Annotated in this window: 54 protein-coding genes and 3 pseudogenes; 27 read left to right on the plus strand and 30 right to left on the minus strand. The window is 46.6% G+C overall.

Annotated features, from left to right (window positions below; translation table 11 throughout):
• Positions 1-83: 83 nt before the first annotated feature.
• The 8 genes and pseudogenes from QUB70_RS11875 to QUB70_RS11905 form a co-directional block, all read right to left on the minus strand.
• A complete protein-coding gene (locus tag QUB70_RS11875; RefSeq protein ID WP_332980492.1) occupies positions 84-2246 on the minus strand; it encodes a DUF4394 domain-containing protein in 2163 nt (720 codons plus the stop codon).
• Between the two features lie 236 nt (positions 2247-2482).
• A pseudogene (locus QUB70_RS11880) lies at positions 2483-3746 on the minus strand (RNA-guided endonuclease InsQ/TnpB family protein); the annotation flags it as partial.
• A gap of 451 nt (positions 3747-4197) precedes the next feature.
• The gene (locus QUB70_RS11885) at positions 4198-4539 is read right to left on the minus strand and encodes a hypothetical protein (RefSeq protein ID WP_332980494.1); all 342 of its coding nucleotides are present in this window, start codon (positions 4537-4539) and stop codon (positions 4198-4200) included.
• A 353-nt stretch (positions 4540-4892) separates the two neighbouring features.
• A complete protein-coding gene (locus tag QUB70_RS11890; protein WP_332980495.1) occupies positions 4893-5054 on the minus strand; it encodes a hypothetical protein in 162 nt (53 codons plus the stop codon).
• A pseudogene (locus QUB70_RS32680) lies at positions 5039-5252 on the minus strand (IS630 family transposase); the annotation flags it as partial. The pseudogene QUB70_RS32680 and the gene QUB70_RS11890, both read right to left, overlap by 16 nt.
• 273 nt (positions 5253-5525) lie before the next feature.
• Positions 5526-5912: a hypothetical protein gene (locus QUB70_RS11895; RefSeq protein WP_332980497.1), complete on the minus strand. Its 387-nt coding sequence runs from the start codon at positions 5910-5912 to the stop codon at positions 5526-5528.
• Between the two features lie 308 nt (positions 5913-6220).
• Entirely contained in the window at positions 6221-7111 is an 891-nt protein-coding gene (locus QUB70_RS11900) for an ABC transporter permease (protein WP_332980498.1), read from the minus strand.
• An 87-nt stretch (positions 7112-7198) separates the two neighbouring features.
• Positions 7199-7936 carry a Uma2 family endonuclease gene (locus QUB70_RS11905; RefSeq protein ID WP_332980500.1) on the minus strand — a complete coding sequence of 246 codons (738 nt, stop codon included), beginning with the start codon at positions 7934-7936 and terminating at the stop codon, positions 7199-7201.
• Between the two features lie 269 nt (positions 7937-8205).
• Here QUB70_RS11905 and QUB70_RS11910 point away from each other — a divergent pair, with 269 nt between their 5' ends.
• Complete coding sequence (locus QUB70_RS11910; protein ID WP_332980501.1) at positions 8206-9141, plus strand: SEC-C domain-containing protein; 936 nt, start codon at positions 8206-8208, stop codon at positions 9139-9141.
• Between the two features lie 184 nt (positions 9142-9325).
• Positions 9326-9940 (plus strand): Uma2 family endonuclease, encoded by a 615-nt coding sequence (locus QUB70_RS11915; protein WP_332980502.1) that lies wholly within the window; start codon positions 9326-9328, stop codon positions 9938-9940.
• Between the two features lie 244 nt (positions 9941-10184).
• Here the strand turns inward: QUB70_RS11915 and QUB70_RS11920 are convergent, their stop codons facing one another.
• A complete protein-coding gene (locus QUB70_RS11920) occupies positions 10185-11207 on the minus strand; it encodes an ABC transporter ATP-binding protein (RefSeq protein WP_332980505.1) in 1023 nt (340 codons plus the stop codon).
• Between the two features lie 81 nt (positions 11208-11288).
• On the opposite strand from QUB70_RS11920, the gene QUB70_RS32685 reads away from it, so the two are divergent.
• A complete protein-coding gene (locus tag QUB70_RS32685) occupies positions 11289-11465 on the plus strand; it encodes a hypothetical protein (protein ID WP_442927772.1) in 177 nt (58 codons plus the stop codon).
• A gap of 207 nt (positions 11466-11672) precedes the next feature.
• On the opposite strand, the gene QUB70_RS11925 is transcribed toward QUB70_RS32685, so the two are convergent.
• A complete protein-coding gene (locus QUB70_RS11925) occupies positions 11673-11861 on the minus strand; it encodes a hypothetical protein (protein WP_015175516.1) in 189 nt (62 codons plus the stop codon).
• Between the two features lie 181 nt (positions 11862-12042).
• Here QUB70_RS11925 and QUB70_RS11930 point away from each other — a divergent pair, with 181 nt between their 5' ends.
• Positions 12043-12204, plus strand: coding sequence for a hypothetical protein (locus QUB70_RS11930; RefSeq protein ID WP_332980508.1), 162 nt, complete (start codon positions 12043-12045; stop codon positions 12202-12204).
• A 119-nt stretch (positions 12205-12323) separates the two neighbouring features.
• Here QUB70_RS11930 and QUB70_RS11935 read toward each other — a convergent pair whose 3' ends face one another.
• Positions 12324-13247: a histone deacetylase family protein gene (locus QUB70_RS11935; protein WP_332980509.1), complete on the minus strand. Its 924-nt coding sequence runs from the start codon at positions 13245-13247 to the stop codon at positions 12324-12326.
• Positions 13248-13643: 396 nt separating this feature from the next.
• Between QUB70_RS11935 and gyrA the strand changes: the two genes are divergently transcribed.
• Together gyrA and QUB70_RS11945 are read left to right on the plus strand one after the other, a co-directional pair.
• On the plus strand, positions 13644-16355 hold the full coding sequence (gene gyrA / locus QUB70_RS11940; RefSeq protein WP_332980511.1) for a DNA gyrase subunit A: 2712 nt from the start codon (positions 13644-13646) through the stop codon (positions 16353-16355).
• A gap of 368 nt (positions 16356-16723) precedes the next feature.
• Complete coding sequence (locus QUB70_RS11945; RefSeq protein ID WP_332980513.1) at positions 16724-18016, plus strand: ribonuclease D; 1293 nt, start codon at positions 16724-16726, stop codon at positions 18014-18016.
• Between the two features lie 260 nt (positions 18017-18276).
• Here the strand turns inward: QUB70_RS11945 and QUB70_RS11950 are convergent, their stop codons facing one another.
• Together QUB70_RS11950 and QUB70_RS11955 are read right to left on the minus strand one after the other, a co-directional pair.
• Positions 18277-19338 (minus strand): NAD(P)-dependent alcohol dehydrogenase, encoded by a 1062-nt coding sequence (locus tag QUB70_RS11950; protein ID WP_332980515.1) that lies wholly within the window; start codon positions 19336-19338, stop codon positions 18277-18279.
• Positions 19238-19762: a (R)-mandelonitrile lyase gene (locus tag QUB70_RS11955; protein ID WP_332980516.1), complete on the minus strand. Its 525-nt coding sequence runs from the start codon at positions 19760-19762 to the stop codon at positions 19238-19240. Before QUB70_RS11955 ends, QUB70_RS11950 begins: the two co-directional genes overlap by 101 nt.
• A gap of 302 nt (positions 19763-20064) precedes the next feature.
• Here QUB70_RS11955 and QUB70_RS11960 point away from each other — a divergent pair, with 302 nt between their 5' ends.
• Positions 20065-20328, plus strand: a complete 264-nt coding sequence (locus tag QUB70_RS11960) for a hypothetical protein (RefSeq protein ID WP_332980518.1) — start codon at positions 20065-20067, stop codon at positions 20326-20328.
• On the opposite strand, the gene sufU is transcribed toward QUB70_RS11960, so the two are convergent.
• The 7 genes from sufU to QUB70_RS11995 all read right to left on the minus strand — a co-directional run bounded on the left by sufU (position 20309) and on the right by QUB70_RS11995 (position 27217).
• On the minus strand, positions 20309-20761 hold the full coding sequence (gene sufU / locus QUB70_RS11965; RefSeq protein ID WP_332980519.1) for a Fe-S cluster assembly sulfur transfer protein SufU: 453 nt from the start codon (positions 20759-20761) through the stop codon (positions 20309-20311). The two genes, QUB70_RS11960 and sufU, sit on opposite strands and share 20 nt — an antisense overlap.
• Positions 20762-20768: 7 nt before the next feature.
• Positions 20769-21374, minus strand: coding sequence for a nucleotidyltransferase family protein (locus QUB70_RS11970; protein WP_332980520.1), 606 nt, complete (start codon positions 21372-21374; stop codon positions 20769-20771).
• Between the two features lie 48 nt (positions 21375-21422).
• Entirely contained in the window at positions 21423-22562 is a 1140-nt protein-coding gene (locus tag QUB70_RS11975; protein WP_332980522.1) for an XdhC family protein, read from the minus strand.
• Positions 22563-22895: 333 nt separating this feature from the next.
• On the minus strand, positions 22896-25112 hold the full coding sequence (locus QUB70_RS11980) for a xanthine dehydrogenase family protein molybdopterin-binding subunit (RefSeq protein WP_332980523.1): 2217 nt from the start codon (positions 25110-25112) through the stop codon (positions 22896-22898).
• 18 nt (positions 25113-25130) lie between these two features.
• Positions 25131-26123, minus strand: coding sequence for an FAD binding domain-containing protein (locus tag QUB70_RS11985; protein WP_332980525.1), 993 nt, complete (start codon positions 26121-26123; stop codon positions 25131-25133).
• Positions 26110-26958, minus strand: a complete 849-nt coding sequence (locus QUB70_RS11990) for a 2Fe-2S iron-sulfur cluster-binding protein (protein WP_332980526.1) — start codon at positions 26956-26958, stop codon at positions 26110-26112. The genes QUB70_RS11985 and QUB70_RS11990 overlap by 14 nt, the downstream gene beginning before the upstream one ends.
• A gap of 115 nt (positions 26959-27073) precedes the next feature.
• Positions 27074-27217, minus strand: coding sequence for a hypothetical protein (locus QUB70_RS11995; RefSeq protein ID WP_332980528.1), 144 nt, complete (start codon positions 27215-27217; stop codon positions 27074-27076).
• Positions 27218-27504: 287 nt separating this feature from the next.
• On the opposite strand from QUB70_RS11995, the gene QUB70_RS12000 reads away from it, so the two are divergent.
• Together QUB70_RS12000 and QUB70_RS12005 are read left to right on the plus strand one after the other, a co-directional pair.
• The gene (locus tag QUB70_RS12000; protein ID WP_332980531.1) at positions 27505-28488 is read left to right on the plus strand and encodes an AraC family transcriptional regulator; all 984 of its coding nucleotides are present in this window, start codon (positions 27505-27507) and stop codon (positions 28486-28488) included.
• An 86-nt stretch (positions 28489-28574) separates the two neighbouring features.
• Positions 28575-29057 carry a GNAT family N-acetyltransferase gene (locus QUB70_RS12005; RefSeq protein WP_332980533.1) on the plus strand — a complete coding sequence of 161 codons (483 nt, stop codon included), beginning with the start codon at positions 28575-28577 and terminating at the stop codon, positions 29055-29057.
• Between the two features lie 205 nt (positions 29058-29262).
• On the opposite strand, the gene QUB70_RS12010 is transcribed toward QUB70_RS12005, so the two are convergent.
• Positions 29263-31794 carry a vWA domain-containing protein gene (locus QUB70_RS12010; RefSeq protein ID WP_332980534.1) on the minus strand — a complete coding sequence of 844 codons (2532 nt, stop codon included), beginning with the start codon at positions 31792-31794 and terminating at the stop codon, positions 29263-29265.
• A gap of 373 nt (positions 31795-32167) precedes the next feature.
• Between QUB70_RS12010 and QUB70_RS12015 the strand changes: the two genes are divergently transcribed.
• Positions 32168-33154: an AEC family transporter gene (locus tag QUB70_RS12015; RefSeq protein ID WP_332980536.1), complete on the plus strand. Its 987-nt coding sequence runs from the start codon at positions 32168-32170 to the stop codon at positions 33152-33154.
• A gap of 189 nt (positions 33155-33343) precedes the next feature.
• Here QUB70_RS12015 and QUB70_RS12020 read toward each other — a convergent pair whose 3' ends face one another.
• Positions 33344-33577, minus strand: a complete 234-nt coding sequence (locus QUB70_RS12020; RefSeq protein ID WP_332980537.1) for a hypothetical protein — start codon at positions 33575-33577, stop codon at positions 33344-33346.
• 68 nt (positions 33578-33645) lie between these two features.
• On the opposite strand from QUB70_RS12020, the gene QUB70_RS12025 reads away from it, so the two are divergent.
• Positions 33646-35325 (plus strand): calcium-binding protein, encoded by a 1680-nt coding sequence (locus QUB70_RS12025; RefSeq protein ID WP_332980539.1) that lies wholly within the window; start codon positions 33646-33648, stop codon positions 35323-35325.
• A 70-nt stretch (positions 35326-35395) separates the two neighbouring features.
• Here QUB70_RS12025 and QUB70_RS12030 read toward each other — a convergent pair whose 3' ends face one another.
• Both QUB70_RS12030 and QUB70_RS12035 read right to left on the minus strand, forming a co-directional pair.
• On the minus strand, positions 35396-35758 hold the full coding sequence (locus tag QUB70_RS12030; RefSeq protein WP_332980541.1) for a hypothetical protein: 363 nt from the start codon (positions 35756-35758) through the stop codon (positions 35396-35398).
• A gap of 49 nt (positions 35759-35807) precedes the next feature.
• Positions 35808-35999 carry a hypothetical protein gene (locus QUB70_RS12035; RefSeq protein ID WP_332980543.1) on the minus strand — a complete coding sequence of 64 codons (192 nt, stop codon included), beginning with the start codon at positions 35997-35999 and terminating at the stop codon, positions 35808-35810.
• Positions 36000-36159: 160 nt separating this feature from the next.
• On the opposite strand from QUB70_RS12035, the gene QUB70_RS12040 reads away from it, so the two are divergent.
• Together QUB70_RS12040 and QUB70_RS12045 are read left to right on the plus strand one after the other, a co-directional pair.
• Positions 36160-37002: a photosystem II manganese-stabilizing polypeptide gene (locus QUB70_RS12040; protein ID WP_332980545.1), complete on the plus strand. Its 843-nt coding sequence runs from the start codon at positions 36160-36162 to the stop codon at positions 37000-37002.
• 427 nt (positions 37003-37429) lie between these two features.
• Positions 37430-38203, plus strand: a complete 774-nt coding sequence (locus tag QUB70_RS12045; protein ID WP_332980547.1) for an RNA polymerase sigma factor SigF — start codon at positions 37430-37432, stop codon at positions 38201-38203.
• A 235-nt stretch (positions 38204-38438) separates the two neighbouring features.
• Here QUB70_RS12045 and QUB70_RS12050 read toward each other — a convergent pair whose 3' ends face one another.
• Complete coding sequence (locus QUB70_RS12050) at positions 38439-39605, minus strand: pyridoxal phosphate-dependent aminotransferase (RefSeq protein ID WP_332980549.1); 1167 nt, start codon at positions 39603-39605, stop codon at positions 38439-38441.
• Between the two features lie 679 nt (positions 39606-40284).
• Between QUB70_RS12050 and QUB70_RS12055 the strand changes: the two genes are divergently transcribed.
• The 5 genes from QUB70_RS12055 (at position 40285) to QUB70_RS12075 (ending at position 44709) form a co-directional block, all read left to right on the plus strand.
• A complete protein-coding gene (locus QUB70_RS12055; protein ID WP_332980551.1) occupies positions 40285-40797 on the plus strand; it encodes an adenine phosphoribosyltransferase in 513 nt (170 codons plus the stop codon).
• Positions 40798-41061: 264 nt separating this feature from the next.
• Positions 41062-42102, plus strand: a complete 1041-nt coding sequence (locus QUB70_RS12060; RefSeq protein ID WP_332980553.1) for an ABC transporter permease — start codon at positions 41062-41064, stop codon at positions 42100-42102.
• A gap of 94 nt (positions 42103-42196) precedes the next feature.
• The gene (locus QUB70_RS12065) at positions 42197-42496 is read left to right on the plus strand and encodes a BrnT family toxin (RefSeq protein ID WP_332980555.1); all 300 of its coding nucleotides are present in this window, start codon (positions 42197-42199) and stop codon (positions 42494-42496) included.
• A complete protein-coding gene (locus QUB70_RS12070) occupies positions 42493-42693 on the plus strand; it encodes a hypothetical protein (RefSeq protein WP_332967015.1) in 201 nt (66 codons plus the stop codon). The genes QUB70_RS12065 and QUB70_RS12070 overlap by 4 nt, the downstream gene beginning before the upstream one ends.
• 171 nt (positions 42694-42864) lie before the next feature.
• A complete protein-coding gene (locus QUB70_RS12075) occupies positions 42865-44709 on the plus strand; it encodes a leucine-rich repeat domain-containing protein (protein ID WP_332980556.1) in 1845 nt (614 codons plus the stop codon).
• A gap of 455 nt (positions 44710-45164) precedes the next feature.
• Here the strand turns inward: QUB70_RS12075 and QUB70_RS12080 are convergent, their stop codons facing one another.
• Positions 45165-45293, minus strand: a complete 129-nt coding sequence (locus tag QUB70_RS12080; protein WP_332980558.1) for a hypothetical protein — start codon at positions 45291-45293, stop codon at positions 45165-45167.
• Between the two features lie 255 nt (positions 45294-45548).
• Positions 45549-46298: a class I SAM-dependent methyltransferase gene (locus QUB70_RS12085; RefSeq protein ID WP_332980559.1), complete on the minus strand. Its 750-nt coding sequence runs from the start codon at positions 46296-46298 to the stop codon at positions 45549-45551.
• Between the two features lie 419 nt (positions 46299-46717).
• On the opposite strand from QUB70_RS12085, the pseudogene QUB70_RS12090 reads away from it, so the two are divergent.
• The 6 genes and pseudogenes from QUB70_RS12090 to QUB70_RS12115 form a co-directional block, all read left to right on the plus strand.
• A pseudogene (locus tag QUB70_RS12090) lies at positions 46718-48037 on the plus strand (adenylate/guanylate cyclase domain-containing protein); the annotation flags it as partial.
• Between the two features lie 385 nt (positions 48038-48422).
• Positions 48423-49835 carry an adenylate/guanylate cyclase domain-containing protein gene (locus QUB70_RS32690; RefSeq protein ID WP_442927774.1) on the plus strand — a complete coding sequence of 471 codons (1413 nt, stop codon included), beginning with the start codon at positions 48423-48425 and terminating at the stop codon, positions 49833-49835.
• 531 nt (positions 49836-50366) lie between these two features.
• Positions 50367-51671 (plus strand): adenosylmethionine--8-amino-7-oxononanoate transaminase, encoded by a 1305-nt coding sequence (bioA, locus tag QUB70_RS12100; protein ID WP_332980560.1) that lies wholly within the window; start codon positions 50367-50369, stop codon positions 51669-51671.
• A 17-nt stretch (positions 51672-51688) separates the two neighbouring features.
• Positions 51689-52756: a biotin synthase BioB gene (gene bioB / locus QUB70_RS12105; protein WP_332980561.1), complete on the plus strand. Its 1068-nt coding sequence runs from the start codon at positions 51689-51691 to the stop codon at positions 52754-52756.
• A 238-nt stretch (positions 52757-52994) separates the two neighbouring features.
• Entirely contained in the window at positions 52995-53606 is a 612-nt protein-coding gene (locus tag QUB70_RS12110; protein ID WP_332980562.1) for a class I SAM-dependent methyltransferase, read from the plus strand.
• A gap of 321 nt (positions 53607-53927) precedes the next feature.
• A complete protein-coding gene (locus QUB70_RS12115) occupies positions 53928-54602 on the plus strand; it encodes an SDR family oxidoreductase (protein WP_332980563.1) in 675 nt (224 codons plus the stop codon).
• A 140-nt stretch (positions 54603-54742) separates the two neighbouring features.
• Here the strand turns inward: QUB70_RS12115 and QUB70_RS12120 are convergent, their stop codons facing one another.
• Positions 54743-55243 (minus strand): hypothetical protein, encoded by a 501-nt coding sequence (locus QUB70_RS12120; protein ID WP_332980564.1) that lies wholly within the window; start codon positions 55241-55243, stop codon positions 54743-54745.
• An 82-nt stretch (positions 55244-55325) separates the two neighbouring features.
• Between QUB70_RS12120 and petN the strand changes: the two genes are divergently transcribed.
• A complete protein-coding gene (gene petN / locus QUB70_RS12125; RefSeq protein ID WP_071883976.1) occupies positions 55326-55415 on the plus strand; it encodes a cytochrome b6-f complex subunit PetN in 90 nt (29 codons plus the stop codon).
• 83 nt (positions 55416-55498) lie between these two features.
• Here the strand turns inward: petN and QUB70_RS12130 are convergent, their stop codons facing one another.
• Entirely contained in the window at positions 55499-55864 is a 366-nt protein-coding gene (locus tag QUB70_RS12130; RefSeq protein WP_332980565.1) for a DUF5615 family PIN-like protein, read from the minus strand.
• On the minus strand, positions 55839-56192 hold the full coding sequence (locus QUB70_RS12135; protein ID WP_332980567.1) for a DUF433 domain-containing protein: 354 nt from the start codon (positions 56190-56192) through the stop codon (positions 55839-55841). Before QUB70_RS12135 ends, QUB70_RS12130 begins: the two co-directional genes overlap by 26 nt.
• 164 nt (positions 56193-56356) lie before the next feature.
• On the opposite strand from QUB70_RS12135, the gene QUB70_RS12140 reads away from it, so the two are divergent.
• Both QUB70_RS12140 and QUB70_RS12145 read left to right on the plus strand, forming a co-directional pair.
• Positions 56357-56950, plus strand: coding sequence for a DJ-1/PfpI family protein (locus QUB70_RS12140; protein ID WP_332980569.1), 594 nt, complete (start codon positions 56357-56359; stop codon positions 56948-56950).
• Between the two features lie 46 nt (positions 56951-56996).
• On the plus strand, positions 56997-57245 hold the full coding sequence (locus tag QUB70_RS12145) for a DUF167 domain-containing protein (protein ID WP_332980571.1): 249 nt from the start codon (positions 56997-56999) through the stop codon (positions 57243-57245).
• Positions 57246-57369: the final 124 nt, after the last annotated feature.

Below are 57369 nucleotides of genomic sequence, written 5' to 3' on the forward strand. Positions count from 1 at the left end.
TTCCTTCTTCCTTCTTCCTTCTTCCTTCTTCCTTCTTCCTTCTTCCTTCTTCCTTCTTCCTTCTTCCTTCTTCCTTCCCCTATTTAAATCAAAGTCAGTGCCAAAGCTTTAAATCCCCTGCCGTCGCCAATTTGACCGACAATCGAAGCCCGACCGGTCGTCAAATTGATATTGTACAAGCTGGAAACTCCGGCAACCTCGATCGCAGCCAAGGCCGTCTCGTTACCGCCAACACTCCTGACATCAAAGCCGAGAACGGTACCAGCATCAATTCCCAAAGATCCGATCGTATTCAACACCCCATTATTCGGCGGATCTTGCCGCACCAAAACGTCAGAATTGCTGTCAATTGCAAACAGCGTTGTCGAATTTGCCCCGGCAAAGTTATTCACATAGGCAGCCCCCGCACCTCCAGGAGAATTGCCAAAATTGCGATCGCCCGCAGCATAAGCCAAATTCCCGTCGAGTTGAATTCCCCCCGTCAGCGTGTCAGCATCGACAATTGCCCCCGTATCCGGGTTGAGGCGGGCGTTTTGACCGGCTTGATTGACAAACCGAATTCGATCGACTGTCGGATTGAAATCAAAACCCGCAGCCCCCGGAGTCAGCGGCACAGCAAACTGCCCGCTACCGACTTGACTTGCAGCCCCAGTCACCGGATCGATCGCGTACAAGCGATTGGTAGAACCCACACCGTAAAGCACACCGTTAGCGGGGCGAAAATCAATCCCCAGCAAACTTTCTCCCGGCTGCAACCCCGTAACTGCCGCATCGCTGAGAATCGCCCGCGGTGCCGCCTCGTTAAAACCGACAATTGTTTCAGCGCCATTTCTGACAGTTAAGGCGTAAGCTGTAGGCAAAGGCAAAGCCAAACCGTTAATCTGTCTCCCGTCGGCAATTTGACCTACAAAGGAAGCTTGACCGCTACTTAAATTGATATTGTACAAGCCCGAAACGCCCCCGACTTCCAGTGCCGCCACTGCCACCTCGCGGCCGCCAATACTTCTGATATCAAAGCCGAGAATGCTAGTTGCATCAACTCCCAAAGATCCGATCGTATTCAACACTCCATTATTCGGCGGATCTTGCCTCACCAAAACGTCAGAATTGCTGTCAATTACAAACAGCGTCGTCGAAGTTGCCCCCGCAAAATTGTTCGTGTACGCAGCAGCAGCAGCCCCCGGAGTTGACCCAAAATTGCTATCGCCCGTGCGGTAAGCCAAATTCCCGTCGAGTTGAATTCCCCCCGCCAGCGTGTCAAAATCCACAAGTGCCCCGTTATCCGGGTTGAGGCGGGCGTTTTGACCGGCTTCATTGACAAACCGAATTCGATCGACTGTCGGATTGAAATCAAAACCCGCAGCCCCCGGAGTTAGAGGAACAGCAAACTGCCCGCTACCGACTGCACTTGCTTCCCCAGTCATCGGATTGACAGTATACAAGCGATTGCTAGAACTCACACCGTAAAGCACACCGTTAGCGGGGCGATAATCAATTCCCAGCAAACTTTCTCCCGCTTGCAATCCAGTCACGGGCAAATCTGAGATCGCACTTCCCGGATTGGAAAGACTAAAACCGACAATCCGATTAGCAGGAGTTAAAGCATAAGCCGTTGTCCGCGCTGGAGGCGGGGGGGTGGGAACAATGCTGCTAATATTATTAGTGAAACTTGCCTGGTTAATCGCGCTTTGTCTCACGCCTCTGAGAGTAGCGAAAAATTCTCCTGTCACCCGGTCTTGAATAACAGTATCGTTTCCAGCTTCCAGAATATTCAAATCGCTAAAACTGACACCTTCGCCCAAACCGATTAAATCTGTACCGACTGTAAAATCGGCGATCGCGTCAGCACTTGCCAAACTAACACCGCCGCTGGTACGGAAAGGGTCAGCCTCAACGTAGCGCCTCAAAACAAATAAGTCTGCCCCGTCTCCGCCTATCAGGATATCAGTATCTCTATCCCCCAACAAAACATCATTTCCCGAGTTTCCAGAGATAGAATCGCTGCCTTTTCCGCCAAATAAAAAGTCGCTTTCTTCGCCGCCATTAACTGTATCGCTACCTAAATCCCCAAATAGCGAATCTCTCCCGGAATTTCCATCTACTGAATCGCTGTCTTTCCCGCCAAAAATGCTGTCATTGCCTGAATTTCCAGCAATTGCATCATTGCCCATCAAACCAAAAATCAAATCATTTTCTGGAGTTCCTGCAAGCGCGTCTGCTTGTGCAGTGCCTCTAATTTCTGCCACGATCCAATCCCTCTCTAAATTTTACACTCCCGCCGCCTTTAGGCAACAGGATTCTCAGTACAAAATTTCCCAAATTCGCAGCAACGGCTAATTTGACCGAAATATTTTAGGCCTGAGGAGCCAATTTTACCAAAAATATTGTACGCAGCTAAAATAAAAAATAAATCCGCCTCCAGAGATAGATATATAAAGTCGCCCCAGATACAGATATAGCTGGTAAAACTATAGTCATTTATTGCAATGACATGGGAGGCGTCAGCCCTCCCCTTTCTGTTTTACTTTGAGCGGATTAACCCGCATTGGCCCAACTACACAGCTCCCTATCCCATCGCACAAGGCATTTGGGATTGCTTTTGAGAGAATGTTGTACGAAGCATTCACATCAGAATTGATTAACCGACCCGTCGATGTTTTGTACAATCCTCGCGAGATCCGTTTTCCAGTGAACACAGGCTCTTTTTCGGTTTTTCCATAAACAGGAATTGGGTCTAATCCCACAAAATTTGCTCTGGATGTGTAGGATTCCTCCTGTACAATTACCGTGATTCCTACCAGCCGAGCTTTGTATTCTAACATCTCAATTAATCGAGAGTGAGGAATGCTGACGAAATTTTGGTTGGTTTGTTTACCTAGATTGATATCGGTTTTCCACTGTGCATTTTTGCCGATGACTAGCGTTCCAATTTGGTGATGAACCAAATGGTCAATAATCACACGACTAGCATGATGCAAGTAATTATCAACTTTCTGATTGCGACAGCGAGTTAATCGCTGAATTCTGGGTGAGGTTTGACGATTTCCTTTTAACTGGGATTGCAATCGGGATTTGCGTTTATTGTAGAACTGGTTAATCGATTTTAATGGTCGCCCGTTAATCAACAAAGGGATAAATCCCGGTTGATTTGAAGTTAGCGCTACTAAATTGTCCAGCCCTAAATCAATACTAGCTACAGAGTTGGCATTGCTGATGGTGGACTCCGGTTCATCGTAAATTACCTCAATTACATAGGAATCGCATTTCGGAACCAGTCTAACTTGACAAATCTGGCTGGGATTGAGCCGGGTTTTAATTGAAAGTTCAGTGCCAGAAAGTTTAATAATTCCTTTTTTTAGGAATTTGCTGCTAATTGCTTGAATTGTGTAGACGAGAATGTTTCGCCCTTTAGTTTTATCTTTGTACTTTGGCAGTTTCGGGCGACCAGTGAATTTAGTAGAGTCAGCTTTGTAAGCTTTAACGGCTTCAAAAAACGATTTCCAATTCTTGTCTAAAACCATTAAGATTTGCTGACTTACTTTGGCAGGCATTGCCTTATAAGCTTCGTGAGACTTCATCAAGCGATTCATTTCGTTGTAGCCGATATAGCCCCATCCATAAATAAAGCTCTGACGAATGACGTAATTGGCGGCATTGTAGAGATTTTTGGACAAAAAAGCTAGTTCGTCTATTTGGGCGAAACGGTGTTCCGTCGATTTAATGATGTGCCTCTCTGTTAGCTGCATTTGAGACTTCCGTTCTTTGAGCTGTGCGTATTCCTTGTTCAACATTCATAGCGATATGATACCATTATTGTTTATAATTGCTTATAAACTCAATGAAGTTTTACAATACCCGCCGATACTCGACAGTTGGCTGTATAACCAGGGGTGCAGACAGCGCAACTGCAAACCCCAAGCTGAACTTTTAGCGGTGCGAATTTATGAAACCTTGTACTGCGTTCATCAGTAATATACGCTAAATCTCTAATTTTGGATCTGTACAGTCAGAAATTATTTTTTAAATTTAACAGGAGTTACACATAGGAGTCCAGAAACCGGGTTTTTTACGCCCGCGTGCGGGCTGCAACGCATCTTTTCGTAAAAAACCCGGTTTCTCTGGTTGGAGTGCCTAAGTCTCGATCGTGTAAAAATTACACCCTTGCGTAAGTCCGATCCTTCTCCTTCCCCTGCTTTTTCAAGCTTTCAGCAGTGCTTTAGAAGCTGATTTCCCTGCAATTTTCAGTTGCGATCGCAATTTGAGGTTCAACAACACCAAGACACTCCACTGACTGAGTATGGAGAACAAAATCGTATTTCCTGACGCGGCTGTCAAAGGCGACGCAAACCAAAATCTCGGGAATATTGCAGATAACCAGAGAATAGGAGCTTTTTCTGGGGAGAGGGAGAGCAGCCCTAAAATTAGAGGTGGCAAGAAAATAGCGCTGCCGACAGTGCCTGCTGCCCAAATTTCGTGATTTCTGGTTTTTGTAAACAGGAATAGTTGGGTGATAACTGCGTAAATCAGGATCGGATTCATGAAAAGAAATAAAGATCCAAATGCGTTTGACTCAATAGACCTCTTGCAAAAATAACTAGGACGGGCAAGATGCCCATCCCACAAAAAACATTTTCCTTGTGGAACGGGCCGGAGAGCCCGTTCCAAAATTTGATTAAAAGGACTTTTGCAAGAGGTCTAATTTTTTCAAGCAGCATCCAAGGCGCTAGCATTGTTACGCATTTAAACCACCGGGCGGGGCCTGTAGGGTGCGTCAGAAGCGAACACTTACGCTTACAAGGGAAACGAGAAAGGAGCCGTGGCACCCTACAATACTATTTTAAATGCGTAACAGCTTAAGCTGTTCTGCATTTAAATTGTCTGTCAAAAAACAATCAAACTCTTGTGGGGTGGGCTTCTAGCCCGCCCCGAATATGCAATTTAAATGCGCGACAGCTTAGCATTGTTACAGAGATGAAGAAATTGAGTGCGATCGCAACTACAGCCGGACTTTTTTCGCTCAAAATTAAACAGATATCTCCCAAAGAAGATGACATTCATCCTGAAACAAAACTACCAATTCACCTAATTCGATTTCATTGCGATGAGCTTCTAGCCATTGGGTCAATTCTTCTTTTTTTACCAGTTCAGGAGCAGTTTTGGGATTGCGTTTCTGAGATTTTTTCTTTTATTGAGCCAGCAGAGTCAAAAATCTTATAGTAACTCTGCCCAGAACTAAAAACAATCTCATACCGCATATTGGAAGATGGAAGGATGAAGAGTATTAATGTGGAACATTTGCAGTTTAAAGAGTTGGTCGATCCTTGCGGTTTGCTGACTCCGGGTAAAATGCGGGCGTGGTTGGAACGGGATTAAGGGCGATGGTTTGCAGATCGTTGGGCGGTTGAAACCCCTCCTTGTCAAACGAAGTCCGCACAAGGCGAGACTAATAAATAAAGATTAAAACTCGGCGGTTGAAACCGCTGCTAGACAAACGAAGTCCACTCCAAGCGGACTAAGAAAGCAATTTAAGGGACAGGGGCGGTAATTTCTGTAGGTGCGATCGCCCCTGGTGCAGGTACGGCTTGTTTTTCCAGTATTTGGCGCTGTTTGTTCCGAAATTCTGTGGCCGCCTCGTTCAAATTTTGGCGCTGTTCGGTATTAAATTCTTCCATGCTGCGGCCGTTTCCCAATCTGGATCGGTGAATTAAATCAAATATTCCGCTTCCGCTGCTGCGGCCGGAAAAAGGGTCGGTATTGTCTTGAGTTTGAAAGTCTTGCAGCGGTTGGGGGGAATTAGTTAAACCGCTGGCTTGAGCGAATGTTGCTTGAGGTGAGAAAAGAGCACAGGAGGCGATCGCGCTGACTGTTACCCGAATCATCCAATTGCCTGATTTAGAAGTTTTGATGTTCATGATTTTTTAGTTTAGCCTTCAAAAAAAACAATTATATCTAAACAATAAGCTGTTCGGCATTTAAAGGAGGATAGTAGGGTGCGTCAGTAAAGAAGCGTTTCCCATGTATAGTAAGCGTTCTAGCTGACGCACCTTACCTGGATCGTTAATGGTTTAAATGCGTAACAGCTTATTCTGATTGGCAACAAATATTGTAGCACTTCTTAAAAGTTTAGATCCGGGTAAGGACACGGCATTGCCGTGTGTCCCTACAATTGATTGATATCAAGGGCGGGCTAGAAGCCCACCCCACAGTCACCTATACCTAACTAAGCAAACCGGCGTCTCAGCAGCGGTTGAATGCTCAGCAGCGCTACCAAATCAAAGGCTAGCAATACTAACAGCGCTCCTCCAAAACTAACATTACCCCAAGGAGCGTGCATCACGACACTGGCTAGCGACCAATCGCTGTGCAGGTACAAGTAGCGAATAGGTTCGATCGCATAACTTAGAGGATTGAGAGTCACAACAACTTGCAGCCAGTCTGGCATAAACGACAGCGGCGCGAGGGCTGTGCTGGCAAATAACAGCGGCAAGTTAGTAACAAAAATTACCGCAATTAATTCTACGTGACCGGGGAGAGCAAATGCTAAACCCAGACTCAAACCGGTGACGCCCAAAACTAACAGCAGCACGATCAGGGCGATCGCCCCGAGTCCGGCAATTCCCGGCAATCCCGCGCCCAAAAACGCGCCAGCCGTAACGATTGCGCCCGTTTGGATGAAACTCAGGGTGACGATAAAAATAGCGGAAGCTAGGACGATCGAAAATCTGGAAGCCAGGGGCGCGACTAACAAGCGGTTGAGGAATCCGAATTCGCGATCGAACATAATCGGCAAACCGGCATTCAGCGCCCCTGCAAACGCAGTAAAAACGATTACACCAGCGCCGAGAAATTGCCCGTAATTCTGGCTTTCGCCGAACAAGCCAGCGGGAGCATTTTCAAACAGAGCTCCGAATAAAACCAACCACATTAGCGGCTGAATAATTCCTGCAACTAGCGTCGAGGGGCGGCGCTGCAATTGAATAAACAGGCGCTTGGTTAAGGCGAGTGTTTCTTGAATGAAGTCGCCCAGCAGGGAACTCGAAGTGTCAGCGGATGGCTTGGAGAGCGGCCGCTGCTGGTTGAGGTTGTTGGGGGATGTAACAGTACCGCTCATAATTGCTTGCGCTGATTTTGATTAAATCTAACTCTCTTTACAGTAGCAAGTCTGGAGGTATTGGTGGTGTTGGGCGGGCGATCGCCCTTACAATTGTTGGGGGTCAATCCCTTTTTCTCGCAGCAATTCTATTAAAGCTTGATAGCGCTGCTGTTCCTGTTGTCGCAGAGTGCGTTCTTCTTCTAGCTGTTGCTGAACGAGTTGTTTTTCTTGCTGTTCGCGATCGGCACGTTGGCTTTCCTGTTCTCGAAGTCGATCTAATTCTACGGAAGTGAGGAATTTGCGATCGTCTGGGCGATAAATTTCGAGGGTTTCTGGTGTCATTTGAAACCGTATGCCCAAGCGGGGGCTAACCCAACCGTTGATTTCTGGGATTTCTTCTAGGCGATCGCCCACTCGCTGAGATCCTGTAAATTCTAAGGTATCTGGGTCATAGATATAATATTCTTCTACTCCGTAGTTTTGATAGAAGAATATTTTTCGGAGCATTTCGGTGTTGTTATTTCCTGGGGATAATATTTCAAATACTACTTGAGGCGGAATATTATCTTCTTCCCATTGTTTGTAAGAACCCCTGTCTCCTTTTGGTCTGCCAAAGACTGCGAGTATATCTGGTGCTTTGCGAATTTTGTTATTGCCTTCGACGGGATACCAGAGTAAGTCACCAGCAATAAATACGTCCGGGGAAGTAGCGAATAATATTTCTAGGTTTTCCTTGATTGTAACAATCCAGCGGAATTGTTTGGTGTTGTCTGCCATTGGTTGACCGTCGCTGTCGGGGTAGATGATTTCTGGTGTTGTTTGTGGGGCGATTTGTTGTACCATGCCGTTCACCTTTTGGCTGCAATAGTTTTAATTATATCAAGTAAAATATATTATGTTAAAATTATAACAAGCTATCATTAACTCTGCTAGCTAAAAACTTGATTTACTAGGAAAATAAAGCTATGTCATCAAGGGCGATCGCCACTTTGGTCTAGATTATGGAATCTCTGCCATAAACTCTGCAATAGAGCGTCGTTGAACGCCTAACCATGATAAATTTATTTATCCACAACAATTTTTACTCTTACAAATAAACTTAGGAGCCATCAATGAGCATTAGAAAAAATTTCAAAGCTTACGATTTATGCCCTTGCGAGAGCGGAAAAAAAGCAAAGTTTTGCTGCTTGGTTAGTAAGGGAAGGTGGAATAAAGATCCTGCTCTTGTTCAAGTAAGACCTATTCCGGTAGAAGATTATGCACACCCTAAATGTTATGCCTCTTTAACTAAAAAATGCAGCACAAAAATTACTAGAGAGCATTTTATTTCACATAATATTTTGAAAGAGTTGGTATACGAGAGGGGAGTTAAAATTACTGGTGTCCCTTGGATTGATTATGAAACTTGGAAAGTCTTACCTACTGAAAGTCTTGCTTCTAAGATTTTGTGTGAAAATCACAATCAGGCATTATCTGACCTAGATGCTCAGATGGGAAGATTTTTTAGAACTATTCTAGATTTTGATGAAGACTTTAACAGGGATGATCCAAAGGAAGAACTGGCAGTATTTTCTGGTGAAGATATTGAGAAGTGGATGCTTAAAACAGTTTGTGCTATGGTAGCGTCAGGTCAACTAGCCACCCAGGGTCAAAAAATGGATGTTCCACTTAAAAGAGAATGGGTTGATATTCTTTATAACAATCATTATTGGCCAGAACATTGGGGAATGTACTTTAACGTTCCCGAAGATAGAACCATAAATATATTTAAATCAATTTCTGTACAACCATGGACTGAAGCAGGTGAATTAAAGGGGGTTGTAGTTTCAGTAAACGAGTTTAAGTTTAACCTAATCTTAGGTAAACCAGAGAATCCATGGGCTTGTGGAAGATACAGACCCCGAACCATGATATTTTCTCAAAAGGGTGTTAAAAAGTATATAGAAATTTGTTGGCAGAATAATGCTTATCAAAGCCAGGTTGATTTAACGAGAATTGGAACTACTGCTTCCGAACCACCAGACTGGGAACCATGGATGACACAGTAAGAGAGTAAATATTAAGAGTGATAAGTCGAATTATTGAAAGCAATTCAATTTTTAGCCACACGGCGACTGCTCGAAAAATTGATCTGTGAAACTGAAACCGTTTTCACGATTCCACCTGTGTTAAAACAGTATGTTAAAATGGTTGCAGAATAGTCTTAAACATTTAGAGCAATGAGATAAAACCATGACCGCAACTCCTACCAAACCTAAGCAGATGCTCAGTTTCGAGCAATTTGTCAAGCAACTTCCCGACGCAGAAGGCCGCTATGAACTTGTCAATGGAGAAATTGTGAGAATATTACCAATAAGACTGCATGAGGATGTTGCTGATTTTCTGATCAAACAATTTGATAGAGAAGCCGATCGCGTTCCGCTCAATTACAGGGTATCTGGCAGATTTATGCTGAGGACATTAACCCCCAATGGTAAAGAACAAGGCCGCCATCCTGATGTTACAGTAGTAGACAAAACCCTCTGGGAATCGCAGCCCTTCGCCTATTCAGCACTAACTGAACCACCACAATTAGTTGTAGAAGTTGTCTCAACAAATTGGGAAGATGATTATATCGACAAGCTGGATGAATATCAGCGGCTGGGAATTCCTGAATATTGGATTGTCGATTATTTAGCTTTGGGTAGCAGAAACTATTTGGGCAACCCGAAAGAGCCGACTGTGTTTGTTTACCTGCTTGATGAAAATGGCGTTTATCAAATGACTGCTTACCGAGGAACTGAGCGAATTATATCTCGAACTTTCCCAGAATTACCGCTGACAGCAGAACAAGTATTGGATGTATGATGTCAAATCCGGTTGCACCGGAATAATAGAGGAGACGGCAATGCCGTGTCCCTACCTCAAAATAATATTGTAATGTCAATAAAGGGATTTTCGATGGGGGAGGGCGGGTTTATTTGACCTGTCTGTAACCTTTAAGGCTACTCGCGAACCCGCCCCTACAGCTAATTGAGAATGGTGTAACATTTCAGTTATATCCGTTACATCCGTTACAAAATCCGTTGCCGAACTTCCCTCTTCCCTCAAATTACGATCGCATCGCCTGTTTTTGCTCAGCCTTCAAATCGCGGTTGCTAGCAGCAGCCAACTCCGCATCCAACAGCGTCTTACCAGTCGCAGCCAAATACACATCATCCAAACTCGGCCGAGATTGAGCAATCCCAAACGCAGGCAATCCCGCATTTTTCAAAGCTTGCTGAATAGTCACCAGCGCATCACTTTGCGGTGTTACTACTAAATTAAGAGAATTTCCTTGAGCCGCGTTGACAATTACTTCCTGCACAAAAGGCAAAGATTGCATCAGAGTTTTAGCTTTTTCGGCTTCTTCGATCGGCGAAAACTCCCGAATCCGCAGAGTCACCCGATCGCCCCCAACCCGATTTTTCAACTCCTCCGGCGTACCCTCAGCAATTACCGTACCCTTGTCAATAATCGCCACGCGATCGGCCAAAGCGTCAACTTCTTCGAGATAGTGACTCGTAATCAAAACCGTAGTACCTTCCTCCCGCAAGCGCCGCAGGAAATCCCACACCACCACCCGGCTTTCAATATCGAGCCCGACAGTCGGTTCGTCTAACACCAAAACATCCGGCTGGTGAAGCAACCCAGCAGCCAAGTCGAGGCGTTTGCGGATACCGCCGGAATAAGTGCCCGTCTTTTTATTTTCCCACTCCTCCAAACCGAGGAGTTTCACCATTTCGTCAATCCGCCCTTTAATCGTAGGGCGCGGCAAATGGTAAAGCGCTGCTTGCAGTTGCAAGAGTTCCCGCCCCGTCAGCACCTTATCGAGAGCAACTTCTTGGGCGACGTAGCCGAGTTTCTGTCTGGCAATTCTCGGCTGACTCACAGCAGAAATGCCAGACACTTCAATGCGTCCCCTGTCTGGCGATGTTAAAGTACAAAGTACCCGCAGGGTAGTGGTTTTGCCTGCACCGTTGGGGCCTAGCAAACCAAATATTTCCCCCGGTTCTACCTTGAAGGAAACATCTTTAACGGCTTCTACATTGCCGTAGCGTTTCTGAAGATTTTCAATTAAAACGGCGGGAGCCATATTATTTTAGGGATGAATTGGTTGTTAATATTTTGACACTTCCGGACTCAAATTGCCGGAATGTTTGGTTGAGGAATGCGAATGGCTTGTTGGGGCGGGTTTTACCAACCATCTATACCAAAAACCCATAATCTCGTAAACCCGCCCCAACGAACACGGCAAATCGCAAATTACTTCTTTGAATTTTTTGCAAAAATAATGAGTTTTGAGTTAACTGTAACTTTTCAGTTAGCTACTCAAAACTCACATTTTTTTTAAACAAGTAGAGATGCACCCGCAACCTATTATTTTATAATTATCTCTACCTATAGAGTGATGTCGATCGCGATTTTCATAATCAACTACCGTTCCCAAATACATCGAACTATCTAACCCAACATCTCACCCGCAGAAATGCCGCATATCAAAGTTTTTAACTGGCATTTTCTACTTTTAACTCCTCTACAGGGAGTAGCTGCCAGGTCTTTAATCGACAATTTTTACCCAACCGCGGCGCACGTTGTACAGCAGTCTGTTGATGATGGCATACTCATCTTCATTCAGCGTTCTTTCTAAAAGTGCGGATCTGAGCTGTCTCCGGTCGTGGCGAGTCACGACGCTGGAGAACATGACCTGACCAAATAACTCTTCGAGTGTCATTTGAGAAACTGACATGATAAACCTCCTAATTGATTGAGACAGATAAATTTTTTACATATTTATTGTAATCCTATTATGCTCTCTGGGATCGACTCCAAAGGCGATCGAAAACATTGACACGCTGTGATTTTTGGGCTAAAAACCGGTGACCGAGACTGTGATGCCAAGTGACTTGGATCTTTTTAATTTGTGATGCTTGTCACTAAAGGAAGAAGGAAGTTCGGCAACGAGCAATGTACGGGATGTAACGGATGTAACGGATATCAGGAAGTTCGGCAACGAGCAATGTACGGGATGTAACGGATGTAACGGATGTAACGGATATCAGGAAGAAGGCTGTGGGGGCGATCGGCAATGATATAAACCCAGGACACAGCACTGCCGTGTCCCGATCTCTGGTAATATTAATTCGGATGCTACCGGATTTGATGATATTACCGCTTCTCTCCGTCATTTTCCCGTCTGCCAATTTTCCAGCTAATTGAGGCATCGGTCGATCGTCGCCACAACCGACTCGGCCAACTCTTTCAGCGCGTAACCGCCCTCCAAACCAAAGGCGATGCGGCGGGTGATTTGCAGACAGTATCCGGTGAAAGTACCGAAATCTGACGGCGCTAGAGTCATGCTCGCCAGCGGATCGGAGGCTGTAGCGTCGTAACCTGCGCTGACAATCAACAAATCCGGTTCAAAGTTTGACAAAAACGGCACGACAAGAGATTCAAAGGCGCTCAGGTATTCAGCTATGCCGCCGCCCGGATACAGGGGAATGTTCAACACGTTGTCGTAGGCGCCGCGCTCATCGGCATCTCCCGTTCCCGGATAGCACGGAGATTGGTGCAGGGAACAGTAGGCAATTTGCCGGCAGTTTTCCACCAAAGATTGAGTGCCGTTACCGTGGTGCACGTCCCAGTCGAGGACGGCGACGCGGTTGATTCCCGGCTGTTCCAGGGCGTAGTGAGCGGCGATCGCAGCATTGGAAAACAAGCAAAAACCCATCGCGCGGGCGTTTTCGGCGTGGTGTCCCGGCGGCCTGGCCAGCACGAAAGCCGGCTCTGACGCAGCCAGCACCCGATCGACCCCATCGAGCCAAGCACTCGCCGCTAGCAGCGCTACGTCGTAACTTTCCGCAGAAATCGGCGTGTCGCCGTCGAGGTAGCCGCCTCCCCGATGAGCCAAATGTTCGACTTCTTTGATGTATCTTTGCGCGTGAACTTTTTTGATAGCCCCGAACAGTTTTTGTTCGCGCTGCGCCACTGGGGTGGGCTGTTGCCACTCAATTTGAGCCGCCCAGGGAGCAGCTTTCAGAGCATTCGCGATCGCCGTTAAACGTTCTGGTCGCTCTGGGTGAAGCATTCCAGTCTTGTGCAGCAAGAAATCTTCGGAGTAGATGACGGGTAGCATCGGCTGATTTTAGAGTTGATATTTTATATTTTAGATTTTCAGTTTGCTTCAATTCGGCATTCGGCTTTGTGAAATTAAAATTTCTATCTGGCAACCATTTTATTTTTTTAGATCGCAGTCAAAAAAACTCACCAAAGCATGAAATCCTTCAGCCTAAAAAAACCTTTCTAGCTTTTGCCAATTGATGACTAAATCACCAACTGCAAAATTGCCAATTCTCCTTGTTTCGTCAGTTAATTTTTCTGGCGACATTCCCATAAAGTCAAAGGCAAATTGTGATATAATTTCAGGAGTAATTTGCAATATTTGGCAGCTCTACTGAATCCAAACCGATTTTATCACATTTTTTGGATTTATAGCGGTCAAATTTAAAGTTTTAACGGAGTTTTTCAACCTATGAGTATCTCTGAGTCGCGGATAATCCCGACGGATCTGGGTGGTGAGATGTCCCGATCGTACTTAGAATACGCCATGAGCGTAATTGTCGGTCGGGCGCTACCAGATGCCAGGGACGGTCTCAAGCCCGTTCACCGACGCATTCTCTACGCCATGAACGAATTGGGCTTGACTCCCGATCGACCTTTCCGCAAATGCGCCCGCGTCGTGGGGGAAGTGCTGGGCAAGTATCACCCGCACGGAGATACAGCGGTTTATGACGCCCTGGTGCGGATGGCTCAGGATTTTTCCATGCGGGAACGCCTGATCAACGGCCACGGCAACTTCGGCTCCGTTGACAACGACCCGCCCGCTGCCATGCGGTACACCGAATGTCGCCTCACAGCCCTGACTAGCGACTCCATGCTGCGCGACATCGACTCGGAAACAGTTGATTTCGGCGACAACTTCGACGGTTCCCAGCAAGAACCCCTCGTACTCCCGGCACGCATTCCCCAAATTTTGCTCAACGGTTCCTCCGGGATTGCTGTAGGGATGGCCACCAACATTCCGCCGCACAATTTAGGCGAAATAATTGACGGTTTAGTAGCACTAATCCACAATCCAGCACTTACCGACCTGGAATTGATGCAGTACATCCCCGGCCCGGACTTTCCCACCGGAGGGCAAATTCTGGGTAGAGGCGGCATTCGCGATGCTTACACCACCGGTCGCGGTTCGATTACCATGCGCGGAGTCGCCGGCATTGAAACCATCGAACATCCGGGCCGCCCCGACAAAGAAGCAATTATTATCACCGAATTGCCTTACCAAACAAACAAGGCAGCGCTAATTGAAAAAATTGCCGAACTTGTCAACGACAAAAGATTAGATGGAATTTCCGACATTCGCGACGAAAGCGACAGAGACGGAATGCGCATCGTGATCGAACTAAAGCGCGACGCCTATCCCCGCGTCGTCCTCAACAACCTCTACAAACAAACACCCCTCCAAGCCAACTTTGGAGCCAATATGTTAGCGCTAGTAAACGGGGAACCCCAACTACTTACGCTCTCCCAATTCCTCAATGTCTTCCTAGACTTCCGCATTGAGACAATTACTCGCAGGACTCAATTTGAGCTCCGCAAAGCAGAAGAACGCGACCACCTTCTGCAAGGCTTATTAATTGCCCTAGACAACTTAGATGCAATTATTCACCTAATTCGCGCCGCTGCCGACTCTGCCGCAGCCAAACAGGAATTGATCGATAATTACGGTCTTTCCGAACAGCAATCCGACGCAATTCTGCAAATGCAGTTACGGCGTTTGACAGCCTTAGAAGCGCAAAAGATCCAGCAAGAACACGAAGAACTGCGAGCGAAAATCGCCGATTTGGAAGATATCTTAGCGCGCCGGGAACGCATCTTAGAAATCGCCGAATTTGAAGCAGTCGAAATCCAAACCAAAATCGCCACTCCCCGGCGCAGCGTCATCGAACACGCCGAAGGAGAAATCGATGAAAGAGATTTAATTGCCAACGAACAAGCAATTATTCTGATCACCGAGCAAGGCTACATAAAGCGGATGCCTGTCAGCACTTTCGAGGCCCAAAGCCGCGCTACTCGCGGTAAAGCAGGCGCGAAAATGAAAGAAGACGACGGAGTAGAACATTTCCTTTCCTGCTGCGATCATGACAGCGTTTTGTTCTTCAGCGACAGGGGCGTAGTTTACTCAGTCAAAGCTTATCAAATTCCCATCTGTTCCCGCACTGCCCGCGGCACTCCCGTGGTGCAACTGCTGCCGATTCCTATAGAAGAAAAAATCACTTCTATGGTGTCAGTCACAGAATTCACCAGCGAAGAATACTTGGTAATGTTGACTCGCGGCGGCTACATCAAGAAAACCGCACTTTCCGCTTTTGGCAACATCCGCACTAATGGATTAATTGCGATTTCTCTAGAAGAAGGCGACCAACTGCGCTGGGTGCGGAGAGCAAAAGTTGGCGACAGCATCATCATCGGCACGCGCCAAGGCATGGCAATTCATTTCCGCACCAATCACGAACAGTTGCGCCCTGTCGGCCGGGCGACGCGGGGTGTAAAATCAATGAAATTGCGATCGGGCGATGAGTTGATCAGCATGGACATTTTGCCGAGTTCAATTGTTGCCGAAATTGCTGAATTAGAAACGGGCGAATCGGAATTTGAGGGAGCAGAAATTGCTCTGTTAGAAACGGGCGAATTGGAATTTGAAGGAGCAGAAATTGCGGACTTGGAAGCTGAAGATGTGGAATTGGAAGACGAAGAATTAGAAGTGGAAGCTGAGGAAATTGAAGGCGAAGATGCCGAAGAAATTCCCACAGTTAGCAGCGAAGTTCCTTCGGTGTTGGTAATCACCACCAACGGCTACGGCAAACGGGTTCCAGTTTCTCAATTCCGCCTGCAAAGACGGGCTGGTAAGGGATTGACGGCTACTAAATTCAAGTCGAAAAAGGGCAAGGATCAGGTAGCAGCGCTGCGAATTGTCAACGAAGATGACGAATTGATGATTATTACCAACCGAGGTATTATTATCCGTCAGGCTGTGAGTGCAATTTCCACGCAATCTCGCACTGCAACGGGCGTGCGGGTGCAGCGGTTGGACGAGGATGATTCGATCGTAGCTGTGGCTTTGGTGCCGCCTGCGGGTGAAGAGTCGATCGAAGAATCGGAATCTGACGAAGCGGCAGAATAGTCATAGGTTCAATAGTCCGGACAGTTTTCAATCACCAACGGTAGAATAAGGGTTTCAGCTTCCTCAGCAGGTGAAATCTTAACGGTAGAATGCGGGTTTCAGTCGCTGCCCAAAAAACTGTCCGGAGTATTGATAGGTTAATAGTTTGTAGGGTGCGCTTCGGTGCACCTTACTGCTGTTGAAGGTTCAAAGTGCGATCGTCTATTCCCGGTTTCTGCCTCCAAGACGGGTCAACATTTAATACTAATTCTGAAAAGATATATGTAGGGACACGGCATTGCCGTGTCCTTAATGCGATCGTTGACAATCGATCCGATAATTGCTATAGCATAATATAAGCCAAAAGTTAATAGCAAAAGTCTGTAAAAATGCCTTATTTAACAGCAGCAAACGACATCAAAGCACTCATCGCTAAATTTTCCCAAGCTAAAATCCTGTGGGTTGATACAGAAATAGCAGACTATAAATCCAATCCCAGATTATCTCTAATTCAGGTGTTAGCTGACTCCACAGATTCGACAGGAGATGCAACTTTTCTGCTAGATGTTTTAGATAAACCTGAATTGGCAAAAGATTTCGTCAACCAAATCATGGTAAATCCAGATATTGAAAAAGTATTGCACAACGCCAGCTATGACATCAGATTTCTGGGCAATGACGACGCCCAAAATGTCACTTGTACATTGCAAATGGCGAGAAAGATTCCAGTTTACATTCTGCCATTACCCGATCGACAACTCAAAACTTTAATAGAAACACTTTGCGGCATAGCTTATGTAGATAAAACCGAACAGGGCGGGGATTGGGCAAAACGTCCCCTGACCCAGAAGCAGCTAGAATATGCTAAGATGGACGCGGTTTATTTAGCTGGAGTGCATCGCCGCCTGCTAGAAATCCTTGCCCAATGTTATCCCGAACCCGCAACGGAAAACTTGACAGCATTGGGCGAAAAATATCAGGAAATAGAATCTCGGTGGAAGCCGCTTGATTCAGAAATCGCTGAAGTGAAAGAACGATTTAAAGCAGGCATGATGGCGCAAAAGCTCAAAGATAGTTCTTGTTTTCAGCTTTCCAGTTCTATAACAATGAAAGTTGATTTTATGACGCTGGCAAGACTGACGCAAACTCAGGGAATTGAGTTGAATTTTCCGGTGACGCTGACGAAAGAAATTCAAAAACAGTTAGGAGAATTCATCGCTGATCCATCTTTGGAAGTTGAGGAGATTGCGAGTTGGCGGTTGAATTCTAATGTACAGCAACGGCGAAAATCTACTAAAAAAATTGCGCCGGAACCGGAGAGTGAGGATTTAACAGTGTTGGGGAAAAGGTATCAAGAAATTTTGCCTGAATGGAAGTTACTGGATTCAGAAGTTGAGCATCTGAAAGAGCGCATTAAAAAAGCAATGTTGGTGCAAAATAAGGAAAATACTCCCCATTTTAAGTTATCCAGTTCCTCGATTTTGAAGGTAGATTTTGCTAAATTGGCAAAACTTGCGCTATCTGTGGGAGTTGAGTTAGATTTTATGGTGACGCTGACTCAATACATCCAAAAGCAGTTAGGGGAAGCTATTAACAAAATTGACGTGCAAATTGAGTATATTACCAGTTGGCGGATGACAGCTAAGACTGTGGAAGATGAAGATGAGGAAATCCCGTTTTAACTAACGTCAGTTCTGGTTAAGCAGAAGGAGGCAAAACCCAATCAAACCCAAGAGAGTGCTTCTTAGGTTGATGGCAATAGGCAATTAAACCACACAAAACATTCGCACAGGGCGTTGCTTAATCAGGGTATGAAAAAATAAGTTTAAAATCCAGAAACTGTGTCGAAAATGGTTTCTATGACTTGCATATTTTGCCTTGCATACCGTAAATCAGCAACGCCCTGTTTCTGCATGATGACTCCTTCGAGATGCGATCGCAGTTATTCAGATTTCAGGGATGCCATATCGATACAGAAGCGGTACTTCACATCAGACTTGAGCAGTCGCTCGTAAGCTTCATTGACCTTCTGGATGGGGATGACTTCGACATCGGCGGTGATGTTATGTTCGCCGCAGAAGTCGAGCATCTCCTGGGTTTCCGCTATGCCGCCGATGTTGGAGCCCGAGAGACTGCGCCGCCCCATAATCAGGCTGAATGCCGAGACTTCAAGGGGATTCTCAGGTGCGCCGACAAGGGTGATGTTGCCGTCGCGGGTGAGCAGGTTGAGATAAGCGTTGATATCGTGATTGGCAGATACGGTGTCGAGGATGAAGTCGAAGCTGCCAGCGTGCTGCTGCATTTCGTCGGTGTTGCGGGAGACGACGACTTCATCCGCACCAAGGCGGAGCGCGTCTTCCGTTTTATTGGGCGAGGTAGTGAAGACGACGACGTGGGCTCCGAACGCATGAGCAAACTTCACACCCATGTGCCCCAGTCCGCCGAGACCGACCACGCCCACCTTCTTACCCTCGGTGATACCCCAGTGGCGCAGGGGAGAATAGGTTGTAATCCCGGCGCAGAGAAGCGGTGCAACTCCGGCGAGATCGAGGTTAGAGGGGACGCGCAGAACGAAGCGTTCATCGACAACGATGCTGTCGGAATAGCCGCCGTAGGTGACAGGAGCGGTCTTGTGCTTGTCTGGGGAGTTGAAGGTGAGCGTCAGGTTCGGACAGAAGTTCTCAAGCCCGATTTTGCAATTGGGACAGGTTCCATCGGAGTCCACCAGACAGCCAACTGCGGCGAGATCGTCAGGTTTGTACTTTGTAACTGCTGAGCCGACCTTGGTGACACGACCGACGATCTCATGACCGGGAACAATTGGGTAGGTAGTGGGCATGACGCTGCTCCACTCGTTGCGTACAGAATGGACATCGGAGTGGCAGATACCGCAGAAGAGGATTTCAATCTGCACGTCGTGTGCGGTTGGATCGCGCCGCGCGATCGTGGCGGAGTCCAGGGGCGATGTTGCAGTAGCTGCGGAATAAGCTTTTGTGTTGTACATGAATTGATGCTCCTAATTTGTTTACTTTTGGTGCCTGGTATTGTTCGTCGCTAACCTGTTCCAGCCAGTCCACGGCCTTGCCGTCGAGCTGTTCCTGAATGGCAATGTGCGTCATTGCCGTGGTTGGGGTGGCTCCGTGCCAATGCTTCTCACCAAGCGAGAACCAAATCACGTCTCCCGGCCGAATTTGCTCGATCGCGCCGCCCCATCGCTGTACAAGTCCGCAGCCAGCCGTTACGATCGGGGTCTGTCCCAACGGGTGAGTGTGCCATGCTGTCCGAGCGCCGGGATCAAACGTGACACTGGCACCAAGTGTGCGTGCTGGATCGTGCGCCTCGAACAGGGGGTCAATACGGACAGTGCCGGTAAAATACTCGTCCAGTCCTTTGGCCGCAGGCTGTGAGCCACTTCTTTTAATCTCCATTTCTTAATTCCTTCACTTGATGCCATTTCGGTGGCTCTCCCAATCGTAGAAATTGAGCGCTTATCGCTTCTCTATCAATAGGGAGGGATTTTTTAAGAAACAAGGTTAGCTTTGATGGCATTTTGGTTGTCAGCAGGCCAATCTCTTGCCCCATCAAATCTGCGTTTTCTATTGAATAAAAATCCAGACGCTTGCAAGAAACCGGAATCGTTTTTCATTGCTTTAGACTCATTCTAAGAATCCTCAAGGGCAAGCAATAGAACGATCGTCTAAGATTGTTGTACAATCCTGCAAATTTAGAAATGAACGCTGCCAAACCGAGTGAAAAGCCAGATAGGTCGTTAATGAACGACCAGCCGGCAAAGCGCGAGGCAGACAGAGCGCAAGCCCACAGAGACGAACTGACGAATAGCGGATTGCACAGGCGATTCGACCCCACACTTGTCGGTTCAGTCATGGTTGAGGCGGGAGATCCCTCACCGCAAAGGGGTGCCAATGTAAAAGCGATCGACGTGAGTTTATTGGATGTGCCTCTATTGGATGTCACTATACCTGTTCATTCCTAGTTTCAACCGAACTCAGCGCCGCTTTGAGGGTATGCCAAGCCAAAGTTGCACACTTAACCCGCATCGGATATCGGGAAACACCTTGCATGATATTGAGTTTCTCCAACGGAGGCTCAAACTGAGTATTTCCCATTACCATCTCGCGGAACTCTTCTACCATTAAAAGCACCTGTGAAATAGTTTTACCTTTGATAGCGATCGCCATTAAGTCAGCAGAAGCAAGGCACAAAGCACAACCTGCACCTTCAAATTTAATATCTGCAATTTTACTTTCTGCTTCATCTAGTACCAGCGTTAAATCAACCACATCACCGCAATAAGGATTTTCTCCTCGGTGTTGACGGTGTACGGGGTTAGTTTTTCCTTTGTTTTGCGGTTTTCTGGCGTGTGTCAAAATTACTTGTTGGTAAATTTGGCGATCGTTAGTTTTCATAATTTATTCACTCTTTAAAATTCTTTAATAGCAACTGCTTGTAATCGTCCGGGGTATCAATATCAATCGCAGCTTCTGGTATTAGCAGAATCAATCCAGTATCTATATATTTTTGTATTAATGCTTTTGCACCTTTATCTCCTTCAAGCTGCATCAGTTCTGGAAATAAGGCCTTGCTAAACAGGGCAGGTACACCTGTAGTTTCGTTATACTTTGAGGCAATAATTACTTTTTGTGTTTCTTGATAAGACTCAATCAATTGATTTAAAATCTGGGGAGAAACTAGCGGCTGATCGGCAAGTGAGATGATAACTGCATCAAGTTTAGAGTTAGTTTTCAGTAGCATACTAATACCAGCGCGAATAGAAGAAGACATTCCCTCTCGCCATTGAGAGTTCTCTACAACTTGCACCGCCTTTGGCATTAGTTCCGGTTTAATTTGTTCTGCATAAGCTCCCAGGACTACTATGATAGGTTGGCTCATAGAAGCTAAGGCAACTTCAACCGCATGAAGTATGAGGCTGCGTCCTTGATAAGAAAGCAATTGTTTTGGTCTTCCCATGCGGGTTGCAGCTCCAGCAGCGAGAATAATTAGACCAATTTTAAATACCATACCCAAGTTTTGGATTTTTGATTATTAAGAACATACTCGTATTAGCCGTTAAATTTTTGATAATTGACTATTGATTGAATCATGAATTGGTACAGTGCGATTTCTTAAAAAACCACCTTGATGCTTTGCTGTTACTGCTTGAATTTCGGCTATAATCGCCAGAGCAATCTCTTCGGAATTATCTGCCCCAATGTCGAGTCCCACCGGACTATATAAATTTTGTTGCTGTTGTGGAGTGGGGATAACTCCTTCTTGTTGTAGTTCTTGCAATAATCGGTCTGTTCTTTTCTTAGGGCCAAGTACACCTAAGTATTTTAAGCCAGAAGGCAATAACACTCTCAGCAATTCCAGGTCGTCTAAATAATTATGAGTCATAACTACAGCAACAGTACGCTCATCTATCTCGATTTTTTTTAATACATCTTGAGGAGAACAAAATTTAACTCGATCTGCTTCTTGAAAACGCTTTCGGCTTGCTTCCCGTTGGCGGTGATCGACTACAGTAATATGCCATCCTAACTGTTTGCCAAAGCGAACAACGGGAAGAACATCATACCCAGCACCCAAAATTACCAGCGACAGCGGTGGCTGAATGACTTGAATAAAAACTTCAACTTTCCCGCCTATTAACTGATATTGTTTCCCTACCGAGGTTTTGTGTTGAAGTGCTGCTTGTGTATCCCTTAAAACCGCTGCTGCTAATTCCTCATCGCTGATGTGATTGATGATATCTGAATTTAGTAGCAAGCGATCGCCTATTTGAGATTTGCTTTCACCCTCTATATTAAATACAGTTGCAATAGCACTCTCAACCCGAGCATCAAGGCATTTGTGGACAAAACTAATTTGGTTCGGCTCGTTTACTGGCAACGATTCAATCAAAACATAAGCAATGCCTTGACAGCCAAGCCCCAATCCCCAAATTAAATCTTCCTCCGAGGTGGAGTCATACTTAACCACACAAGGACTACCAGTGTTCATTACCTGCTGTGCTTTCTCAAATACATCACTTTCCAAACAGCCACCGCTAATTGCACCTACTATCAAGCCATCTGCACTCATCAACATTCGCGCACCAGGCCGGCGATAAGTTGAACCTTCCACTTTAACTAAAGTTGCCAAGGCTAGCTTTTTCGTGGTGTCTTTTACTTGCTCTAAAGCAGCCTTAATATCGTGTAGTTCTTTCATTGCTCAGCCTAAAAAATTTTGTATCTCATATCTATTCCGGTCTCCGGGCCGGAATGATATCAAATCCTTGCTTCATCCGTCGGGCGTAAAGTCGAATCAAGCTGCCAACAAATAATTCGCGCAATTTTCATTTTTTTGACCCCGAGTCAACAGTCAACAGTCAACAGTCAACAGTCAACAATCACGGACGGTGCAACCGGAATTGATATAGCTTTTATCAAAAAGATGAGGTATGACTGACAGCTTATATAACCACTAAACGTATAGGGCCCAAGCCCAACTACGTACCTCATCTTTCTGAGAACCGCTATATCATTCCTCAAATGACCTCACTCACAGCAGCTTGTCCGGGGTAATCGGCAGATCCCTGATGCGTCGGCCCGTGGCATGAAAAACAGCGTTGGCGATCGCCGCCGGGATGCCGACCATGCCGAGTTCGCCCATGCCCTTGACACCGAGCGGATTGACGACTTTATCGTCCTCCTCAACGAATATCGTGTCGATCTCCAAGATATCGGCATTAACCGGCACGTGATAGTGCTGCAAATTCGGGTTCATAATCCGCCCGTAACGGTGGTCGATTTCAGTCGCCTCTTGCAGCGCCATACCAATGCCCCAGACAACGCCGCCAATTTCCTGGCTGTGCGAGGCCTTCGGATTCATAATCTTGCCACAGGCGCTCACTTCAATGGCGCGCGTGACGCGGACAGTTCCCACATCCGGATCGACCTTCACTTCAATGAACTGCGCGCCGTGCGCCAACATCGCATACTTCTCGCGCTCCTCTGAGGGACGCGACTCGAATGTTTCCGTGATTTCGGTGAGATTATTACGCTTCATCACTGCGGAGATGTTGACGAAACGATCCGGGTCGCTTGTTAGTCGCAGTCTCCCGTCGAGCATCTCGACATCGGAGGGGGCTGCCCCCTTGAGCGGAGAATTCGCTTCCTGGTTCGCCAGCGCGAGCAACTTCGTGCCGATCGCCAGAGCCGCCCCGCGCACCGCCGAGCCCACGCTCGCCGTCGTCCAAGAGCCCCCCTGCGACGGCGATCGAGGCAACTTCGTGTCGCCGAGTTCAAATTTCACCTGCTCCAACTTCAGCCCCAGATACTCGGCAGCGATCATGGTCATCACGGTGTAGGTGCCAGGTCCGATGTCGCTGGTCGCACTTGCAACTTGCGCCGTGCCGTCCGCCCGCAGCGTGACGAGGGCGGCAGCGGGCATCTGGAAAGCGCCCCAGACGCTGGTCGCCATTCCCCAACCGACGAGCAGGCGTCCGTCACGCATCGATCGGGGCTCTTTCTTGCGATTCTTCCAACCGAATTTTTCCGCGCCCAGCCGGTAGCACTCCCGCAACGCCTTACTCGAAAATGGCTTGCCGCTCTCGGGGTCGGTTTCGGCATAGTTGATCAGCCGAAGTTCGAGCGGGTCGATCGCCAGCGCGTAGGCCAGCTCGTCCATCGCACATTCGAGCGCGAACATACCGCTAACGGCCCCCGGTGCGCGCATCCAGGTCGGGGTGGGGAGGTCGGTGTTGGTAATCTTCAGCGGCGCGTAGAGATTCGGGCAAGCGTAGACTTGGCGCGTGAACTGCGTGGTGCCGTCCGAAAACTCCTCGATGGTGGAGGTGTTGTGTACGGCTTCATGAATCATCGCCGAGAGCTTTCCCGATCGCTCCGCGCCGAGGGCAATCTTCTGAATCGTGTGCGGACGATAACCGTGGCCAGTGAACATTTGCGTGCGCGTATAGACAACCTTGACTGGGCGCCTGAGTTCGCGGGCTGCCATCGCTGTCAGCGCCGGATAATAGTTCGGGCGCAGCGACGCTCCAAACGCCCCGCCGACGAAGGGCGAGATCACACTCACGTTTTCCTCGGGCAGGCCGAAGCTCGAAGCCAAATGTTCGCGCACGCCATAGACCTCCTGCGTCTTGTCGAAGACCGTTAGCTTGTCGCCTTCCCAGACCGCGATCGCCGCGTGCGGCTCCATAGGGTTGTGGTGTTCGATCGGGATGCGGTACTCGGCCTCTACCTTCACGGCCGCTGCGCGCATTGCCTCTTCGGGATTACCGCGCGGCTTCGGAGGCTGCCCTTTAGTGGGGACGCGCGCGATCGCGCGCACCGCCTCAGTGTCGGTCATGTGCTGCTCTGAGCTGTAGGAGACTTTAACCAGACGTGCCCCATAACGTGCCTGCTCGTATGTCTCGGCGACGACGAGTGCCACGGGCTGCATATTGAAGAAGATTTTGTCGGACTGGAGCGCCCGAAACGACTTGTCTTGCTCCTCGGTGGGGCGGGGCGGGGACTGCTCCGTGGAAGACTTCAGACCAAGCTTCGGTGCGTTCAGGTGCGTGAAGACGCGAACTACGCCGGAGGCGCCTTGGGCCTCACGGGTGTCGATCGATTTAATCGTGCCCTTTGCTACGGTTCCCAGCACGATAAAACCGTAAGCGAGATTGGGAACCTTGAATTCCGCCGCGTATTTAGCCTTGCCCGTAACTTTGGCTGCGCCGTCCACGCGGCTCATTTCTTTTCCGATGTATCTTGCCATTTCGTTTATCCTCCCTAATTAGGCCGCGCCGCTCGTCATCGCTTGCTGCAAAGCCAGAACAATGGCGCGTTTTCCGAGTTCGACTTTATAACCGTTATGTTCAAGCGGTTTCGCATCTTTCAGAACCGCTTCGGCAGCCACTTTGAAGGTTTCTTCCGTCGCAGGTTTTCCGATCAGAACTCTTTCCGCTTCGGGTGAACGCCAAGGTTTATGCGCGACACCTCCCAAAACTACACGTGCCTGTGTGATGTTGTTGCCGCTTGTTTCTAGAGCAGCAGCCACGGCAAGCAGTGCAAAAGCATAGGAAGCCCGATCGCGAACTTTTAGGTAATAAGACTTGTTGGCGAAATTATTCTTCGGCATTTCGATCGCGACAATCAATTCCCCATGCTGAAGATTGTGATCTTTTTCAGGCGTGTTGCCCGGCAAGCGATGAAAATCCTCGATCGGGATTGTGCGTTCTTGCCCGTTCGTGCCGCGAATCCTCACTACCGCATCAAGGGCATAAAGCGCATTTGCCATATCGCCCGGGTAAGTCGCCACGCATTTGTCGCTGTAGCCAAAAATGGCATGAATGCGATTGAGCCCCTGAAGCGCTCCGCATCCGCTGCCGGGTTCGCGTTTGTTGCAGGGCATAGCGATGTCGTAAAAATACTGGCAACGGGTGCGCTGCATCAAATTTCCCCCGTTGGTCGCCATATTGCGAAGCTGCACGGAGGCACCGGCTAAAATCGCCATTGACAGAAGCGGGTAATTTTGCCGGACGAGTGCATGGTTGGCCGTGTCGGTATTTTTGGCTAACGCGCCGATCGAAATTCCGTTCGAGGTCGATCGAATCTCCGCCAGATTCAAACCTGAGATGTCAACAAGTTCGCTGGGACGCTCGACGTATTCTTTCATCAAATCAATCAGATTTGTCCCGCCTGCGAGAAACTTTGCCGTTTGATTAGCCGAAACGGTGCCAACGGCATTTGCCGCATCGGTTGCACTTGAATATTTAAACGATTTCATCGGCTTTGCCCCCCTCGTTTAATAATGCAACGGCAATTTCTTCATCGCTGGCAAAATGCCAAGCCTGGGCTGTTTCGCGCCCGGACTGAACTTCTCTGACTGCCGCCACGATTCCCGGATACGCGCCGCAACGGCAAATGTTGCCGCTCATGCGTTCTCTGATTTCTTCATCAGAGAGTGCTACATTCTGCGTGCTCGTCCGCAAATTGTTAGTGACGTGACTCGCGTCGCCGTTTTTCGCTTCCTGTAGAAGCGCCACCGCCGAACATATCTGCCCCGGCGTGCAGTAGCCGCACTGGAACCCGTCGTGTTTGATGAACGCCGCCTGCATCGGATGAAGATTGTCGCCGTCAGCGATCCCTTCGATCGTCGTCACCTCTTTCCCCTCGCAGCTAGCGGCAAGTGTCAGACAAGAAAGCACGCGGCGCCCGTCAACGATCACCGTACAAGCGCCGCACTGTCCTTGATCGCATCCTTTTTTGGTGCCGGTCAATCCAAGTCTTTCGCGCAGGGCGTCGAGCAGCGCCGTGCGCGAATCCACTTCCAGGCGTTGGGTGGAGCCGTTGATTTTCAAAAGAACCTTAACGGCGTTTTCAACCCCAGGGGTCGGGGCGAACACGGCCTCGGCCTCCGCGGCGAGCGTGGAAAAGGCCTCCTCTTTAGCCAGCAGGTGGAAGGCGAAGGTGCCGAGTAGGGCTGCCATGCTTTGCCCCAAGAATTTGCGGCGAGCAGCGCCGGTAATACCGAGTTGGTCGAGCAGTGTTTCTTCGTCCGCGCTGAGTTGCTCGTCGCTCTCGGTTGAACTGAAATCTTTCCGTTCTTGATTGTCGTCCATGATGCTCCTTGCAAAATTCTCAAACAACCGTTAGATAAGTGTTTGTTTTTCGGGCCGGCTTTTCTAACGCTCTGCACCCACCGAAGGCGCTTCTGCCCCTTCGCTCGGGCGTCTTTTATTCTCGAAGACTTCCCTTTTGCGATCGATCGCCCTGGTGGGATGAATCCTGTGCCTCGAACCAAGGGTCAATGCCCGCAGTGCCGGTAAAATACTCGGCTCGCAAGGCATTCGGCTGTGCGCCACTTCGTTTGAGGTTCATCGTTTGAATTCCTTTGGCTACCCCAATTGTAGAGATCGAACACTTAGCGCCTGCTCTATCAATAGGGATGAATTTTTTAAGAAGCAAGGTTCGCCTTGATGCCCTTTTGGTGGTCAGTAGGGGAATCTCTTGCCCAATCAAAACAGAGTTTACTCTTGTATAAAAATCCAGAATGCTTATAAGAAGCAGAAATGGTTTTTCATTGCTTTAGCTTAATTCTATGAATCCTCAAGGGCAAGCAATAGGACGATCGTCTAAGATTGTTGTACAATCCTGCAAAGTTAGAAATGAACGCTGCGAAAACGAGTGAAAAGCCAGATAGGTCGTTAATGAACGACCAGCAGGCAAAGCGCTTTGCGGATAGAGCGCAAGCCAACAGAGACGAACTGACTGAGCGGATTTCCCAGGCGATTGGTCATGATGGGACGATCGAGCCGCTCAAAGGATTGCACTTCTACCGCTCCTCCTCACCTTCGGAATGCGTTCATGGTGTCTCTATCCCTGCTTTTTGTGCGATCGCTCAGGGCAGCAAAGAAGTTCTTCTGGGCTGCGATCGCTATCAGTACGACTCAATGCACTATCTGCTTGCTACGATCGAACTGCCGATTGTCAGCCAAATTCTTGAAGCATCCAAAGCGCAACCGTACCTTAGCCTTCGCCTCGATCTCGACCCCACACTTGTCGGTTCAGTCATGGTTGAGGCGGGCGATCCCTCACCGCAAAGGGGTGCCAATGTCAAAGCGATCGACGTAAGTCCGTTGGATGCAAATCTTTTGGACGCTGTGGTGCGGCTCGTCAGGCTTCTAGATTCCCCTGCTGAAGCTCATGTTCTGGCACCGCTGATTAAGCGGGAAATCATTTACCGACTGCTGATGGGAGAGCAAGGTAGTCGGCTGCGTCATATTGCTGTTCTGGGTGGCTCTACCCACCAAATTGCTAGAGCTGTCGATCGACTTCGTAAAGACTTTAACCAGCCGCTTCGGATTGAAAGCATCGCACGAGAGCTTGGAATGAGTGTATCGAGCTTCCACCATCACTTCAAGTCTGTCACTGCCATGAGTCCCTTGCAGTTCCAGAAGCAACTGCGGCTCCAGGAAGCTCGCCGTCTGATGCTGGGGCAAAACCTTGACGCTACCAGTGCTGCTTACCGTGTCGGTTATGACGATTCGTCGCACTTCAACCGAGAGTACAAGCGGCTCTTTGGTATACCGCCGATGCGCGATGTGGAGCGGCTGCGAGAAGCTGCTAGGGAGATTGCGAGTTCAAAATGATCTCCTCAATATGCCCTAATCCGGCCAGAAACCGCTAAAACATTAGGCATTTATTGCGAGCACTGTATTTTGGGAACAAATCAACTATGGTTGGACAAATCAGAAAGTATAATAAATCAATTCATCTTAATCAAGTTTTAGACATATTTAAAACAGAAGAAAAATTACTAGGCTTGGTGCCTGATGATGCTTTACAGAAAGAACTAGATGATCTAGAAAAGAAATTATTGAATGGCAAAGGTGAAGATAATAATAATAAATGGTCTATTAAAGCATGGGTTATAGTGGAGGGTGATGTAGTAATTGGATTTGCCTTTGCTCGTGAGTATAATCTTAAGACCAAATTAAATTGTTTATATATTTTGAAAGATTATAAACGCAAAGGCTGGGGAACTAAATTGATGAAGCAGGTTAAACAAAACTGCAAATCTCCAATTGAGTTACCAGTCTATGAGGAGAATAAAATAGCGGTTGCTTTCTATAATAAACACGAGTTTTTATCTACTGGTTATGGGGTTGAACACGATCGTAAGTATCTAGTGATGACTTGGCATAAAGCTAAAAGCTAAGCAATTGCACACACTCAAACTCTTGTTCTACTCCCATCATAGAAGATTTGCGTAGCGAAGCGGGGCGAAGCCATCGCTCCTTTCGTCTTGGCAACCTAACACTTGTCCCATCTACCTATTTCGTAGTCGCCACCGCTGCGCCTTTGCGGTTTATTTCAATCCGCCATATTTGAGCAAGGTGGGCAAATAATGCCCACCCTAATTCCTACTTCCCTACCGTGAAATACTCATTCTTAGCATACACGCTAATAATGCAGTCTCCCACTTCAAAAAACATCCCCTCTTGCTCATCTTTAGAAAATTGCAAGTTGCCGTATTTAGAATTAATTTCCTCAGCAGTCGCCGCTTTTGCCTCCATTTCATCCGGGATAAGTCCGGTAGAACCGATATAGAAAACCAGCGGTGAAACTTTTTCGCGGTACACTTTTTCAGCATAAGCTTCCAGTCGCTCGTTGGCATTAGCTAAAGCAGCGACAAACTCCTCTCGCTTGACATCTTCTTCCTGCCATTTCGCTTGCAAAAGCCGCAGCAAACTATCTGCACCCACTTTGGCTAAAGTAGCGCTAACAATTCCGTTATCCTCCAACCCCAAAAACTCATCGAAAATCAGTTTCATCAAGTCGTCAACTTTGGTGATTTTTGTTCGAGATGACAGCGTTTTGTGTGCGAAGACAACAGGCTCATCTAAGGTGATGTCAAATGTCGGTTTGGCTAGCTTTTCGCCCGTGTTTTTGTGGTAAACTTCGTAAAGGCGATCGAGAAATTTGTTGGCCGAGTGGAATTTGCCGAAGTTGAGGATGTTTTTGCTGCCGATGTCGATTTTGTAGCTGACTCGCGAATCTACTGAACCGTTGGCGATCGCACTTTTTAATTCCGTGTATTCCGTCGTCGTCGGAAAGTTGATGTAAAGGCTTTTTGAGAGATAATGCTGTTTTAATTCTTCCAATTGTTCCGCAGTGTAAGCCTCAGATTCCTCCTTCAAATGAGCTGAGAGAATGCTGGAGAGAATTTTAATGTTTGCGAGTTCCTCGAACACTCCGTTAAGGCTGCCGTAACGCCCGTCAAAAGGCACGAGGGGCAAATTATCTAACTTTATATCGTACTCTGAACGGAAGTCAAATTCTTCCACAGGCGAACCGTCTTTTTCAAGGACACCGCATTTGTTGAGCAAATTAAACACTGGTTTGCTGCTGATTTTGGTTCGCAGCGACTTAATATTAACTTCGCCGTCGCTGACAATAGTATAATTGTTGAAAGTATTGAGGTCTGTTACCAGAATTCCTGCCACTTCGGTGATTAAAGTTCCATCCTCAACTTTTACCAGCTTAGCTTTTCGGGTAATCAGCATATTGATGGTAGCGGTATTTTGATTGATGGCAAATGAACCCATTTGCACGTATTCGCCACCATCTAAGAATTCAGTTTTCAGCCAAGGCTTGACAAGGTTGCCGTTTTCGTCTCGCTTTCCCTCAATTCGCTTCAAACCTTTTCGCTGATAATTTTCTTGCAAGTGTTTCAAGTTGATGATGATGCTGTTGCTGTTTTCCTCCAATATCTTGATTAACTCCAGCAGGGAAATTTTCTCGCTGACTTTTACCCGATCGCCAATTTCATGATTTTTCAACACATCAGGCGCAAAAACAGCCTGTTCCAAATCTTCCGTAAACTCCGCTATTTGGGCATTTGTCAAAGCTTTCGCGTGTTTTTCCGTCAAAGTAGCGTCGAAAGTGCTCGCCAGCGCATACTTAGCCGTATTTAAATTGCCGTCAGCGAGGTTAGCTTTCGCAAAAGCCAACACCGACTCATCAGTTTGAGCAACGCGAACATCTAGTTTGTCATACTCAGCTTTGGCGACTTGCTGATATTTGTAAAACAGTCCGCGATCGTCTGCTTTCAGCCCGCAGATTTTCAGCGTGCTCGATGAACCGTTAATTTTTTTGCCACTTTTGGAAACAAAAACTTGATAATCATATTCCTTAATTAACGGTTCTTCCAGCGGAGGTGCAACAGAACTGCCTAACAGTTTTGTGCTGTCGTAAAGAGCATCATAAACCATTTTGACTTCGCCAGCGCGGATGCAATTTCCCGATAATGTATTGGCGATTTTGGAGAGAAGTTTGAAGTCAGCAGAGGCATAGGAGATCGTGTTAGCAAACACATCCATGTCTTTAAGTTCTTCGCAAATTTCCCCTAGTTTTGCAGCTTCAGAATTGGCACTGGGGTCATTTGCATAGCCGTCTGTGTGCAAATTGATCGCTGTCACTTCTCCTGCTTTCACCAGAGATTTAGCGAGTTGCATCGACTGGGATATGCAGGTACAGCCAGCAGTGCGTATTTTTTGAATTTCTTTGATGTATTGAGAGTCAAACTTTATCACTTCTTGAATCGGAATTCGCTGGAAGTGACAAATTACGTCACCCTTGTCAGCATAGGAAATCAGGCTGACAATTAGCTGGTAATTGTTGTATTCGTCTAAGGTCAAAAGCTTGATTAGGGTTTCTTTCAGCGGTTTTAAGTCATAATACATTGAGCCGGAACGGTCGATGATGATGATGCTGTGAGCGACGGATTTTTCTGGGATATCACCGGGCTTTCTTTCTAAATTAATGCGATCGACTAAATAGAATGCCTTTGCGTTTCCGGCAAAATTGTAGAGGGTAAATTTGGTGCGAGTATTCGAGGCTGCTTGGCTGCTGGAACTTTTGACCTGAGATGATTGTTTTGCTTGCCGTGCCATAGTTTTCACCTATGTTGATTTATTCCTCAACACTATCTTGACACACGCTTTTGTGGGTGTCAAGGCCAGTCGGGAAAATTATCTGCTAGGCTAAATAAGCATTAATACTTAGCAACGGTTGACAAAAGTAGTGTGCATCAAGACCACAGAAACCGGGTTTTTTACCGAATCTGCGGGTAAGCTGTGTTGCATCTAGATTGCCTATGGTATTAGAGAGGGAGAGGGGGAGAAGGGGAGAGGGGGAGAGGATTTGACGATTTTCGATCGGGACTCGAAATATACAATTTAAATGCACAACAGCTTAACAACGAAATATTTTCGTAAAAACCCGGTTTCTGACCACCCGCGCCAGTCCTAAAATATTTAATCAATAATGCTTAATTTAGCAAATCCGCTGCTCAAACTCTATTTAAATTTAATCGGATGGGTAGCAATCGGATTCATTCTCGGCCGCCTGCTACCGAGAAGCTATTCTACATATTTAGCCAAGTTTCTTTTCTTCTTTGGCACACCATTGAGCATTGTTGCTTTTATCCGCAGCGCCAATTTGTCGGGCAATATTTTGATAGCGCCGCTGACAGCTTGGGCGGCAATTATCGCAGGTGGCGGACTCGCTGGGATTTTGATAAATTTCGGTGTGGGCGAGGAACGTTTCAAGACTCTTAATCCGATCGCCCAAAACAGCCCAAAACACACAACCGTTTGGAGTTTGCCCGCTCAAGGCAGTTTCTTGTTAGCAGCGATGTTTGGCAATACAGGTTTTTTAGGCATTCCCGTCAGCTTGTCTTTGTTGGGCCCCGAACACTTTGCCTGGGCGTTATTTTACGACTTGCTAGGTACTGGGATGGCAATCAATATACTGGGAATTGCGATCGCTTCTGTCTGCGGTAAAAGCAGTTTACATTGGGGTTGGTTAGCTCCCCTGCGGGCAATTTTTCAGAACCCGGCACTGTGGGCTCTCTGTCTGGGATTTGTCTCGCGCAGCTTGCCGCTGTCAGCACAAATCGAAGAATTGTTAACAACAGGTGCTTGGGCTGTAATTAGTTTATCTTTAATTACGATCGGGATGCAGTTGAGCAATTTGAATTCTTTGCACAACCTAAAACAAGTTTTGAGTTGTCTGGTGATTAAAATGCTGTTGATTCCTTTGGTATTTGGCGCGGGTTTAACGTTTGTTGGTATCGTTGGCGTGCCGCGACTTTCGCTGGTGCTGCAAATGGCAATGCCTCCTGCTTTTGGTACTACATTGTTGGCAGAGGTTTTCAATCTCGATCGCGAATTAGCTGTAACTGCGATCGGCATGGGCTGCGTTAGTTTATTATTCACTATTCCAATATGGATGCGGTTATTTGGTTTTTAATCAAAATATTAATTAGACCTCTTGCAAAAATCCTTTTAATCAAATTCTGGAACGGGCTCTGGGGCCCATTCCACAAGAAAAAAAATTTTGTGGGATGGGCCCCAGAGCCCGTCCTAGTTATTTTTGCAAGAGGTCTATTTTAGTAGACGATGGGTGATGGATGTTTGTGGTGAGGATTTGCATTTCTTACTACTGAGATATTGCACCATTCTCAATTAGCCTTTTACGAACAGGCTTTCGGGCCTGGGTCGCGAGAAAATTTATCTTTTGTGGAACAGGCCGGAAAGCCTGTTCTTGAGAATGCTGCAAGATGTGAGTTGCTACAAACAATTTGACGATCGCAACTCCCGACACTGACAAAACTTCCAGGGCCCAAGAGCGGATTGCCAAAATCTCAACTATGCTAACGTAGGCAAGCAGCAATCCCTTGTCACCAAGGCGATTAACATAATTTAAAACAATTTATTTTATTGAGGAGCGGTGTATTCCCTATGGCAAACCTGATCGGCACAGACAGCAACGACTTTATTCTAGGAACTCCGCTGGGCGATCGAATTCGCGGCTTAGATGGCGATGACACGCTCCTGGGTGCGGGAGGAGATGACACCCTAGAGGGCGACATCGGCAACGACCAGCTTCTTGGAGGGGACGGAGCAGATTCGCTGTTTGGGGGTGAAGGAAATGACGAACTCATTGGCAACCAAGGCCGCGATTTTGCGAACGGCGGGAACGGCGACGACTCGATTCGGGGCGGTTTGGGCAACGATACCCTCGACGGCAACGACGGGACAGACAGCGTTTTGGGAGACGCAGGGGACGACTTAGTTAGTGGCAACGCAGGCTTTGATGTGATTGCCGGCGGTACTGGCAACGACACCCTCACAGGAAATGATGGCGACGATTCTGTATTCGGGAATGCTGATGATGACTTTCTCTACGGGAATGCGGGGAACGATTCTCTCAACGGCGGTAGCGGCAGGGATCAACTGTTGGGCGGTGACGGTAACGATTACTTGACCGCCAGCGAAGGCGACGACACTTTGTACGGCAATGCCGGCAACGATTCGCTGTTTGGAGACTTCGGAAACGACCAAATATTCGGCGGTAAGGCTGACGATACAGCTTTTGGCGGCAGCGGTTCCGATACGATTCGCGGCGATGAAGGCGACGACTCGGTACTGGGAGATGAAGGTAATGACTTCCTGTTTGGTGGCAAAGGTAATGATGTTTTAGACGGCGGTTTTGGCGATGACTCCTTGGCCGGAGGTATCGGCGACGATACTATTTTGGGCAGTTTCGGCAATGACAATTTATTTGGTGCAGAGGGTAATGATTCTCTGATCGGAGGTGAGGGTTCGGATACTCTGACTGGCGGCAGCGGCAGCGATGTATTTGGATTGGGAGCCGGGCCTGGCAGTTTGGTTTTAATTACTGATTACAATGAGGCTGAGGATTTCTTTGGACTGCCGAGCAATTTATCTTTTAGTGACTTGGTAGTTCGGCAAGGTAACGGTGCAAATCTCAGAGATACAGTAATTACGACGATCGACGGCAAGCTTTTAGCAATTTTGACAGACACTCCGTCGGCGCTGATTGATGCCAATGATTTTGTATCTGTTACTGGGACTGGTACCCCCAGACCAACTACGACTACAACTACGACTACAACGACAACTACAACGACAACTACAGATCCAACTCTAACTCCAACTCCGACGCCGACTCCGACGCCGACGCCGACTCCGACTCCGACGCCGACTCCGACTCCGACTCCAACTCCGACTCCAACGGAAACTCCGACTCCGACTCCAACTCCAACTCCAACTCCAACGGAAACTCCGACTCCGACTCCAACTCCGACTCCGACTCCAACTCCAACTCCAACGGAAACTCCGACTCCGACTCCAACTCCGACTCCAACGGAAACTCCGACTCCGACTCCGACTCCGACTCCGACTCCGACTCCGACAGCAGCACCGACTCCGACGCCTACAGCTTCGAGGATTCCGACTGCGCCGACGGTTAGCGTGCCTGATTCGCCTCTGTTGTCAATTAGTTCTCTAGCCCCGACGCTCAATCCCGGACTTTTGCCAATGCCCGGTCAGACGCCGATATTCCCGACGGTGCTGCCGAGCCCGATACCCGTACCTCCTACACCTTTCGGATTTTAGGTTAGAGGCGATCGCGCGAGCTAGTTATGAGTTTTGAGTTAATTTAAAACTCACAACTCATAACTCAAAACTATTTAAGGTCTTGCTCAGTCTCGGCCGAGTCTTCAGGCGATTCGGCCGGATCGTCTTCGAGGGGAGATAATTGTTGGGCGTACCCCAAGAGCGATCGAAGTTTCATGCGCTGGATGTAAGGCCAGCCGCCATTGGCTTCAATATTCCTGAGCAGTTTGTAAAGTGCTTGGCGGTTGTCGGGAAAAGACGCTTGAAACAAACCGTCCCGAATTTCCTGGTGCGAAGCTTCCAGCGTCCGCAGCAAAGCCAAAAGCAGCAGACTGTCTCCCTGACAACTTTCGGCTAAGGTCCGAAGCGCCTCTGTCAGCAATTGCAGTTGAGACTGCAACTTTCCTGACTCTAAATCTTTGCCGTTGTCCATACCGCTGCTTCCTTTCAAATCTACAAGGCGTTTGTCCCCAGCCTTTTGGTCAGCCGACTAATCGAGCTAGTCGCGATCGCCATTCGGGGTCATAAGCAAAGTAACTTAAGTAGGTTGACGATCGCAATATTAATTTGCAGTCCAAGTCAGGAAAAGAGCACAACCCGTCGTACGATGTGTATTGGGCTGCGATCCTTCCCTTTTGAGAAATCAAAAGTTCTTGCTTATTTTTACGGCTCACTAGCTCGATTTTTTGAGTCAATGCCGGTGTCCGTGAAGCGAGCTATCTGGATCTAAATGCTGCCCGAAGCGCTGGCTAGCGCCTGCCGGCGGGCAATTATATTTTGCTCGAATTACGGCTTTTTCTTAATATAATCCGATGTTGGAGATTGAGGTTGGCAATGAAATATCGTGCTTTAATTGTTGCACTTTTAGCATTTTGCATGAGTGCGCTGGTTGCTTGTTCTTCTGCTCCTGACACGACGGTGGCGACTACCGAGTTGCTCACCTACGACGAGATTAGAGGTACTGGATTGGCTAATAACTGCCCTAGCTTGGCAGAAACTTCTCGGGGATCGATCCCCATCGAAGCGGGTGGCACCTATAAACTGACTGGTTTGTGTTTGCAGCCCACAACTTATTTTGTGAAGGAAGAACCAGCAAACAAACGCCAAGAGGCGGAATTTGTGCCTGGTAAATTGCTGACGCGGTTCACGTCGAGCATTGACCAAGTTCAAGGTACGCTCAATGTCGGTACTGACGGAACTCTGACTTTTAAAGAAGAGGATGGCTTGGACTTTCAAGCAATTACGATTCAGTTACCGGGCGGAGAGCAAGTACCTTTCTTGTTCACTATTAAAGAGCTGGTAGCCAGTTCCGATCCCGGAGTTGTTGCTATCAATACTTCCACCGATTTGAGAGGGGAGTTTAACGTTCCTTCTTACCGCAGCGCAGGCTTTTTAGACCCTAAAGGTCGCGGGGTATCGACTGGCTACGACAATGCTGTAGCGCTTCCGGCTACTGACAATTCCAAACTGAACCGCTCTAATGTTAAGCTGGCTGACACCCGCACCAAGGCGGGCAAAATTTCTCTCCAAGTTGCTAAAGTCAACAGCGCCACTGGCGAAGTTGGCGGGATTTTTGAGAGCACGCAGCCTTCTGATACTGATTTGGGAGCTAGACCCGCTCTGGACGTGAAAATTCGGGGTTTGTTTTACGCTCGCATTGAGCCTTCTGTGTCGTAAAATTTGCTTTCTGGATCGATCGAACTCGAGCAGTTTTTTGCCGTAAAGGTAATCCTCGCCCTTCATTAGCCAACAGTCTCGAGCAACATAACTTAAGACTGTTGACTAATGACTAAATTTATGATTAAATTATTATTTGTTGCCAGTTATTAAGTTAAAATTTTTAATTAATTAAAGTATTGCTTTCAAACCGCTTTCAGATTATGGTCGGGTGTCAAAAAAAATCCTGTAAAATTCGGGATTCTGCCTTCTACCTTCGGATGCTCCCGCTAAATCGCTGGGCATTCCCAAAGCTTGACAGGTGTGTTCGCGGTCACAGCTATGAAGTGCTAGGATTACACTACCTAAAGGTAAATTTTTTTAGACTAGATTGGAAACTAAATCTGAAGCAACGTCAGTCCTCTGCTCTATCAACCCTTATGCCGCCATGTCTACCACAACCCCGAACGAGCTAAAAAGCGAAAATTTGCAATTGTTGCGCGAGTACCAACTTTCTGGATCGAATCAAGTCCGCAATCAGTTAGTTAAACTGAATATTGGGCTGGTGAGAAAAGAAGTTTACCACTGGATCAACCAGTGCGGTGAAAACTACGACGATTTGCTGCAAGTCGGGTGTATTGGGTTGATTAGGGCGATCGAGCGATTTGATATGTCGAAGGGACACGCTTTTAGTTCCTTTGCAATTCCCTACATTCGGGGCGAAATTCAACACTACTTGCGGGACAAAAGCCCTTCTGTGCGATTTCCCCGCCACTGGCTGTCCCTGGAACGCAAATCTGTCGCAGCGATCAAGGATTTGCAGGTGCTGTTGAACCGCAAACCTACGGATGCTGAAGTAGCAGCAGTTCTTGAGGTTTCTGTACAAGAATGGCAAGAAATTAAGTTGGCCCATCTCAACCGATCGCCTCTAAGTTTGGACGCGCCGGTGCAAGATGAAGATGAGGGGGCTACTTGTCTGGGAGAATTGGTGCCCGATAGCAAGTATCGGAGTTTTCAGTTGGCGCAAGAGGATCGAATTCGCGTACAGCAAGCTTTGGCTATGTTGGAACAACGGACTCGCGAAATATTGGAGTTTGTTTTTCTCTACGATTTGACGCAGAAGGAAACAGCCGAACGCTTGGGTATCAGTGCGGTGACTGTTTCTCGGCGAGTTAAGAAGGGGCTGGATTTGCTGAAGGAAATTATGACTAAACAGCTTTAAGTTATTAGTCATTGGTCATTAGTCATTGGTCATTGGTCATTAGTCATTGGTCATTGGTCATTAGTCAGCAGTCAGCAGTCAGCAGTCAGCAGTCATTGGTCATTAGTCAGCAGTCATTGGTCATTAGTCAGCAGTCAGCAGTCATTAGTCATTAGTCATTAGTCATTAGTGAGTTGCTACCAATGCCCAATGCCCAATGCCCAATGACCAATGCCCAATGACTGATGACTGATTTTTAGATGCTGCGGACAAATTTATCGAGCCTTTCTACGGCTTTTTTAATTGTCCCTAAATCGGTGGCATAAGACAAGCGAATGTGGTCGTCTGCACCAAAAGCAATCCCCGGAATAACTGCTACTTGCTGCTGTTCTAAGAAAGCGTCGGAAAATTCCAGAGAAGTCATTCCAGTCTTGCTGATGTTGACAAACATATAGAAAGCACCGTCTGGTTTGATACAGCTAATTCCGGGAATAGCATCGAGCAATTCAAAGATTACCTGACGCCGATCGGCAAAAGCTAGTCGCATGGTTTCGACAGATTCTTGGCTGCTTTCCAAAGCGGCGATCGCGCCGTACTGTGCAAAGGTACACACGTTTGAGGTACTGTGACCTTGAATGGTGCTGGTGGCTTTAATCAATTCGACAGGCCCGGCTAAATAGCCAATGCGCCAGCCTGTCATCGAGTAACCTTTGGCAAAACCGCTGCTGATCAGGGTGCGATCGAAGATTTCTTGACCCAAGGAACCGATGCTGACGTGTTGGGCGCCGTCATATATAATTTTTTCGTAAATCTCGTCAGAAACGACTAAAATATCTCGATCGACTATCACCTCGGCCAGCGCTTTGATTTCCGCTGGAGTGTAAACCATTCCCGTCGGGTTAGAAGGCGAATTCAGCACAAATAACTTGGTTTTGGGAGTAATCGCTCGATTCAGTTGATCCGGTGTAATTTTATATCCTGTAGAAGCATCTGTCCGTACAATTACGGGCTTACCGCTGGCGAGTTTGACCATTTCTGGATAGCTCAGCCAGTAGGGAGCCGGAATAATTACTTCATCTCCAGGCTCGATCAGAGCCATCATCAGGTTGTAGAGCGAATGCTTGCCACCGTTGGTGACAATGATATTTTCCGGTTGATAGTGGAGATTGTTGTCGTCGCGGAGTTTGCGGGCGATCGCAGCTTTTAACTGCGGTTCCCCAGTCACAGGGCCGTACTTAGTCTTCCCCTCGTCTAAAGCTTGTTTTGCGGCCGCTTTAATGTGTTCGGGAGTATCAAAGTCGGGTTCTCCCGTACTCAAACTACAGACATCAATCCCTTCTGCCTTCATGGCTTTAGCCTTAGCTGCGATCGCCAAGGTTATGGAAGGAGGAACCTCACCCACTCGTGCTGCCAACTTGATCATTGGATTTTAGATATTAGATTTTTGACTTTAGATCATAGGGTCACAAATCGTGATATTCAACCCTCTTGTTAGGGAATTATGACATTTGTTTACATATATTGATACTCCCCACTGATGAATCAGGGGGATTCTTGAATGAATCCGAAAACTCTCAAAGGTGTTATCAAGGCACCTCTAAACGCTCAAAACAACTACCAGTACAAAAGGTATTGCAATTGCGCTTACTTTTAAATTGCGTCGCACTGAGCGAAGCGTCGCCCTGAGCGTAGTCGAAGGGTCGAAGTGTTTGCTTTCATAATCCATCACTCTTGCCAGATAGGTACGCTTCACATTCTGCCGTTACTTGTCAGTTATACAGGCTTACTACTCCTTATTAAGGAGTGTGGTGGCTCACTGTGCCGGGATTTCTCCGATACTAGAATGTTTCAACACGTAGATGGTTTTTTTACTTGCTAATCTAATTATAGAATAACATTCCAATAAGTTGTGTAAAATATTGAAGGCGGTTGAAACTGCTACGGAGTTCCTCCCCATGTCTAAAGCCAGGGGCTTCCCTCTCGTTTTTTGGTGAATCTAAAATTTAAAATCTAAAATCTAAAATCTAAAATCTAAACTCGATTGGCGTTATTATTGTACCATTTTTGAGGCCTCCTTACCCTTAACGCCGATCGGCAAGCTTATGGATCTCAAATCTCTGATTCGCGACATTCCTGATTTCCCAAAGCCGGGAATTATGTTTCGAGACATTACAACTTTGCTGTGCAACCCGCAAGGGCTGAGCTACACCATTGACAGCTTAGCCGAAAAATGCTCTGCAATGTCTGCTGACTATGTGGTGGGCATGGAATCGCGGGGCTTTATATTTGGCGCGCCTTTGGCTTATAAAATGGGACTGGGCTTTATTCCCGTCCGCAAACCGGGGAAACTGCCTGGAGAAGTTTATTTTGCTGAGTACGAGTTGGAGTACGGGGTCGATCGGCTGGAGATGCACCGAGATGCGATGGCATCGGGCAGCCGGGTGCTGGTTGCGGACGATTTAATCGCCACTGGCGGAACGGCGGCGGCGACGGCTAAATTGTTGGAGCAAGCTGGCTGCGAGCTTGTCGGTTTTGCTTTTATCATTGAATTGCAGGCTTTGGGCGGCAGGCAGAAATTGCCGGATGTGCCGATCGTCACGCTAGTTGAATATTAGTTAGTTAACTGTTGGCAGTTGGCAGTTGACAGTTGACAGTTGACAGTTGACAGTTGACAGTTGAATAAAAACTACTGACAAATAATATCCTTGACCTTTGCATCGGAATTATTCATCTCTCTCTTCTGGAGACTCTGTGAGCTCTGCGTCAAGAGCGGTTAAATCATTCCGATGCAACCGGAATTAATATCATTCACAATTCTTCAATTCTTCAATTCTTCAATTCTTCAAATCTAAAATCTAAAATCTAAAATCTAAAATCGCATGACTTCTATTAAGTTAAATCGAAATTTGCGAGTGTTGAGTTCTCTGTTTGGTGGCGAGACATTTACTTATGTTGTCAAGCGACTGTTGCAGGCACTTTTAACGCTATTTTTGGCATCGGCTCTTTGTTTTGCAATTATTGAGCTAGCACCGGGAAATTACTTGGATACTTTGAGCCAAAATCCGAAGATTTCGCCGGAGACACTCAAGCAACTCGAACAGCAGTTCGGCTTAGATAAACCAGCTATTGTGCAGTATTGGCTGTGGCTGCAACAAATTGTAACGCGGGGGAATTTTGGTACGAGTTTTGTGTATCAGCGATCGGTAGCGTCGCTGCTGTGGGAACGGGTACCGGCGACGCTGTTGATGGCGATCGCATCTATGTTTGTTACTTGGGCGATCGCGATTCCTTTGGGAATTGTCGCCGCCGTCAATCAAAACCGCACAGTCGATCGAGTTTTGCAAGTAGTCAGCTACACGGGACAGGGATTTCCGAGCTTTATTACAGCTTTGTTGCTGCTATTTTTCGCACAGAATACTTCGCCTCTGTTTCCCGTCGGAGGAATGACAAGTATCGACCACGCAGACTTACCTTGGTGGGGTCAAATAATTGATTACTGCTGGCACTTAATTTTACCAACTGTCGCTCTCAGCGTTACCAGTTTTGCTGGTTTGCAAAGATTGATGCGGGGACAATTGTTGGACGTGCTGCGTCAAGATTACATCCGAACAGCACGGGCGAAAGGTTTGCCGGACGATCGGGTAATTTACGTTCACGCTTTGCGGAATGCTATTAATCCGTTGGTTACGCTTTTGGGTTTTGAGTTTGCTAGTTTGTTGAGCGGTGCGTTTATTGCGGAATTTTTCTTTAATTGGCCGGGTTTGGGAAAGCTGACTTTAGAGGCGGTGAACAATCAAGATTTGTATTTAGTAATGGCAAGTTTGATGATGGGTGCGACGATGTTAATTGTGGGGAATTTGTTGGCAGATTTGCTGCTGAAAGCTGTCGATCCTCGGATTAAGTTGGAAGATTTGAAATAGTAGAATTATTCCTGGACGCACGCGGGGTGAAAAACCCTAGCTTATAACTTGTGTTATAATTTGATAGTACCTCGATTTAACATGATAAATTGCTTTGGATTATAATTTTGATTGGAATCCAGCCAAAGAAAAGCAAAATATTCGCAAACATCAATTAAATTTTCGTTTGGCATCAACTGTTTTCCGCGATCGTTCTCAATTAACAATCTATGATGAAGAACACAGTCAAGATGAAGATAGATGGATTACCATAGGCTTAGATGAAACAGGAATTTTAAGGGTTGTTGTCCATACCTTTGAACAAACCGATCGCACCTCCTGTATAATTCGGATTATTTCAGCCCGCAAAGCTAATTTCACAGAATCCCAACCTTATCAAGAGAGGAAATTATGAAATCAGAGTATGATTTTTCTTCATCAGAGCAAGGCAAGTTTTACCATCCTGATGCTAGGTTTCATTATCCCATTTATCTCGAACCCGATGTCGAGGACTTTGTGACTAAAATTGCCGAGCATAAAAAGATTGAGGTTCAAGCTTTGGTCAATGAATGGCTGAGAAATAACATTAAACTAATTCAAAGTGTTGAGTAGGTGAAAAACCTAGTTTTTTTTCTCAAGTGGTTTGGCTGATAGTACCGATCGCGATCGACCGCAAAAGGAGAAATGACATCGATTTGCAAGTAGCAGCAGGCGAAGTCAAAAGTTAACGGTATTCTCATGCCCTGTTTGCCCGATGCCCCATGCCCCATCTAGGAGTGTTTTATGTCAGAAAAACAACCAAACGAGCCAATGAGTTTTAGCAGCTTTGCGGACTGGTGCAGGCATATTGACAGTCTTTCAAAATCGGCAAGGCACACAGTTAAAGTGTTGTTAAAAAAGGCTGGCACTGATGACGCACAAGCAGCGGAGCAGATACTTTCAAGCATGACAGAACTGGATCTGTGCGAGAATAGAATTACCGACATCAGCTTCCTCGGCTCGCTCACCAATCTGACAACACTGGATCTCGGCGACAATAAAATTAGCGACATCAGCGTCCTCGGCTCGCTTACCAATCTGACAACACTGAATCTTGGCAACAATCGAATTACCGACATCAGCTTCCTCGGCTCGCTCACCAATCTGACCACACTCAATCTCAACGGCAATAGAATTACCGACATCAGCTTTCTCGGCTCGCTCACTAATCTGACCACACTCAATCTCAACGGCAATCAAATTACCGACATCAGCTTCTTCGGCTCGCTCACCAATCTGACCGCACTGTATCTCAACAGCAGTCAAATTACCGAATTCAGCTTCTTCGGCTCGCTCACCAATCTGACCACACTGTATCTCAACAAGAATCAAATTACCGATATCAGCTTTCTCGGCTCGCTCACTAATCTGACAACACTGCATCTCAACAAGAATCAAATTACCGATATCAGCGCCTTGCGCTCGCTCACCAATCTGACAGAACTCAATCTCAACAAGAATCAAATTACCGATATCAGCGCCTTGCGCTCGCTCACCAATCTGACAAGACTCAATCTCAACGGCAATCAAAATACCGCTCTGTGCGTGTTAGGGGAACTCGCACAGAAACGTCTTACTCTCTCGACTAAGCCAATTGATCCTCCAAAAGCCACAGCAGCAGTCAAAGTTGCCTATGTCGCTATTGGCCTAGAAGAACCCTCCGTTATTATTTGCAGCAGTCCCCGCGACGGTTATCTCCAAATCTTCAACTTGCTCAAACGCGACCATTCACAAAACTGCTGTGACGAATACAGCAATAGATTGGGGAAAAATCTAGACCAGAAATGGAGATCCGCTGTGGGAGAATTTGCAAGTCCGGGCGTGTGGAACTATGAGCTCGATAGCATGACGATCGAGTCCGAAGCAGACAGCACACTGAGTTCGCTAATGTACGAATTGGTTGACAGCTATGAGCTATCGGAAAAAACGAAGGGAAATGTTTTTCCCGCTCATTTGTTCGACGGGAGCTCCCTTGAAACCCCCACGACTTTGTTTAAAGAAATCTATTTGACCCAATTGTATATCTCTTCATTAGGACTCAATATTTCCCAAAAGGCACAAGAAATACTTCGCTGCCAAAAGCTGCTTTTCGAGCATTGCGGTTTTATATTTCCCTTTGAAAAGATTTGCGCGGTGTGCGATCGCCCCCGCCACCTTCGCTTTGACAGTCAAAACCGCTGGCACGCGGAAGCAGAACCTGCGATCGAGTTTGCGGATGGATGGAATTTTTACTATTATCACGGCGTCAAATTGCCTGAAGAATACGGCAAAGTCCACCCAAATCAATGGCAAGCCCAATGGCTTTTAACAGAAGAGAATGCCGAACTGAGGCGAGTGTTAATTCAAGGAATTGGTTACGATCGCATTTGTCAAGAGTTGGAAGCAAAACAAATAGATAGTTGGCAGGAATATGCACTATTACAAATAGATAATGCCGATGTCGAGCCGATTTGTTTGTTAAAAATGACTTGTCCGAGTACGGGATTCATTCACGCTTTGAGAGTGCCGCCTAACCTGACATCAGCTAGGGAGGCAATTCGCTGGGTAAATTGGGATATTGATGCAGAGGAATTTTCCGTGCAGACTTGATATTATAGCCTTTCTCAGGTAAATTAGATGCTCGCGGGCTTCGGGCCTAGCAAATATCAAAGCGTTTGAATTTTTAATTTCAGAACGGGGCTGACAATTCATTGAAGAACGGGCTAGGCTAGTTGTACACTTCTATTTCTAGGCCAGGAATGCACCAATAAAACTTCATTCACCCTCCAAACAGCGCAAAACAACTAGCAATAGAAACTCGCGAACTCACGAAACAATTCGATCGCCATATAGCCGTCAATGACATCGATTTGCAAGTAGCAGCAGGCGAAGTCAAAAGTTAAGATATTCTCATGCCCTGTTTGGCCTATGCCCCATGCCCCATCTCGGAGTGTTTTATGTCAGAAAAACAACCAAACCAGCCAATGAGTTTTAGCAGATTTGCCGACTGTTGCAGGCATATTGACAGCCTTTCAGAATCGGCAAGGCACACAGTTAAAGTGTTGTTAAAAACTGAAATGATAATAGTCTTGAGATAGCTTGACAACTTGCGCGCGATCGCTAATTATTTCGATTCCCCAGAGTTGCGACGAGAAAGCATCCCAGTCAATACTTTGAATCGCAGTTGCAGTCATTTTGTTTCCTTCATGCTGGCAGTATTATATATTTTTCAAACCGAACTTAGTAACCTAAAATACTAACAGCAATCTTTCTTTAAGCGGTAAGCTGCTGAGGTTGCACCCTACATAGTAAGCTGTCTTGCATTTAAATTGCATACTTCAATCTTTGTGGGAAAAGCGTCAAATTTTCTCCCCCTCTCCTCTTCCCCCCCTCTCCCTCTCTGAATACCATAGGTAATCTAGATGCAACACAGCTTAGGGCTGCTTTTTTCAATTAACAAATCCCCCAAACACCGCTATACCGTAGTATTTCCAAGGAACTGCAACAGTCTCAAATCCAGATGAGGCCAGCATTTCCAACTGTGCCGAAAGTGTAGCTAGGCGATCGGGATTAGAATACCCGTAAGACACACTCGTCCCCACCTTTGCCCGAATTTGTGCTAAAGTTTCCCCCTGATTTAGCGCCCAATCTTCCCGCGCCGCTTGATAAATATCTTTCATTGCTGCTGACTCTGCCACAACAGGATCGGCATTCCAAAAACAGCCTCCAGCAGTTAAACTTTCGCGAATCCGTTTAAACAATTTTAACTTCATCTCATCCTCAAGATGGTGAATTGCCAGAGATGAAATGCAAGCAGTGAATTTATCGCCCAAGCCAGAAAAATTTGGATTGTTCGCCCATTCTCCAAAATCCAATTCTCTGCCACTCCACCGGGCTGCGTATCCTGCTGACTCTATTTTTGCGCGGGCAAAATCAAGCATTCGCGGCGAATAATCGACAGCAACTATTTCCGCAGACGGGTAGCGTTGGAGAACTTTTAAAGTTAGTTCCCCCGTACCGCAGCCGAGTTCTAAAATGCGGTGGTTTGCACTAGCAATGCAGCCTGTTAATACATCCAGCATTTCGTCATATTTAGGTAAAAGTCGCCGAATACCGCTATCAAAATCCGCAGTATTGACGAAAACTTCTCCCGGAAAAATTTCGTTGTTCGCAGGTGAGACAGTAGAGTCAGAATTCACGATCGCCAACCATAGACTACAATTGCAATCCTAACGTAGATACAGCAAAAAGTGCGTGAAACGCAGCTATCCCGTAGGAAATCGCCACTATAAAGTTATGCGTACTTTTACGGATAAGGGAAACACTCGCGGTAAACAATAATTAACCCTCGGTTGCACTCAGAGAGTCTTGCTTTACCCCAGGTGCCAGCAAAACACTCTGAAAAAGCAGTGTTATGTTAGTAGTGCATAAATTCCAATCAAGATTAAACCTCACACTTGAGGATACCATGCGCCAGTGGATTTCTAGCAGTCGGGCTGCCATCAGCCAATTAATTTACAAGCGAATTCTTCTTGGGGTGACAATTTTATTTTGTGTAGGTGTAGGAGTAGCGATGGCAAATATGTCTCGTCTTTCCTCCACCCTAATTGAATCGCAAGCCCTCCAAAATGCCACCCTCTATGCCCAAGCTGTTAAAGAAGCCCGCACTCTTTACAGTTCTGATGTTGTCAATCCTCTCAACACTGCTAAAGCGATTAACTTTACCCACGACTACAAACCGACAAAAGTAACAGTTCCCGTACCGGCCACCTTCTTAATAGAACTGGGCAACCAGATTACTAACAAAAATCCCGAAGTATTACTTCGTGTCTACAGCAACTACCCGTTTCCCTGGCGAATAAAAGAAGGCGGAGCCAGAGACGATTTTGAACGGCAAGCTATTACCTATTTGACAAAGAATCCGACCAAAAACTTTTTTCGCAGTGAGAATTATCGCGGCAAAACCGCATTTCGATATGCCGAAGCGGATATTCTAACTTCTAGCTGCGTTAACTGTCATAATACTCACCGTGACAGTCCTAAAACTGATTGGAAAGTGGGAGATGTGCGGGGAATCTTAGAAATTACTCAGCCTCTCGAAACCATCACTCAAAATACACGCAGCGAACTTAAAAACCTGTTTTTACTGTTAGTAGGACTTTCACTTTTAGGTGTCACAGGATTAACTTTATCTATCAGCAGGTTGCGCCAAAATGCTAAACAATTAGAACAGCGCGTCAGGGAACGCACGGCACAATTGCAAGAAACTAATGTAGAATTGCTGAAAGAACAGGAAAAGAGCGATCGCCTGCTGCTCAATATTTTACCCGAATCCATTGCTGCCAAGCTAAAAGACGGTCAAAGCAGTATTGCTGACGGCTTCGCAGAAGTCACGATTTTGTTTGCTGATATCGTAGGATTTACCGTGCTTTCAGCACAAATATCTCCCGAAGAATTGCTCAATTTTCTCAACGAAATTTTTTCAGCCTTCGATGGTTTGACGGAAAAGTACGGATTGGAAAAAATCAAAACAATTGGAGATGCTTACATGGTAGTCGGAGGTTTGCCAAATCCCAGCACCAACCACGCCGAAAGCATTGCAGAAATGGCTTTAGATATGCAGGAGGAATTAGCAAAATTTAATGCCAAACATCATGCAGGAATTAACATTCGCATCGGCATCAATACCGGGCCAGCGATTGCAGGGGTTATTGGCACTAAAAAATTCATTTACGACCTCTGGGGCGATGCCGTCAATACAGCAGCCCGCATGGAATCCCACGGGATTGCCGGCGCGATTCAAGTCACACAATCAACTTACGATATCTTGCGAAATAAGTATCTGTTTAAAGACAGAGGAATTATCGACGTCAAAGGCAAGGGCGATATGAATACTTATCTGCTTGCCGGCAGGCTAGTCGGCGCAGTTTCGGTTTAATTTGTTTATTATATTATTCAGGGGTCTGCTAGTTAGTCCAGAGTCATCAGTCATTATATCATGTCCGGTCGATCGATCGCGATTTTGGTAGGGGCGGGTTCACCAACAATACCTGCCAGTAATTAACAATCTCAAAAACCCGCCCCTACCGGGATATTATGGTTAATCAATCGGACATGATATTAGTCAGCAGCCAGCAACCCAGAACTAACGGTTAATGGCTGCTGGCTGCTGGCTGCTGACAATTACAGGAATTGCGCGGGCGATGCGAGAAACCCGGTTTCTGCGCCGTTGCTTCGTTGACAAACCAAAAATTTATTACGAGAAACCCGGTTTCTTTTTCTATCTCCTAAATTAGCCATTTATTTGTACAACAGTAAGTTTTATGCCATTGCGGATTTTATCATTTTTGGGTTTTTTCAAATCTCGCTTGTCTAGGCAAATAGCTTTGTGGATATTTGCTAGCATTCTTGTCATAGAGGGAATTATTTTAGTTCCCTCTTATTTTCGGCGAGAAAATGAACTTTTAAGTCAACTGGAACAGGTATCTAGGATCACTGTTGATTCCCTAGAGTTGTTGCTCCAACAAGATATTTCCGATCGCACTTTCTTGCAAGAAGAAGTAAAAAATATTACTAAGGATTCTCAAATAGTGTTAGGACTATCTATTTACCAAGCTAACGGTCAGCTAATATATAAACTTGGCGAACCGCCAGAAATCAGTTTTGAGCAACTGAAAATTGCTCGTATAGTTCACAATCACAATTTCGATGGCAAGCGCTACGATATTGCTTGGACGGAGCGACATTTGGGAGGCGATTACATCTTAATTGTTCGCCTCGATGCTTCCAGCGTTCAACCGGAACTCTACGCATTTATCGGACGGATTGCTGGTCTGGTCATCATTATATCAGCCTTTGTCACTTCTGTGACTATGTTCTTTTTAGGGGTGACAGTAATTGCACCTATATTGAGATTGCGCGATGACTTGATCGCTGCCGGAGATGCTTTGAGCAAAGATCGAGAACAACCTGATTTCTACTCTCTGTCTGTCAAGCGCGATGACGAGTTGGGAGAACTCATGGTCGCATTCAATCAAATGTTTCACCGAGTATACAAGGAAATCGCACAGCGGAAACAAGCTGAGGAAGTATTGCGGGCAGAACAAGAAAAGTCGGAACGTTTATTGCTAAATATATTACCGGTAATGATTGCCGATCGCCTAAAACAAGGACAGATCAATATTGCCGACGGATTTGCCGAGGTGACGGTGCTGTTTGCGGACATTGTGGGCTTTACCGAAATCTCCTCCCGCACGTCTCCGGCAGAATTAGTCGAATTGCTTAACAAAATATTTTCAGCTTTCGATCGCTTAAGCGAACAATACGGCTTAGAAAAAATTAAGACGATCGGCGACAATTATATGGTAGCAGGCGGTTTGCCACTTCCCTGTAAAAATCATGCAGTATCTATTGCCGAAATGGCGATCGAAATGCAGCAAGAAATTATGAAATTTAGCGACGAATCCGGCGAACCTCTCAATATCCGCATTGGCATTAATACTGGGCCTGTTGTAGCAGGTGTCATCGGCACTAAAAAGTTTATTTACGATTTGTGGGGAGATGCGGTGAATACAGCAAGTCGCATGGAATCCCAGGGACTTCCCGGTAAAATTCAAGTTAGCAGCTCAACTTATGAGTTGCTGTGCGATAAGTATTTGTTGGAAAAACGCGGTAAAATTAATGTTAAAGGTAAAGGCGCAATGATCACTTATTTCTTAGTTGGCCGAAAATTGTAACTGACCATTTTAACCATCGCCCGCGAATACGTGGTATGGGGCTGACGTTGCAGGGCAGCCGCCCTCTCCACAAACTAAATTTTTTTTAACGAACCGCGAAGACGCGTTACGCGGTGCGGCGCGTTAGCGCTAGGACACGAAGGAAGAGATGAAGAAGTAAGAAAAGATAAAAGCTCACAACTGAGTTAAGATTGCTATATTATAGCTGTTTTCAATCTGATTAAATATCCTAGGGACGCGGCACTGCCCATTGGTGACAACTTAAGGCTAAAAACCTTGATAAATCTAGTTTTTACCTGAGTCTAGATCCCCCTAAATCCCCCTTAAGAAGGGGGACTTTGAGAAGATTCTTGTTCCCCCCTTCTTAAGGGGGGTTAGGGGGGATCTAGGCCTAATCGTCAAACACCAGTCTGTGACTAACTTTAACCTTAAGTTGACACAAATGGGAACGGCGCTGTGTCCTGATGCGATATCTATAATTAAATGAAAACTGCTAGATAATTTTGGTTGATATTAGTTGTATGGGTAAACATGACTGCGAATCAGGAACATAATTATTCAACTTCACCGATTTGGCAGCCATTCACGCAAATGAAAACGGCTCCTGCGCCGCTGAAGGTAATTCGCGGCAAAGGAGCGCTGCTGGAATTAGAAGATGGGCGGCAAATTCTTGACTGTATTTCTAGTTGGTGGGTGACGATTCACGGACACAGCCATCCGGTTCTGGCTGAGGCTCTTTACGAACAAGCTCAAACTTTAGAACACGTAATTTTTGCCGGATTTACTCACGAACCGGCTCAGAAGCTTGCTGCTAAATTGATAACTCATACGCCTGATTCTTTGACGCGGATTTTCTTTTCTGATAACGGTTCGACTGCTGTTGAAGTTGCTCTGAAAATGGCTTTTCAATATTGGCTAAATCTCGGAGAAACTAACCGCACTAGCTTTATTAGTTTTGAGGGAGGTTATCACGGCGATACTGTGGGCGCGATGTCTGCTGGCAGAAGTTCGCTGTGGTGGGAATCTTTTGCGCCTTTAATGTTTCCTGGGGATGTTGTGCCTTTTCCCGCGACTTTTGACGGCGATGAGGAGGTGGAAAGCAAGGATGCGGCGAGTTTAGAGAAGTTGGAGTTTTTGTTAAAGCAGGGCGGCTGTGCGGGAATTTTTATCGAACCTTTGGTGCAAGGTGCTGGGGGAATGCGAATGTGCCGCCCTGAGTTTTTGCGGGCGATCGCACAACTTGCCCGCCAGTATAATGTATTGTTGATTTACGATGAAGTAATGACTGGTTTTGGCCGCACGGGCGAACTGTTTGCCTCGCTTAAATCTGGAACTTCACCGGATATCCTGTGTTTGTCTAAAGGATTGTCTGGCGGCTGTTTGCCAATTGCTGTCACAATGGCATCGGAGGATATTTATCAAGCTTTCTGGCGAGATGAATGGGACAAAGCTTTTTTTCACAGTCATTCTTACACCGGAAATCCCTTAGCTTGTGCGGTGGGTGTAGCATCCTTGGAGCTTTTGGAGCAAAACCCAAATGTTTATCAAGGGATGGAAAAACTGCACCGCCAATATCTGAATCAATGGCTGAGGAATCATCCTAAACTCGAACGGATTCGGACTTGCGGCACCATCGCAGCAATGGATGTGAAAACCGAAAGCGTTGCCGGTTATTTTAATGACATCGGTTCTGTATTGAAAGCCAGATTTCTCGAAGCGGGGTTTTTGCTCCGCCCCTTGGGAAATACGCTTTACTTAATGCCTCCCTACTGCATTTCTCCTGATGAACTAGAATCGATTTATCGGGTAATTCGTCAGGTTTTGGATACTCTGTAAACCCTTTAATTTTAGTAATGAATTTACCCAATTGGAACGATTTGGCTGACGACGCGCTGGCGGGCAAATGTCTCTCTCGCGAGCAATCTTTAGCCGTATTGCGCGCGCCGGATGAGGTTTTGCTAGAACAATTAAATGCAGCTTATCGGGTGCGCCGCCACTACTGGGGAAACCGAGTCAGGCTGCACTATTTGTTAAACGCTCAAAGTGGCCTTTGTCCTGAAGATTGCCATTATTGTTCTCAGTCGAAAATTTCAACTGCGGAAATTGAAAAATATCCGCTTTTAGCTAAGGAGAAAATTCTGGATGCGGCCCAACGCGCCGCAGATTTAAAAGCTGGTACGTTTTGTTTGGTAATTTCTGGCCGCCAACCTAGCGCATCTACTTTCGATCGCGTTTTGGATGCTGTAGAAACCGTCAAGGCAAATCATAACCTAAAAATTTGCGCTTGTTTGGGATTGTTGACCGAGGAACAAACTCACCGTTTGGCTAAAGCTGGAGTCGATCGCGTAAATCACAATCTCAATACTTCCGAATCGTACCACGAGGACATCTGCACAACTCACACTTTTGGCGATCGGGTGGAAACCGTCGAACACGTAAAAGCAGCGGGGATCACAACTTGTTCGGGCGGAATTTTGGGGATGGGCGAATCGGATGATGATGCGATCGATTTAGCGCTGTCGCTTCGCAAATTGGGCGTTACTAGCGTACCGGTCAACTTTTTCATTCCGATCCCCGGTACGCCCTTTGCAGGTTTAAACACATTAAATCCCCGCCAATGTTTGCGAATCCTCTGCTTGTTCCGATTTTTGCTTCCCAGCCAAGAAATTCGGATTGCTGGGGGAAGGGAGGTGCATTTGCGTTCCTTGCAACCCCTCGGACTCTACGCAGCTAATTCTATCTTTGTGGGCGATTATCTGACAACTCCCGGACAAAGCGCCAATCAAGATTGGGACATGATTCGAGATGCGGGATTTGCGATCGAATCTCCTGAAGATCGGGGATTTGCGATCGAATCTCCCGAAGATCGGACAGCGGTTGAAACCGCATCTACCAAAACAAAACCCGCCTCCGCGGGTTGAAGATCGGACGGCGGTTGAAACCGCATCTACACAAACAAAACCCGCCTCCGCGGGTTGAAGAGACCGGGCGGTTAAGATTACATTATCTTCTTAAGTCCGCGGAGGCGGACATTGTTTGTATAGCCGCGAATTCTATTCGCCGGGTCTTCTGAATTAACCATTCGCCCCGTCTTCTGAATCAACCATTCGCCCCGTCTTCTTGAATTAACCAATCTCAAATAATACAATAGGGGAAATTGTGGACAAACGCGAAGAAATTACGATCGCAGAATACCAGCTAACTGCCGAATCTTTCCGAGAAGGAACTTGGCATCACGACGTATCCCAAAATCGCGATGCATTGACGGCTGCCATGCCCCGCAATCCCGGTAAAATTCTCGATATAGGATGCGGGCCGGGACGAGATTTAGTAGCGTTCAAGAGCCAAGGACACACAGTTGTAGGCTTAGATGCAACTCCAGCTTTTGTAGAAATAGCAAAGAAGTTATCGGGATGCGAAGTTTGGCAGCAATCTTTTCTGAATCTCGACTTGCCAAATGCAGAATTTGACGGTATTTTTGCCAATGCTTCCCTGATTCACGTTCCCAGCGACGAGATGGTAAAAGTGCTGCAAGATTTGCACAAAGCCTTAGTTGTTAACGGTGCAATTGTCATGTCAATGTGCCGGGGAAATTGGGAAGGATACGACGAGCGGCCGACGGGAAAACGCTATACTGCCGGATGGGAATACGAAACTTTAGCGCCTTGTTTGGAACAAGCAGGATTTGCAATTGTCAGCCACTACTATCGCCCCCCCGGCTTACCCCGCGAAGCTCAATCTTGGGTAGTAATGGTGGGAAGAAGTCATTAGTCATTAGTCATTAGTCATTGGTCATTGGGCATTGGGCATTGGGCATTAGTCATCAGTCATCAGTCATTTTGTAGGGGCGGGTTTAGCTAAAAATATATGATACAAATGACTAAAAAAAAGGCAAAACTCGCCCTCCTGCTTGCATTCAATTCATTCCCAAACACTCTTAAAAGTATCTGCGTTTATCTGCGTTGTATCTGCCTTATATCTGCGGTCGATATATCAATTAAAAACTTCCGCAATAAATCTAATCAAAAGCGTCCCAATCATCTTGGTGATTGCTGTATAATAAAAATTGTTGTGAATTCAAGGCAATAAATAATGACAGACAAATTCCACATTTTTTTAGCGGGTGCTAGTCGAGGAGTCGGCTTAGAAATCGCGAAATGTCTAATAGCACAAAATATGCAAGTAACCGCACTTTTGCGATCGCCCGCAACGAGCACCGAATTAGAAGCAATGGGCATCAAAGTCGTGACGGGCGATGCTTTAGATGCTGCCGCTGTGGAAGCTGCGATCGCTGGCGGCGAGCCAATTCATGCCGCAATCAGCACCATTGGCGGCTTGCCAAAAGATGGAGAAAGAGCCGATTATTTGGGCAACAAAAACTTGATTGATGCGGCTGTCAAAGCAGGCGTGCAAAAATTTATTTTAGTTTCATCGATCGGTAGCGGTAATAGTGCCGGCGCTTTGCCACCCCAAGCTTTAGAAACTTTGGGCCCGGTTTTAATTGAAAAGGAAAAAGCCGAAAATCACTTGATAGAAAGCGGGCTGATTTATACAGTGATTCGTCCGGGCGGACTCAAATCGGAACCTGCCACAGGCAACGGTATTTTAACAGAAGATTTTCGAGTTACTGGAACTATTCACCGGGCGGATGTGGCGGATTTAGTTTGTCAGTGTTTAGTTTCTGATGCTGCTAACAATAAGGTTTTGTCGGCTGTAGATAAACAAATGGTTTACGGCAATCTAGAATTTGAGGTATTAAATTTATAGGGGCGGGCTAGAAGCCCACCCCACAAGAAAATTCACTTGTTGTGGAACAGGGGCGGGCTAGAAGCCCACCCCACAAGAAAATTCACTTGTTGTGGAACAGGCATCTTGCCTGTTCCTAAAAAGGCTGCAAGATTTTGCACTCAAGAATCAAAAGGCTTAATCCACGATCGCCCGTTAGCGAAGCCCTCGAAGAGGATCGCCCAATCCAACACCAAACCCGCGATCGCAAACAATACCACACTCTCAGCACCGCGAACAGCAAACGGCAATAACTCTTGCAAAGCCGGCATTTTCCCCGCCTCAAAAAACAATCCAGCATCCAACTGTCCAAAAGCCCGCACCAACCCAAAAGCCAACACCACACCGGATTTAAGCTGCGGATTAGTATCGCGGCGGATAGCGTAGCGGTAAGTAACGCCGAACAAAAAACCGCCCAAAAGTGCGATCGTCCCTCGGGCGGCAAAATTTAGGTCAATTGCCCTCACCTGCAAACTCGCCAGAGAATCCAATCTATTTGCCAGAATTAAGCTATTAACAAGGGCGATCGCCCCAAAACCAAGCAAACAAGACAAAGCAGCAACACTCCCTGCCTTCAAAGATTCTACCCGTTCAGCCGCACTAAAATTTGACGAATCCTTCACAGCGCCCTCATTTCAAAAATGGCTCAAATTGACTTATCATAAGGTTTGGAGTCACTTTGTACAGTTTGTTCAATAAATAGCTATGGATATTTTGTCACTCGGTTGGGTTTCGGTGCTAGTTCTGTTTTCCTTCTCAATTTCAATGGTCATTTGGGGACGCAACGGTTTTTAGATTCCCGAATAGCTTGCGGGGCAGGCCCAAAAGCCTGCCCGATCTTTGATTTTGCCAGAAACGTGCGATCGTGCACTCTCACCCTATTGAGGCAGCGGCAGATGAACAATTTGGTCTTGATATTCCTCATCAAAAGCTGCCTCCGCAATCAAGGTTAACTCATCAATTGTCTGACCGATACTCAAATTTGCATTTAAAATTAAAATTCCTGGTACGTGACGACCTGCGGCAATGTGGTCTGCCAAATGTACCGGCATAGATTTGCGGTTATTTGTCACCAAAATAAATCCATTTTCCTCGCACCAGCAAAGAATCTCTGGGTCTTTAGTGCCTTTAGGCGGAACATCATTTTCCCCGACTGCCCGCATCACAAAGCTGGGATTTCGCAGAAGATATTGAGCTTGATAAACAGGATCGACATTTTCATCCGAGAGATACTTGAGACTCATTAGCTATTTTCATTGCTTCTCTTTCAGCTTTAAACTTCATCAGTTTAACAACAACCGGCGGGGGATTTCGTCGCTGTTCTTCTAGCACTTTATCGCTCCATGCCAGCCAATCATCTATGTAAGCTGTAACGGCTTCTTGGTTGTGCAGATAATACAAAATAGTGGCATAAACTTGTTCTAAAGTCACTGTTTTGTAAGATTGGGCAATTTCCTCGGGAGTCCGCTTTTTGTAGGTAAAATCATAAAGAATAGTTTCAATTCCTACCCTTGTGCCTTTGACCCGAATATCATCGGGACGCAAAAAGTCGAAGTAATCTTCTAGTTGCATAGTTAGCCTCGCTATTTGTTTGTACTATTGTACTACATTTTAGCAAAGCGGTCGGCAGCGAGTTTCATCATGGCAGCCCTAATTTCAGTTGCTCAGATGCTATTATAGTGTTGAGACTATTTTCCAACACCTTTAACCAAAACAAAATAAGCCCCGTTGCAAACATGACAGCCAAAAAAATATTAATGTTAGTCGGCGACTTTGTAGAAGACTACGAAGTAATGGTGCCCTTCCAAGCACTGCAAATGGTAGGTCACACCGTCCATGCAGTCTGCCCGGACAAAGCCGCAGGCCAAACAATTCGCACAGCAATTCACGACTTTGAAGGCGATCAAACCTACAGCGAAAAACCAGGTCACAACTTCACTTTAAATGCGACTTTTGACGAAATCAACCCCGCCGACTACGACGCTTTGATTATCCCCGGAGGACGCGCCCCAGAATACATCCGCCTCAACGAACAAGTGCTGCAAATTACGCGCTACTTTGCTAACAGCAAAAAGCCGATCGCATCTATTTGTCACGGCTTGCAAGTCCTAACCGCCGCCGGCGTGCTCGAAGGCAAACGCTGCACGGCATACCCCGCTTGCAGCCCCGACGTACTCCGGGCCGGCGGCAAATATACAGAAGTTCCCATTACCGACGCTGTAGTCGATGGCAACTTAATTACTGCCCCCGCGTGGCCGGCTCATCCTAATTGGCTGGCTGAATTTCTAAAAGTTTTAGGGACAAAGATCGAACATTCAGATAGTCATTAGTCATTAGTCATTAGTCATTAGTCATTAGTTATTAGTTATTAGTCACATGAAAATTTTCACAGTCAAAGTTAAACCTAATTCCCAACAGCAAAGCATTGCAGAGCAACCCGATGGCAGCCTCACAGTACATCTCAAATCGCCGCCAGTGGAGGGTAAAGCCAATCAAGAATTAATCGTGCTGTTGGCGAAAAAGTTTAAAGTGCCGAAATCTGCGATCGGCATTAAATCCGGTTTTTCCTCTAGAAATAAACTTGTGGAAGTTGCGATCGAACCTTCAACTTATATCTTCCCGTAGGGACACGGCAATGTGTCCACAGGTGTCAACTTAAGGCTGAAACCCTTGAGAAATCTCGGTTTTACGCCAAGTCTAGATACCCCTAAATCCCCCTTAAGAAGGGGAGTAGGGGTTGACTTTGAGT

It is taken from the genome of Microcoleus sp. A003_D6 (assembly GCF_036702825.1).
Classification (GTDB): domain Bacteria; phylum Cyanobacteriota; class Cyanobacteriia; order Cyanobacteriales; family Microcoleaceae; genus Microcoleus.

Coding starts and splice junctions, on each gene's coding strand:
- QUB70_RS11885 (WP_332980494.1), bottom strand. CDS start 4,539: ATGAATCCGATCCTGATTTACGCAGTTATCACCCAACTATTCCTGTTT.
- QUB70_RS11890 (WP_332980495.1), bottom strand. CDS start 5,054: ATGTCATCTTCTTTGGGAGATATCTGTTTAATTTTGAGCGAAAAAAGT.
- QUB70_RS11895 (WP_332980497.1), bottom strand. CDS start 5,912: ATGAACATCAAAACTTCTAAATCAGGCAATTGGATGATTCGGGTAACA.
- QUB70_RS11900 (WP_332980498.1), bottom strand. CDS start 7,111: ATGAGCGGTACTGTTACATCCCCCAACAACCTCAACCAGCAGCGGCCG.
- QUB70_RS11905 (WP_332980500.1), bottom strand. CDS start 7,936: ATGGTACAACAAATCGCCCCACAAACAACACCAGAAATCATCTACCCC.
- QUB70_RS11910 (WP_332980501.1), top strand. CDS start 8,206: ATGAGCATTAGAAAAAATTTCAAAGCTTACGATTTATGCCCTTGCGAG.
- QUB70_RS11915 (WP_332980502.1), top strand. CDS start 9,326: ATGACCGCAACTCCTACCAAACCTAAGCAGATGCTCAGTTTCGAGCAA.
- QUB70_RS11920 (WP_332980505.1), bottom strand. CDS start 11,207: ATGGCTCCCGCCGTTTTAATTGAAAATCTTCAGAAACGCTACGGCAAT.
- QUB70_RS32685 (WP_442927772.1), top strand. CDS start 11,289: ATGGCTTGTTGGGGCGGGTTTTACCAACCATCTATACCAAAAACCCAT.
- QUB70_RS11925 (WP_015175516.1), bottom strand. CDS start 11,861: ATGTCAGTTTCTCAAATGACACTCGAAGAGTTATTTGGTCAGGTCATG.
- QUB70_RS11935 (WP_332980509.1), bottom strand. CDS start 13,247: ATGCTACCCGTCATCTACTCCGAAGATTTCTTGCTGCACAAGACTGGA.
- gyrA (WP_332980511.1), top strand. CDS start 13,644: ATGAGTATCTCTGAGTCGCGGATAATCCCGACGGATCTGGGTGGTGAG.
- QUB70_RS11945 (WP_332980513.1), top strand. CDS start 16,724: ATGCCTTATTTAACAGCAGCAAACGACATCAAAGCACTCATCGCTAAA.
- QUB70_RS11950 (WP_332980515.1), bottom strand. CDS start 19,338: ATGTACAACACAAAAGCTTATTCCGCAGCTACTGCAACATCGCCCCTG.
- QUB70_RS11955 (WP_332980516.1), bottom strand. CDS start 19,762: ATGGAGATTAAAAGAAGTGGCTCACAGCCTGCGGCCAAAGGACTGGAC.
- QUB70_RS11960 (WP_332980518.1), top strand. CDS start 20,065: ATGAACGCTGCCAAACCGAGTGAAAAGCCAGATAGGTCGTTAATGAAC.
- sufU (WP_332980519.1), bottom strand. CDS start 20,761: ATGAAAACTAACGATCGCCAAATTTACCAACAAGTAATTTTGACACAC.
- QUB70_RS11970 (WP_332980520.1), bottom strand. CDS start 21,374: ATGGTATTTAAAATTGGTCTAATTATTCTCGCTGCTGGAGCTGCAACC.
- QUB70_RS11975 (WP_332980522.1), bottom strand. CDS start 22,562: ATGAAAGAACTACACGATATTAAGGCTGCTTTAGAGCAAGTAAAAGAC.
- QUB70_RS11980 (WP_332980523.1), bottom strand. CDS start 25,112: ATGGCAAGATACATCGGAAAAGAAATGAGCCGCGTGGACGGCGCAGCC.
- QUB70_RS11985 (WP_332980525.1), bottom strand. CDS start 26,123: ATGAAATCGTTTAAATATTCAAGTGCAACCGATGCGGCAAATGCCGTT.
- QUB70_RS11990 (WP_332980526.1), bottom strand. CDS start 26,958: ATGGACGACAATCAAGAACGGAAAGATTTCAGTTCAACCGAGAGCGAC.
- QUB70_RS11995 (WP_332980528.1), bottom strand. CDS start 27,217: ATGAACCTCAAACGAAGTGGCGCACAGCCGAATGCCTTGCGAGCCGAG.
- QUB70_RS12000 (WP_332980531.1), top strand. CDS start 27,505: ATGAACGCTGCGAAAACGAGTGAAAAGCCAGATAGGTCGTTAATGAAC.
- QUB70_RS12005 (WP_332980533.1), top strand. CDS start 28,575: ATGGTTGGACAAATCAGAAAGTATAATAAATCAATTCATCTTAATCAA.
- QUB70_RS12010 (WP_332980534.1), bottom strand. CDS start 31,794: ATGGCACGGCAAGCAAAACAATCATCTCAGGTCAAAAGTTCCAGCAGC.
- QUB70_RS12015 (WP_332980536.1), top strand. CDS start 32,168: ATGCTTAATTTAGCAAATCCGCTGCTCAAACTCTATTTAAATTTAATC.
- QUB70_RS12025 (WP_332980539.1), top strand. CDS start 33,646: ATGGCAAACCTGATCGGCACAGACAGCAACGACTTTATTCTAGGAACT.
- QUB70_RS12030 (WP_332980541.1), bottom strand. CDS start 35,758: ATGGACAACGGCAAAGATTTAGAGTCAGGAAAGTTGCAGTCTCAACTG.
- QUB70_RS12040 (WP_332980545.1), top strand. CDS start 36,160: ATGAAATATCGTGCTTTAATTGTTGCACTTTTAGCATTTTGCATGAGT.
- QUB70_RS12045 (WP_332980547.1), top strand. CDS start 37,430: ATGTCTACCACAACCCCGAACGAGCTAAAAAGCGAAAATTTGCAATTG.
- QUB70_RS12050 (WP_332980549.1), bottom strand. CDS start 39,605: ATGATCAAGTTGGCAGCACGAGTGGGTGAGGTTCCTCCTTCCATAACC.
- QUB70_RS12055 (WP_332980551.1), top strand. CDS start 40,285: ATGGATCTCAAATCTCTGATTCGCGACATTCCTGATTTCCCAAAGCCG.
- QUB70_RS12060 (WP_332980553.1), top strand. CDS start 41,062: ATGACTTCTATTAAGTTAAATCGAAATTTGCGAGTGTTGAGTTCTCTG.
- QUB70_RS12070 (WP_332967015.1), top strand. CDS start 42,493: ATGAAATCAGAGTATGATTTTTCTTCATCAGAGCAAGGCAAGTTTTAC.
- QUB70_RS12075 (WP_332980556.1), top strand. CDS start 42,865: ATGTCAGAAAAACAACCAAACGAGCCAATGAGTTTTAGCAGCTTTGCG.
- QUB70_RS12080 (WP_332980558.1), bottom strand. CDS start 45,293: ATGACTGCAACTGCGATTCAAAGTATTGACTGGGATGCTTTCTCGTCG.
- QUB70_RS32690 (WP_442927774.1), top strand. CDS start 48,423: ATGCCATTGCGGATTTTATCATTTTTGGGTTTTTTCAAATCTCGCTTG.
- bioA (WP_332980560.1), top strand. CDS start 50,367: ATGACTGCGAATCAGGAACATAATTATTCAACTTCACCGATTTGGCAG.
- bioB (WP_332980561.1), top strand. CDS start 51,689: ATGAATTTACCCAATTGGAACGATTTGGCTGACGACGCGCTGGCGGGC.
- QUB70_RS12115 (WP_332980563.1), top strand. CDS start 53,928: ATGACAGACAAATTCCACATTTTTTTAGCGGGTGCTAGTCGAGGAGTC.
- petN (WP_071883976.1), top strand. CDS start 55,326: ATGGATATTTTGTCACTCGGTTGGGTTTCGGTGCTAGTTCTGTTTTCC.
- QUB70_RS12130 (WP_332980565.1), bottom strand. CDS start 55,864: ATGAGTCTCAAGTATCTCTCGGATGAAAATGTCGATCCTGTTTATCAA.
- QUB70_RS12135 (WP_332980567.1), bottom strand. CDS start 56,192: ATGCAACTAGAAGATTACTTCGACTTTTTGCGTCCCGATGATATTCGG.
- QUB70_RS12140 (WP_332980569.1), top strand. CDS start 56,357: ATGACAGCCAAAAAAATATTAATGTTAGTCGGCGACTTTGTAGAAGAC.
- QUB70_RS12145 (WP_332980571.1), top strand. CDS start 56,997: ATGAAAATTTTCACAGTCAAAGTTAAACCTAATTCCCAACAGCAAAGC.